Raw genomic sequence first — 56,679 nt, forward strand, 5'->3', positions numbered from 1 at the left:
CGCCCGGTTACATTCCGAACCCGGAAGCTAAGCCTCACAGCGCCGATGGTACTGCAGGGGGGACCCTGTGGGAGAGTAGGACGCCGCCGAACAATTCTTCAATAGGCCGAGGCCCCAGCGATTCGCTGGGGCCTCGGCCTTTTTTGTTGGGCATCGGCCGGACACGTGGACGGCCGGTGGACGGTGGTCGGGCACCCGGACGCGGTGTTCCGCCGGATGCCGGACAATGGACAAGGCGGACGTTCCGGACCCTGGTGGGGTGCGGAGGGCGTCCGGATCTCGCGCTGGTGTCGGTGGATCGGCAGTGGCGCCTCTCGAACTCGCAGTGTGCAGACAGGAGTCACCAGCATGTCGAACCCGCCCCAGGACCGGCCCGAGCGCCGTAACGACGGCGGCCGGGGGTACGAGCCCAGGTCGCGAGGGGGCTGGTCGAACGACCGCGGCCCGCGTCGTGACGACCGTGGCGAAGGCGGTGGCTACCGGGGTCGTGACGACCGCGGTGACCGCGGCGGCGACCGTGGGGGCTTCCGCTCGCGTGACGACCGGCCTTCGTACGGCGGTGGTGGCGGCGGTGGCGGTTACCGCTCCCGTGACGACCGCCCGCAGCAGGGTGGCGGTGACCGTGGCGGCTTCCGCGGCCGCGACGACCGTCCGCAGGGCGGCGGCACCGGCGGTGGCTACCGGGGTCGTGACGACCGTCCCCAGGGCGGTGGCGACCGTGGCGGGTTCCGTCCGCGTGAGGACCGCCCCTCGTACGGGCGTGACCGCGATGACCGTCCCCAGCGCAGTGGCGGCTACGACCGCCCGCAGGGCGGTGACCGTGGCGGCTTCCGCGGCCGGGACGACCGTCCGCAGCGCAGCGGTGGCTACGACCGTCCCCAGGGTGGCGGGTTCCGTCCGCGTGAGGAGCGTTCGTTCGACGACCGCCCGCAGCGCAGTGGCGGCTACGAGCGCCGGGACGAGCGTCCGCAGGGCGGCGGTGACCGTGGCGGCTTCCGTGGCCGGGACGACCGTCCGCAGCGCAGCGGCGGGTACGACCGTCCGCAGGGTGGCGGTGACCGTGGCGGCTTCCGTGGCCGGGACGACCGTCCGCAGCGCAGCGGCGGGTACGACCGTCCGCAGGGTGGCGGTGACCGTGGCGGCTTCCGTCCGCGTGAGGACCGTCCCTCGTACGGGCGTGACCGTGACGACCGTCCCCAGCGCAGCGGTGGCTACGACCGTCCGCAGGGCGGCGGGTTCCGTCCGCGTGAGGAGCGTTCGTTCAATGACCGCCCGCAGCGCAGCGGTGGCTACGAGCGCCGGGACGACCGTCCGCAGGGCGGCGGCACCGGCGGTGGCTACCGGGGTCGTGACGACCGTCCCCAGGGCGGTGGCGACCGTGGTGGGTTCCGTCCGCGTGAGGACCGTCCCTCGTACGGGCGTGACCGTGACGACCGTCCGCAGCGCAGTGGCGGCTACGACCGTCCGCAGGGCGGCGGTGACCGTGGCGGCTTCCGCGGCCGGGACGACCGTCCGCAGCGCAGCGGTGGCTACGACCGTCCGCAGGGCGGCGACCGTGGCGGCTTCCGTGGCCGCGACGACCGTCCGCAGCGCAGCGGCGGGTACGAGCGCCGGGACGACCGGGGCGGGTACCGGGGCGGGCGGGACGACCGTGGTGGGTACCGCGGTGGGCGGGACGAGCGGGGCGGGTACGACGAGCGGCGTCAGGAGCCGGTGAAGCGGCTGCCGATCCCGGACGACGTGACCGGGTACGAGATCGACGCGGACGTCAAGCAGGACCTGAAGAGCCTGCCGAAGACGCTGGCCGAGGACGTGGCGCGCAACCTGGTGATGGTGGCGCGGCTGCTCGACAGCGAGCCGGAGGAGGCCTACAACTACTCGCGGGTCGCGCTGCGGCTGGCTTCGCGGGTGGCGAGCGTGCGCGAGGCGGCCGGGTTCGCCTCGTACATGACGCAGCGGTACGCGGAGGCGCTGACCGAGTTCCGGGCGGCGAAGCGGATGACCGGGCGGGTGGACCTGTGGCCGGTGATGGCGGACTGCGAGCGCGGTCTGGGCCGGCCGGAGCGGGCGCTGGCGATGGCCGGTGAGCCCGAGGTGAAGCAGCTGGACAAGGCCGGTCAGGTCGAGATGCGGCTGGTCGCGGCGGGTGCCCGGGCGGACCTGGAGCAGTTCGACGCGGCCGTCGTGACGCTGCAGAGCCCGGAGCTGGCGTCCTCGGCGATCCACCCGTGGACGGCGCGGCTGCGCTACGGGTACGCGGACGCGCTGATCGCGGCGGGTCGGGCGGACGAGGCCCGGGAGTGGTTCGTGAAGGCCGTGGAGGCGGACACGGACGGGTCGACCAACGCGGCCGAGCGGCTGGCGGAGATCGACGGCGTGGAGTTCACCGACGCGCTGGACGAGGACGCCGAGGGCGAGGACGAGGGCGCGGAGGCCGTGGAGCCGGCGCGCCGTCAGATCGACAAGGACGACGTCGGCGACGACCGGATGATCTTCGAGGACGAGGAGGACGTCGAGGAGTTCTACGACGAGGACGACCTCGAGGTGGACGAGGACTACGACGAGGACTCGTTCGAGGAGCAGCCCAAGCAGGGCTGACCGGCGTGAGGAGAGGCCCCCGTTCCGGGTAGGAGCGGGGGCCTCTTCGCGTTCCGCGCGGAAGGGGCGGCGGCGGGTCGGTGCCGGGTCGGCGGCGGATCAGCCGAGTTCGAGGGAGCGCAGGACCAGTCCGGTGGCCGGTTTGGGGCCGAAGGAGGTGGACTTGCGGGGCATGGTGACGCCCTGTTCGGCGAGGCGGCGCACGACGCGTTCCTCGACGGGGTGGAGCAGGACGGCGGTGCCGCCGGTGCGGGCGGCCTCGCGGACGGCGGCCTCGGCGGAGTGCAGGTAGCCGATGTGCTCGGGGCTGTCGGGGACGTGCCAGGTGCGGTCGAGCAGGACGGCGTGCAGGACGGTGGCGTCCAGGCGGCGCCACTCCTCGGGGCGGTCGGTGCGGACGGTGGCGGCGAGGGTGGCTTCGTCGGGGCCGGTGAGGAGCTGGAAGCGGCCGTCGCCGGCGGTGAGGACGAAGGAGTTGCCGGGGGAGCGGTGGGCCTCGGCGAGGCCGGTGAGGGCGTCGGGGAGGGCGCCGGGCAGCTCGGTGGTGCGCCAGGCGGCCGGGTCGAGGGCGGCGAGCGCGGCATCCGGCGGGAGGCGGTGCAGGACGCGGTGGATGGCGCGGACCCGCAGCGGGTAGCGGTCTGTGTCGACGAGCAGGACCAGGCCGCGGTCCCAGGGGCTGCGCGGCAGGTGGCGGTGTTCGCGCTGGAGCCGCAGGTACATCTCCCAGCGGTGGTGGCCGTCGGCGATCAGGGCGCGGCAGCCGGCCAGGTCGCGGGTGACGGCGGCCAGTTCGGCGGGGTCGGTGACGGCCCACAGGCGGTGGTGGGTGCCGTCGCTGGTGGTGGTGGCGAGCAGCGGCTCGGTGGCGGCGGCGCGTTCGATGACGTCGGCGGCGCTGCCGTGGCCGCGGTAGGTGAGCAGCAGCGGTTCGAGGTTGGCGCGGGTGGTGCGCATCAGGCCGACCCGGTCGGCGACGGGCTTGGGCATGACGTCCTCGTGCGGCAGCACGACGCCGGCTTCGGGGCCGCTGACGGCGAGGGCGCCGATCAGGCCGCGCTGGAGGGTGCCGGAGGGGGTGCGCTGCTCGTAGACGTACAGGGCGGGGCTGGGGTCGGCGGTCAGGACGCCCTGGTGGCGCCAGTCGTTGAGCAGGCGGGCGGCGTGCCGGTAGCGGGTGTCGCGGTCGGGGCGGTCGCCGGCGTCCTCGGGTTCGGGGCGGGGCAGGATCAGGCGGACGATGTTGTGCGGGTCCGCGGTCTCCAGGTCCAGGCGCCGTCCGGGGTCGACCACGTCGTACGGCGGTGAGGTGACCGCGGCCAGGTCGCCGACCCGGTGCGGGTCGTAGCGCAGGCCGCGGAACGGGGACAGGGACAGCCCTGCGGTGGCGACGTGCCCGGGGTCTCCGGGGCCGCCCGAGGGCTCGTTGCCGGTTTCGGCACGAGGGGCGCTCATTCTGGGCATGTTAGTCGGGTAGTCCTTGTTGGGAGATCGCGATGCGGGTGGACGTCCAGGTCATCCGGGACGTGGGCGGGCGGACGGGAAGCGGGGTAGGTGCGGATGGGTCACCGGGAGCACGAGGGCGACGGCGGGGCGGCGGTTCCGGGGGCCGGCGGGAACGGGGTGCCCGGCGGCGGGGTGTACGACTGGTTCCGGCGCGGGGTGCGGCTGTTGGAGGAGCGGCACCCGGCGGCGGCGGTGCAGCTGCTGGCGCGGGCGGCGGAGGCGGAGCCGGGGTCGCGGTCGATCCGGGAGGCGCTGGCGCGGGCCCAGTTCGACGCGGGGCAGTACGCGCGGGCGCTGGAGAGTTTCCGGGCGGTGGCGGAGGCCGATCCGTCGGACGACTACGCGCAGTTCGGGTGGGGGGTGTCGGCGGCCCGGCTGGGCGACTTCGAGGTCTCGGCGGAGCACCTGGCGCTGGCGGTGGCGATGCAGCCGGGCAACCGGCACTACCAGGCGGCGCTGCGGCAGACCAGGGCGACGCTGGCGGCCCGGGCGGGGGCGTACGGGCCGCTGCTGCCGGGAGCGCCCGGGTACCTGGCGCCGCTGGAGGGCCCGGACGGCCCGGACGGCCCGGAGGGTTCGGGCGGCCCGGGGAGGCCGGAGGGCCCGGGTGAGGGCTGACCGGGGTGCGGTGGCGGGCGCGGCCTAGGCTGGCGGGTGTCCGTTCGGTTCGAGGTGACGAGGGTGGAGCAGCGATGACGGAGAACGCCGCGGCGGTGCGGAGCGTGCCGGGGTCCAGTGCGGAGGCGCTGACGGAGGCGTACGACACGGCGCTGCTGGACCTGGACGGGGTGGTGTACGCGGGGCCGCACGCGGTCGTCCACGCCGTGGAGTCGCTGGAGCGGGCCCGGGCGGCCGGGATGCGGCTGGCGTACGTCACCAACAACGCGTCGCGGCCGCCGCGGGCGGTGGCGGAGCACCTGACGGAGCTGGGCGTGCCGGCCGAGCCCGCGGACGTGATCAACTCGGCGCAGGCGGCGGCCCGGCTGGTGTCGGAGAAGGTGCCGGCGGGGTCGCGGGTGCTGGTGATCGGCGGGACGGGGCTGCTGGAGGCGCTGGAGGAGCGCGGGCTGGTGCCGGTGCGCTCGCTGGAGGACGACCCGGCGGCGGTGGTGCAGGGCTACGACCCGTCGGTCGGCTGGAAGGACCTGGCGGAGGCCGCGTACGCGGTGGGCCGGGGCCTGCCGTGGGTGGCCTCGAACACCGACCTGTCGATCCCGACGGCCCGGGGCATCGCGCCGGGCAACGGGACGCTGGTGGCGGCGGTGCAGGCGGCGACCGGCGTGGAGCCGGAGGTGGCGGGCAAGCCGCTGCCGCCGATGCACCGGGAGACGGTGCTGCGGACGGGGGCGAAGCGTCCGCTGGTGGTCGGTGACCGGCTGGACACCGACATCGAGGGCGCGTTCAACGGCGGGGTGGACTCGCTGCTGGTGTTCACCGGCATCGCCACGCCCGAGCAGGTGCTGGCCGCGCCGCCGAAGCACCGCCCGACCTACCTGGCCGAGGACCTGCGGGGCCTGCTGGAGGCGCAGCCGGAGGTGTCGGCGCTGGACGGCGGCCGGTTCGGCTGCGGCGGCTGGACGGCGGGCGCGGACGGCGGCGTGCTGGCGCTGGACGGCACGGGCGGCCGGATCGACGCGGTGCGGGCGCTGTGCGCGGCGGCCTGGACGTGGGCGGACGGGCACGACGGCGCGGCGCCGGAGTCGGCGAAGGCCCTGGCGGGGCTGCCCGCGGCGGACTGACGGGTCCGTGGCCGGGCCGGTTCGGGGTGCGGCCATCCGTTCGGGGGGACGGGTGGCCGGTGCCGGCCGGTCCGTGCCGGTCGGTCGGCGGTGCGTGGGTCAGAGCAGGGTGCGCAGGCGCAGCAGGTCGCGGAGGCTCGCGTCCAGCTTGAGGCGGCCGGTGGCCCAGGCGGTGGGGAAGGGGAGCTTGCCGGCGACCAGGGCGACCAGGTCGTCCCCGGTGGTGGTGAGCTTGATGTCGGCCTTGGTGGCGGGCGGGCCGGGGGCCTCGGTGATGCCGGTGAGCCGCCCGTCGGTGAGGCGGCCGGTGAAGGTCAGGTCGAGGTCGGTGAGGTGGCAGCTGAGGGAGCGGTCGAGGGCGGCGGCCTTGCGGATGTCGCCGCCGGCGGCGGCGAGGTTGTGGCTGAGCTGCTCCAGCGCGGTGCGGCACTCCTCGGTGGTGGCCATGTCTGCGGCTTGCTCCCGTCGGTGGTCGTTCGGCGTTCCACGCTAGCGCAGAGCCGTACGGCGGCGGCCCGGAGAGGGTAGCGTCGGTGGCGGTAGTCGGTGGCGGCGGCGAGGAGGCGGACGGATGCTGCAGGACGCGGTGCGGGGTGTGCGGGGCGTGCTGGTGGTGGCGGCGGAGCTGGCCGAGGAGGCGGGCCGTCGGGTGCTGGACACGGCCGGGGAACTGCTCAAGCCCAGGGGTGAACTGCCCCCCGGGGTCGAGCAGTTGCGGGTGCTCGCCGAGGAGGCGGTGACGGCCGGACGGGCCGGGGTCGACCTGGTGGCCGGGGTGGCCCGGGGCGAGGCGGAACGGGTGTTCGAGAAGGTCGGCGACCAGGTGGTGAAGGTCGGCGTGGTGCTGAGCTTCCTGGAGTCGAAGCTGCGGGAGGTCGAGGAGGAGCCGGTCGCGGCGGAGGAGCCGCCGGAGGAGCCCGAGCCCGAGGAGCCGGTGGCCCCGGTGGTGCGCCCGGCCGCGCGGGCCCAGGGCCTGTTCGACGCGGGCTGGGACGCGGAGCCGGAGACCCCGGCGGAGGACGCGGCGGCGGCCGGGGACCGGAAGGCGGCGGCGCGCAAGGCGGCGGCCCGCAGGCAGGCGGCGGGTTCGGCGTCGGGCGTCAGGAAGGCCGCGGCGCGCCGGGCCCCCGGGGAGGGTGCCGGGACGGCGGACGGCGCACCGGCGGGACCGCGACGGGCTCCGGCGCGGAAGGCGGCGGCCCGCAAGGGGGCGGCTGCGAAGCAGGCGTCGGCGCAGCGCTCGGTGCCGCGCAAGGCGGCCCCGGCGGCTTCGGCGGCTTCGGCGGCTTCGGTGGTCGGGACGCCCGCGGAGGTGGCGGAGAAGGCCGCGGCGAAGAAGACGGCGGTCAAGCGGACGGTCCCGTCCGTCCCGGCGGCCGACGGCGCGTCGGCGCAGGGGGCGTTCCCGAGCGCGCCGCTGCCCGCGAAGAAGGCCCCGGCGAAGCGCGGCGCGGCGAAGAAGGCCGCCCCGGGCGGGACCGCGGTCAACGTGGGCCCGGCGGAGAAGGCCGCTGCGAAGAAGGCCGTGCCGAACGGGACCACCGTGAACGAAGGCGCGGCGGAGAGGACCGCCGCGAGCGAGCGCGCCGCGAAGAAGGCCGCCGCGAAGCGGACCCCCGCGAAGCGGACGCCCCCCGCTCCCGGGCGGCGGGCCGGGACCGGAGCCGGAGCCGGGGGCGAGGGGGCCGGTGGTGAGTGAGGGGGACCGGACGGGGGAGTCCGAGGTGGACGTGGCGCTGGCCCTGCTGGCGGAGTCGGACGGGGCGGGGGCGGAGCGGTGCGTCGAGGTGTACGAAGATGTCCATGCGCGGCTCGCCGCGACCCTCGCGGCGCTGGACCGCGGGTGAGGACCGTCCGATGTGGGAGCTGACGTAGCAGTGGCAGTGGCACGACGCCGTCTGGACGCGGAGCTGGTGCGCCGCAAGCTGGCCCGTTCGCGGGAGCACGCGAGCGAGTTGATCGCGGCGGGCCGGGTGTCGGTGGGCGGCGCGGTGGCGACGAAGCCGGCGACGCAGGTGGAGACCGCGGCGGCGGTGGTGGTCGCGAAGGACGACGCGGACCCGGACTACGTCTCGCGCGGCGGGCACAAGCTGGCGGGCGCCTTCGCGGCGTTCGTGCCGCAGGGCCTGGTGGTCGCGGGCCGGCGGGCGCTGGACGCGGGCGCGTCCACGGGCGGGTTCACGGACGTGCTGCTGCGCGCGGGCGCGGCGCACGTGCTGGCGGTGGACGTCGGCTACGGGCAGCTGGCCTGGTCGTTGCAGAGCGACGGGCGGGTGACGGTGATGGACCGCACCAACGTGCGGGAGCTGACGCCGGAGCTGATCGGCGGGGAACGGGTGGACCTGGTGGTGGGCGACCTGTCGTTCATCTCGCTGGGCCTGGTGCTGCCGGCGCTGGCCCGCTGCGCGGCGCCGGACGCGGACCTGGTGCTGATGGTGAAGCCGCAGTTCGAGATCGGCAAGGAGCGGCTGGGCTCGGGCGGCGTGGTGCGTTCGCCGGAGCTGCGGGCCGAGACGATCCGGCGGGTGGCCGGGCAGGCGTGGGAGTCGGGGCTGGGCGTGCGGGCGGTGGCGGCGTCGCCGCTGCCGGGGCCGTCGGGGAACGTCGAGTACTTCCTGTGGCTGCGCCGGGACGCGGAGCCGCTGGATCCGGCGGCGGCGGACCGGGCCGTGGCCGAGGGGCCCCAGTAGGGTACTTGGCAGGCGTCCGGGCGTTGCGCAGACTGGCAGGTCGTGGCCGGGCCGCAACGGCCCGGCGGGCGTAGGGAGAGGGCAGCGGGGAATGAGCGATCGTCGTACGGTCTTCCTGATCGCGCACACCGGCCGGGAGGCGGCCCTGCGCAGCGTGGAGGGCGTGGTGGACGGCCTGCTGCGGGCGGGGATGCGGATCCGGCTGCTGGAGTCCGAGGCGCCGGACCTGGACCTGCCGGACGGGGTGGAGCTGGTGCCCGGCGGGCACGGCGCGGCGGACGGCTGCGAGCTGATCCTGGTCGCGGGCGGGGACGGCACGTTGCTGCGCGGGGCGGAGCTGGCCCGGGAGTCGGGGCTGCCGATGCTGGGCATCAACCTGGGCCGGGTGGGGTTCCTCGCCGAGGCCGAGCGCGACGACCTGGCGACCGTGGTGGAGCGGGTGGTGGCCGCCGACTACGAGGTCGAGGAGCGGATGACCATCGACGTGCTGGTGCGCACCGACGGGAACGTGCTGCACGAGGACTGGGCGCTGAACGAGGCGTCGGTGGAGAAGGCGTCCCGGGAGCGGATGCTGGAGGTGGTCACCGAGGTGGACGGCCGCCCGGTGTCGAACTTCGGCTGCGACGGGGTGGTGCTGTCCACGCCGACCGGCTCCACGGCGTACGCGTTCTCCGGCGGCGGGCCGGTGGTGTGGCCGGAGGTGGAGGCGCTGCTGATGGTGCCGATCAGCGCGCACGCGCTGTTCGCCCGACCGCTGGTGACCTCGCCGGACTCGGTGCTGGCGGTGGAGGTGCAGCCGCGGACCCCGCACGGGGTGCTGTGGTGCGACGGCCGCCGTTCGGTCGAACTCCCGGCCGGGGCGCGGGTGGAGGTCCGCCGGGGCAAGGTCCCGGTGCGGCTGGCCCGGCTGCACCGGGCCCCGTTCACGGACCGGCTGGTCGCCAAGTTCGCGCTCCCGGTGACGGGTTGGCGCGGCCGGTCGGACAACTGACCGTCCGGGTCGGCGGGTTGACGGGACGTCGGGGGAGGGCGGGTCAGAGCGCGGCGGGGGCCGGGTCGGCGCCGGAGAGGCGCTCGGTGCGGGCCAGCGCGGCGGCCTCGGCGATCCGCCGCAGCGCGTCGGGGACGTGCGCGGCGGGCAGGGTGAGCGGCAGCCGCAGGTGCTCCTCGAACGCGCCGTCGACGCCGAACCGGGCCCCGGAGGCGATCCGGACGCCGGCCCGCTCGCCGGCCCGGGCCAGCGCGGTGGCCGGCAGCCCGGGGGTGGCGGCCCACAGCGCGAGGCCGCCGGGCGGCAGGGCGAAGCGCCAGGCGGGGAAGTGCCGGGGCAGCTCGCGGGCGAACGCCTCGGCGGTGGCCCGCAGCTGCGCGTGCCGCTCGGCCCGGATCGCCGGCAGGTGCTCGGTCAGCAGCCGGGCCGCGACCAGCTGCTCCAGCACGGGCGTACCCAGGTCGTACAGCGCCCGGTCGGCGGCCAGCTTGCGGACCAGGGACGGCTGGGCGCGCAGCCAGCCGATCCGCAGGCCGGGCCAGAGGATCTTGCCGGCCGAGCCGACGGTGATCACCTGGGCGTCCCGGTCGAGCGCGGCCAGCGGGCGGGGCAGGTCGGAGTCGGCGACGCCCCAGCCGAGTTCGGCGCAGGTCTCGTCGGCGATCACGGCGGTGCCGGCGGCCCGGGCGTGGGCCAGCAGGGCGCGGCGCCGCTCCTCGTCGACCAGCGCGCCGGTGGGGTTCTGGAAGTCGGGGATGACGGAGGCCAGCCGGGGCGCGGCGCCGCGCAGCACCCGCTGCCACTGCGCGAGGTCCCAGTCGGCGGGCCCGGCCCCGTCACCGGTCAGCGGGACGGGCACCAGGCGGGCCCCGGCCCGTTCCAGGGCGCGCAGCGTGTTGGCGTAGCTGGGGGCCTCGACGGCGACCCGGTCGCCGCGCGACAGCAGCGCCTGGTGGGCCAGGTGCAGGGCGCTCATCGCGCCGGTGGTGACCAGCACCTGCTCGGGGCCGGTGGGCAGGCCGCGCTCGGTGTAGCGGCGGGCGACGGCCTCGCGCAGCACCGGCAGCCCGGTCGGGTAGTTGCCGTGCCCGGCGGTGTACGCGGGCAGCCGGGCGACGGCGTGCGCGGCGGCCTCGGCGAGCTGCGGCGGGGCGGTGGGCGCGGCCAGGCCCAGGTCGAGGACGCCGCCCTGGTCGGGGGAGACGGGGTGCAGCGCGTCGGCGGGCGGCGCGGTGCCCGCCGGCAGGGCCGTCCAGGAGCCGGCGCCGCGCCGCGAGCGCAGGTAGCCGTCGGCGCGCAGCGCCTCGTACGCGGCGGCCACGGTGGTGCGGGACAGGTGCAGCTCGGCGGCGAGCTCGCGTTCGGCGGGCAGCCGGGTGCCGACCGGGAGGCGGCCGTCGGCGACCAGCCGGGAGACCTGCGCGGCCAGCGCCCGGTAGGCGGGGCGGCGGCCGTCCGGGGCGGGCAGTTGGCGGGCGAGGGCGTGCGGGGTGAGCGTGCTGTGCCACTCGGCCATCGTCGATCAGTCCACTCGGTTCGGATTGGCCCTGTCGGGTCGGGTTTTGGACTGCCCATAGTGGCGTGCAGCGCCGGAGAACGGCAAGCACCGCACCGAGAAGAGGTCCACCGATGGCGGTCTCCCTGACCCTGCCCCCGTCCCGCACCGAATCGTCGCCACCCGCCGACCCGCCCGGCACCGCCCCGACCCGCGGCCCGTCCCACCGCCTGCCCCGCCGGCTCGCCCAGCTCGCCGTCGGCCTGGTGCTGTACGGCGTCTCGATGGGCCTGGTGCTGCGCTCCGCGCTCGGCGGCAACCCGTGGGACGTCTTCCACCAGGGCCTGGCCCGGCACGTCGGGCTGAGCGTGGGCACCTGGGTGACGGTGGTGGGCGCGCTGGTGCTGCTGCTGTGGATACCGCTGCGGCAGAGGCCCGGCATCGGCACCCTCGGCAACGTCGCCGTCCTCGGCGTGGCCATGGACGCCACCCTCTCCCTCGTCCCGCACCCGCACGCCCTCGCCGTGCGCGTCCCGCTGCTGGCCGCCGGCATCGTCCTCAACGGCCTCGCCTCCGGCCTGTACATCGGCGCCCGGCTCGGCCCCGGCCCCCGCGACGGCCTGATGACCGGCCTGCACCGGCGCACCGGCCGCTCCGTCCGGCTGATCCGCACCGGCATCGAGCTGACCGTGCTGGCCGCCGGCGTCCTCCTCGGCGGCACCTTCGGCCTCGGGACCCTCGCCTACGCCCTGGCGATCGGCCCGCTGGTGCAGTTCTTCCTGCCTCGGCTGACCGTCCCCGAGCAGGGCCGGACGGCGCCCGCCGGTGCCGCCACTCAGGGGTGAACCGGGGGCGGTCGTCGCAAAGCGACGGTGGAACCTCGTAAGGTCGTCTCCGTGTTGGACGAGATGCGGATACGGGATCTGGGTGTCATCGACGACGCCGTGGTCGAACTCGCCCCCGGCTTCACCGCCGTCACGGGCGAGACCGGCGCGGGCAAGACCATGGTGGTGACCAGCCTCGGTCTGCTGCTCGGCGGCCGGGCCGATCCGGCGTTGGTGCGCAACGGCTCCGAACGGGCGGTGGTGGAGGGGCGGTTGACGCTCGACCCGGACTCGCCGGTGGTGGCCCGCGCCCTGGAGGCCGGGGCCGAGCTGGACGACGGCGAGCTGCTGGTCAGCCGCACCGTCTCCGCCGAGGGCCGCTCCCGGGCGCACGTCGGCGGCCGCTCGGTGCCCGTCGGGCTGCTCGCCGAGCTCGGCGAGGACCTGATCGCGGTGCACGGCCAGACCGACCAGCAGCGGCTGCTGCGCCCCTCCCGGCAGCGCGGCGCGCTGGACCGGTACGCGGGCGAGGCGGTCGCCGAGCCGCTGGCCCGCTACCGCGAGGTGTACCGGGAGCTGCGCCAGGTCTCCGCGACCCTGGAGGAGCTGACCACCCGGGCCCGGGAGCGCGCCCAGGAGGCCGACCTGCTGCGCTTCGGGCTGGAGGAGATCGCCGCCGCCGAACCGGTCGCCGGGGAGGACGCCGAGCTGGCCGTGGAGGCCGAGCGGCTGGGCCACGCCGACGCGCTCTCCTCCGCCGCCACGCTCGCGCACGCCGCCCTCGCGGGCGACCCGGCCGACCCGGAGGCCGTCGACGCGGGCACCCTGCTGGCCCAGGCCCGCCGCGCCGTCGACGCGGTGCGCCACCACGACGAGCGGCTGGCCGCGCTGGCCGAGCGGCTCGGCGAGTGCGGCTACCTGCTCGCCGACGTGGCCGGCGACCTCGCCGGGTACGCCGACGACCTGGACGCCGACCCGGTCCGGCTGGCCGCCGTCGAGGACCGCCGGGCCGTGCTGACCCACCTGGTGCGCAAGTACGCGGGCACCGAGGGCACCCTGGCCGAGGTGATCGCCTGGGCCGAGACCGGCTCGGTGCGGCTGCTCGAACTCGACGGCGACGACGAGCGGATCGACGAACTCGGCGCGCGGGAGACCGAGTTGCGCACCCGGCTGGCCGACCTGGCGGCCGAGGTCTCGCGGGCCCGGCACGCCGCCGCCGACAAGTTCGCCGCCGCGGTCTCCGACGAGCTCGCCGAACTCGCCATGCCGCACGCCCGGGTGACCTTCGCGATCAGCCAGCTGGACGACCTGGCCGGGATCGAGCTGGAGGGCCGCAGCGTCGCCTACGGCCCGCACGGCGTCGACGAGGTCGAGGTGCTGCTCGCCCCGCACCCCGGGGCCCAGCCCCGCCCGATCGCCAAGGGCGCCTCCGGCGGCGAGCTGTCGCGCGTCATGCTGGCCGTCGAGGTGGTCTTCGCGGGCGCCGACCCCGTCCCCACCTACCTGTTCGACGAGGTCGACGCGGGCGTCGGCGGCAAGGCCGCCGTCGAGATCGGCCGCCGGCTGGCCAAACTCGCCCGCAGCGCGCAGGTCGTGGTGGTCACCCACCTCCCGCAGGTCGCCGCGTTCGCCGACCGGCACCTGGTGGTGGAGAAGACCAACGACGGCGTCGTCACCCGCAGCGGCGTCAAGACGCTCAACGACGAGGAGCGGGTGCGCGAACTCTCCCGGATGCTGGCCGGATTGGAGGACTCCGAACTCGGCCGGGCGCACGCCGAGGAGCTGCTGGAGGCGGCCCGCACGGCCCGCGCCCGCTGACCCGGGGCCGGCCGGCACCGCCGCGGGCGACGCGCCAGCGGCGGTGCCGACTGTCCAAGAGGCGGACCGACCTGGCATGGTGGCGAGCGGACACCAGCTGACAACGAGTCGGAGCGAGACAGACGTGGACCATTCCGCCGCGCGGGCCGCCGCGGCCCCCCAGCTGCACGTGGTGCTCGTCCTCGCCGCCGCGACCGGCGGCATCGGCGCCCACGTGCGCTCCCTCACCCGGGGCCTGGTCGCCCACGGCGTCACCGTCACGGTCTGCGCACCCGAGGGCACCGACCGGCTGTTCGGGTTCTCGGCGGCCGGCGCCCGGCCGCACACCGTCGACATCACCCCGACCTCCGGGGCCCGCAGCGACGCCACCGCGATCGGCGAACTGCGCCGCGCCTTCACCGGCGCCGACATCGTGCACGCCCACGGCCTGCGGGCCGGCCTGCTGTCCGACCTGGCGCTGCGCACCGCCGGCCGCTTCCCCGGCATCCGCCCGGAGACCCCGCTGGTGGTCACCTCGCACCACGCGCTGCTCACCACCGGACTCGACCGCCGCCTCCAGCGCCTGATGGAGCGCCGGGTGGTGCGGGCCGCCGACCTGGTCCTCGGCGCCTCCTCCGACCTGGTCGCCCGGGCCCGCGAACTCGGCGCCACCGACGCCCGGCTGGGCCCGGTCGCCGCCCCGCCGATGCCGCCCGGCACCCTGGACCGGGACGCCGCCCGCAAGGCGCTGCCCGGCGGCGACGACGGCCGCCCCGTGGTGCTGGCGATCGGCCGGCTCGTCCCGCAGAAGTGCTTCGGGCTGCTGCTCGACGCCGCCGGGCACTTCGCCGCGCCCGGCGCCCCCGCCCCGCGCGTCCTGCTGGCCGGGGACGGCCCCGAGCGGCAGGACCTGCGCGAGCGGATCGCCGCCGAGCAGCTGCCCGTCGAGCTGCTCGGCTACCGCACCGACATCCCCGACCTGCTGGCCGCCGCCGACCTGGTGGTGCTCTCCTCCCGCTGGGAGGCCCGCTCGCTGGTCGCCCAGGAGGCCATGCGGGCCGGCGTCCCGGTGGTCGCCACCGCCGTCGGCGGCGTCCCCGAACTGGTCGGCGACGCCGCCGTCCTGGTCCCGTTCGCCGACCCCCGGGCCCTCGCCGCCGCCGTCCGCGACCTGCTCGCCGACCCCGGCCGCCGCGCCGCGCTCTCCTCCGCCGGCCGGGCCCAGGCCGCCACCTGGCCGGACGAGGCGGCCACCGTCGCCCAGGTGCTGTCCATCTACGACGAGCTGGCGCAGCGCCGCCCCTGACCGGCCGTCACCGGCCCGGCCGCCCGTCGACGGCCCGGACGGCGGGCGGTCAGCCGTTGGACAGGTTGAGCCCGCCCGCCGCGGTCAGCCGCAGGGCGGTGTCGATCAGCGGGACGTGGCTGAACGCCTGCGGGAAGTTGCCGACCTGGCGGCGGGCCCGCGGGTCCCACTCCTCGGCGAGCAGGCCCAGGTCGTTGCGGAGCGCCAGCAGCCGTTCGAACAGCTCGCGGGCCTCGCCGACCCGGCCGATCATCGCCAGGTCGTCGGCCAGCCAGAACGAGCAGGCCAGGAACGCGCCCTCGTGCCCGGACAGCCCGTCCACGTTGTTGCCGTCGTCGTCGTGGGTCGGGTAGCGCAGCACGAAGCCGTCCTCGGTGGACAGTTCGCGCTGGATCGCCTCGATGGTGCCGATGACCCGCTTGTCGTCCGGCGGCAGGAAGCCGACCTGCGGGATCAGCAGCAGCGAGGCGTCCAGCTCCTTGCCGCCGTAGTACTGGGTGAAGGTGTTGCGCTGCGGGTCGTAGCCGCGGGCGCACACGTCGGCGTGGATCTCGGCGCGCAGGGCCGTCCAGCGCTCGGTCAGGCCGGGCGGCTGCTCGTCGGCCTGGGCCAGCAGCTTGAGGGTGCGGTCGACGGCGACCCAGGCCATCACCTTGGAGTGCACGAAGTGCCGGCGCGGGCCGCGGACCTCCCAGATGCCCTCGTCCGGGTTGCGCCAGTGGTCCTCCAGGTACTCGATCAGGCGCAGTTGCAGCTGGTGGGCGTGGTCGTGCCGGGACAGGCCGGACATGGTGGCCAGGTGCAGGGCCTCGACCACCTCGCCGTACACGTCGAGCTGGAGCTGCCCGGCGGCGCCGTTGCCGACCCGGACCGGGCGGGAGTCCTCGTAGCCGGGCAGCCAGTCGAGTTCGGACTCGGTGAGCTCGCGCTCCCCGGCGATGCCGTACATGATCTGCAGGTTCTCCGGGTCGCCGGCCACCGCCCGCAGCAGCCACTCGCGCCAGGCCCGGGCCTCCTCGCGGTAGCCGGTGCGCAGCAGCGAGGAGAGGGTGATCGCGGCGTCGCGCAGCCAGGTGTAGCGGTAGTCCCAGTTGCGCTCGCCGCCGAGGTCCTCGGGCAGCGAGGTGGTGGGGGCGGCGACGATGCCGCCGGTGGGGGCGTAGGTGAGCGCCTTGAGGGTGATCAGCGAGCGGACCACGGCCTCCCGGTAGGGGCCCTGGTAGGTGCACTGGTCGACCCAGTCGCGCCAGAACCGCTCGGTGGAGGCCAGCGCGCCCTCGGCGTCCGGCGGGGCGGGGGCCGGCTCGTGCGAGGCCTTCCAGGTCAGGCCGAAGGCGATCCGCTCGCCCGCGGTGACGGTGAAGTCCGCGTACGTGGTCAGGTCGCGCCCGTAGGTCTCGGCCCGGCCGTCCAGCCACACCGAGTCGGGCCCGGCGACGGCGACGGTGCGCTGCCCGACCTCGGGGTGCTCGACCCGGTGCACCCAGGGCACGATCCGGCCGTAGCTGAAGCGCATCCGCACCGCCGAGCGCATCCGGACGGTGCCGGCCAGGCCCTCGACGATCCGGATCATCTGCGGCACGTCGGGCGTGCCGAGCAGGTGGCGGGGCGGCATCAGGTCGATCACCCGGACGGTGCCGTCCTCGGTGTCCCACTCCTGCTCCAGGATCAGCGAGTCGCCCCGGTAGCGGCGCCGGTCGCACGGCACCGCGGGGGCGGCGGCGGTGACCGGCGGGACGCGCAGCTCACCGGAGTCCAGCAGGGCCGAGCGGGGCTCGGGCGCGGCGGGCGGCGGCTCGACCGGGGTGGCCGGGCCGATCCGCCAGAAGCCGTGCTCGTCGGTGCCCAGCAGCCCGGCGAACACCGCGGGGGAGTCGAACCGGGGCAGGCACAGCCAGTCGACCGCGCCGTCCCGGCTGACCAGCGCCGCGGTCTGCATGTCCCCGATCAGCGCGTAGTCCTCGATGCGACCGGCCATGGTTCTCCGTTCCGTGCGGGCCCCGCGGCGGACGGTGCGCACAGGGTCGGGCGAGGATGTCGACGTTTGAGCAGAATACGTGGATTCGGGTGGTTCGGCCGCCCCCACGCGCCCCCACCGCCTGCCCACGCGCGCCGGGGCCCATGCCGGGGGACCCCGTCCGAGCTGCGCCGATGCGCCGTCCGGACGATCCGCGCCGGGCCGCCGCGCCCGGACGCGGACGACCACTCGCCGGGGCACTGATACGCTGGTATCCCGTGGAACTGGTGGGAACGAGGGCCGGGAGCCCCTCCACCGGCGTCACCCTCCGACACGCGACCCACGGGAGCCCCCTCTTGGCACAGCCCCATTCCGGCAAGTCGGCCAACGGCCGCGCCGTGACGACCAAGCACCTCTTCGTCACCGGGGGTGTCGCCTCTTCGCTCGGCAAGGGCCTCACCGCCTCGAGCCTCGGCGCCCTGCTCAAGGCCCGCGGCCTGCGGGTGACGATGCAGAAGCTCGACCCGTACCTCAACGTGGACCCGGGCACCATGAACCCGTTCCAGCACGGTGAGGTCTTCGTCACCGACGACGGCGCCGAGACCGACCTCGACATCGGCCACTACGAGCGCTTCCTCGACACCAACCTGCACGGCTCGGCGAACGTCACCACCGGCCAGGTCTACTCCACCGTGATCGCCAAGGAGCGGCGCGGCGAGTACCTCGGCGACACCGTCCAGGTCATCCCGCACATCACCAACGAGATCAAGTCCCGGATCCGCCGGATGGCGACCGAGGACGTCGACGTGGTGATCACCGAGGTCGGCGGCACCGTCGGCGACATCGAGTCGCTGCCGTTCCTGGAGGCCGTCCGCCAGGTCCGCCACGAGGTCGGCCGGGACAACGTCTTCTTCGTGCACGTCTCGCTGCTGCCGTACATCGGCCCGTCCGGCGAGCTGAAGACCAAGCCCACCCAGCACTCGGTGGCCGCGCTGCGCAACATCGGCATCCAGCCCGACGCGATCGTGCTGCGCGCCGACCGCGAGGTGCCGCAGGCCATCAAGCGCAAGATCTCGCTGATGTGCGACGTCGACGAGGAGGCCGTGGTCGCCGCGATCGACGCCAAGTCGATCTACGACATCCCCAAGGTGCTGCACGGCGAGGGCCTGGACGCGTACGTGGTGCGCCGCCTGGACCTGGCCTTCCGCGACGTGGACTGGACGGTCTGGGACGACCTGCTGCGCCGCGTCCACGAGCCGCAGCACGAGGTCAAGGTCGCGCTGGTCGGCAAGTACATCGACCTGCCGGACGCCTACCTGTCGGTGACCGAGGCGCTGCGGGCCGGCGGCTTCGCCAACAACGCCCGGGTGCAGATCAAGTGGGTCGCCTCGGACGACTGCGAGACCCCCGAGGGCGCGCAGGAGCAGCTCGGCGACGTGGACGCGGTCTGCATCCCCGGCGGCTTCGGCGACCGCGGCGTGGACGGCAAGGTCGCCGCGATCACCTACGCCCGCGAGCACAAGGTGCCGCTGCTGGGCCTGTGCCTGGGCCTGCAGTGCGTGGTCATCGAGGCCGCCCGCAACCTGGCCGGCCTGCCGGAGGCCAACTCCACCGAGTTCGACGCCGCCGCGAAGTACCCGGTGATCTCGACCATGGCCGAGCAGCTGGCCATCGTCGACGGCAAGGGCGACCTGGGCGGCACCATGCGCCTGGGCCTGTACCCGGCGAAGCTCGCCGAGGGCTCGATCGTGCGCGAGGTGTACGGCGGCGAGCAGTACGTCGAGGAGCGCCACCGCCACCGCTACGAGGTCAACAACGCCTACCGCGCCGACCTGGAGAAGACCGGCCTGCAGTTCTCCGGCCTCTCCCCGAAGGGCGACCTGGTCGAGTACGTCGAGTACCCGCGCGAGGTGCACCCCTACCTGGTCGCCACCCAGGCCCACCCCGAGCTGAAGTCCCGCCCGACCCGCCCGCACCCGCTGTTCGCGGGGCTGGTCGCGGCGGCGATCGACCGCAAGATCGGCTGAGCGCCCCTTGGCGCGCGGAGCGCCCGTCGGGATCTTCCCGGCGGGCGCTCCGGCGTGTCGCGGGGCGGCGTCCGGTAGATTGTGTCTATCTGACGAGAAGGGGTGGTGCCCGGTGGCCGGGATTCACGACGTGGCCGAGGAGTGGGACGTCCGGGACGGGAGCACGCCCTTCCGGGGCAAGGTGACCGGCGTGCGCAGCGAGCAGGTCCGGATGCCCGACGGGACGTGGGCGCAGCGCGACTACCAGCTGCACCCCGGGTCGGTCGCGGTGCTCGCGCTCGACGGGGACGGACGGGTGCTGACCCTGCGCCAGTACCGGCACCCCGTCCGGCACCGGCTGTGGGAACTCCCGGCGGGGCTGCTCGACGTCCCCGGCGAGAACCCGCTGCACGCGGCGCAGCGGGAACTCTTCGAGGAGGCCCACACCAAGGCCGGGCACTGGCGCGTCCTGGTCGACTTCTTCACCTCGCCCGGCGGCAGCGACGAGGCGGTCCGGCTCTTCCTCGCGACCGACCTGTCGGACGCGGACGGCGAGCGCTACGAGGCGCACGGCGAGGAGCTGGAACTGGAGGCGGCCCGGGTGCCGCGGGAGGAACTCGTCCGGCTGGTCCTGGCGGGCGAACTCCACAACCCGACCCTGGTCACCGGCGTCCTGGCGCTCAGCGCGGCCCTGGCGGGCGAGGGCCTCGACGCGCTGCGGCCCGCCGACGCGGAGTGGCCGGCCCGGCCGTACTGAGCCTGAACAAACGGGGGCGCGGGGAACTGCGCGACCGGCCGTGTGAACGTCGGCGGGGATCGCGGGACAGTGCGACTCGTCGTCCTGCGTCGCGATCCGGCGGTGGGTGCGCGGTGGGCCGCGCAGTTCCCCGCGCCCCTGGTTTCGCCTCGTCGCGCAGGTCTCCCCGCGCCCCCGGTTTCGTCTTCGCTTTGCTCCAGCGAGGTGATTCGGCCGTTGGTCATACCGGGGCGTCTCGGCGGGGCGGGGTGATCGAACTACGCTTCGCGGACAGGGCCCGGTGCGCGGGTCGGGTTCGCTGGGCGACGGGTCGGGAGTGGCGCGGGTGGCGAGGAAGACGGCGGCGGTGGCCGAGGCGGCCGGGATCTTCGACGCGTTGCCCGCGGGGGCCCGGCCGTTCGCCGGGCGGGGGGCGGAGCTGGCGGCGCTGACGCTCGCCGCGGGGCGGCCCGCGCAGGGGCGCGGGCGGCTGCTGGTGCTGGCGGGGCGGCCCGGTTCGGGGCGCAGCGCGCTCGCGGTGCGGTGGGCGAGGTCGGTGGCCGGCGACCACCCGGACGGGCTGCTGTACGCGCGGCTGTCCGCGCCGGACGGCAGCCGGGTGGGGGCCGGGCGGGCCGCCCGGATGCTGCTGGACCAGCTGGGCGAGCGGCCCGGCGCGGCGCTGCTGCCCGGCGCGGCCGAGGAGGACCCGGCCTGCGAGGCGCTGCGCGAGGCGCTCGGGCAGCGCCGGGCGCTGGTGCTGCTGGACGACGTCCGGGACGCCGGGCAGGTGTGGCCGCTGCTGGCGGAGAAGACCGAGTCGCTGCTGCTGGCCACCACCTCGGGGCCGCTGGTGGGCATCGACGGCATCGACCCGGTGATCCTCGGCGGGCTGGACCACCGGGCCGCGGTGGACCTGCTGGGCGAGCTGGTCGGCGGGACCAGGATCTCCTGCGACCCGGTGGGCGCCGCCGACCTGGCCGAGGCGTGCGCCAACCGCCCGGCCGCGCTGCGCCTGGCGGCGGGCTGGCTGCGCACCGAGCCCCGGCTGGCGGTCACCGACGCCGCCGCCCGGCTGCGCACCGTCCCGGGGCCCGCCCCGGCGGCGGTGGAGGGGCCGCAGCGGCCCGCGGACCCGGAGCGGGAGACGGTGCCGGTGGTGGAGGGCGACCCGCTGCGCGGGGCGTTCGAGCTGGCGTACCGGCGGCTGCCCGCGGCCCGGGCCCGGCTGCTGCGGCTGTGCATGCTGGCGCCCGGCCAGCGGGTCGACCTGCGCACGGCGTCCGCGCTGGTGGGCTGCCCGGCGCCGGAGGCGGGGGCGGCGCTGGCCGAGCTGGCGCAGCTGGAGCTGCTGGAGGGCGAGCCGGACGCGGCGGACGGCACCGCGCGCTACCGGGTGCCGGGCCGGCTGTACGGGCGGCTGGTGGAGCTGCGCGGGGAGGCCGACCGCCCGTCCGAGGTGGAGCTGGCCCGGGCCCGGCTGCTGGAACGGCTGGTGCGGCTGGTGGACTCGGCCCGCCTGCTGCTGGACCCGGCGGCCGGCCCCAACCCGGACCCGCTGCCCGGCCCGCTGCGGCTGCGCACCGCCGCGCACGCCGAGGGCTGGCTGCTGGGGGAGCGCGAGCTCCTGCTGACGGCCGTCGCCGACGCGGTCGGCCAGGGCGACCTGGACGGCTCCGCGGGCCGCCTGGTCACCGCCCTGCTGCGGGCCCTGCCGCTGACCGGCGAGGCGGCCCCCGCCGACCTGCACGCCCTGCACGAGTCGGTGCTGAAGGTCGCCGAGCGGCAGGGCAACCCGCGCCGGGCCGCCGCCGCGCTGCTGAACCTGGGCGACCTGCAGGCCGCCGCCGGGCGCTGGGAGCAGGCGGGCGAGCGCTACCGCCGGGCCGTCGAGCTGGCCCGCGGGGCGGGCGACGAGGCGGGCTGCGCCCGCGCGCTGGAGGGCGTGGGCCACGGGCACCGGGCGCTCGGCGACCCGCTGCGCGCCGCCGACGCGTACGGGCGGGCCCTGGTGCTGCGGCAGGCGCTGGGCGACCAGCCGGCCGAGGCCCGGCTGCTGGTGCACCTGGCGGAGGCGCACGCCGGGCTGCGGCGCTTCGAGGAGGCGCTGCGCGAGTACCGCTCGGCGGCCGCGGTGCTGCGCCGCACCGGCGACGCGCGGGGCGAGCGGGAGGTCGCGGCGCTGGCCGCGCGGCTCCAGCGGCACCTCGGCCAGGAGGGCCGCCACCCGCTTCCGGAGTAATGTCGTAGATGCGGGGTTCGCCCCGCAATGTGGCCCGGGAAGGCGCGCAAGCCTACGAACCTGCCAATGAGTCCGGCTGATTTAGTCACTTTGGAAGGCTGACACGCCGACTGGGCTTCATTACACTCGAACTCAGTCGCGCATAGGTCCATGCACCGGCCTGTCCGTTGTGCCCTTCATGTGCGTCGCCCGCCGGGCTTCCCCGGCAGGTATCCCCCATGGCAAGAGGACGTGTTAGCCGTGAAGGTCGGCATCCCCCGCGAGGTCAAGAACCACGAGTACCGCGTGGCCATCACGCCTGCCGGTGTGCATGAGCTGGTCCGCAACGGCCACGAGGTCGTCATCGAGGACAACGCCGGCGTCGGCTCCTCGATCCCCAACGAGGAGTACGTGGCCGCCGGTGCCACCATCCTCCCCACCGCCGACGAGGTGTGGGCCGCGGCCGACATGATCCTCAAGGTGAAGGAGCCCATCGCGCAGGAGTACCACCGCCTGCGCAAGGGCCAGACCCTCTTCACCTACCTCCACCTGGCCGCCGACCGGGCCGGCACCGACGCGCTGGTCGCCTCCGGCACCACCGCGATCGCCTACGAGACGGTGCAGCTGCCCAACGGCGCGCTGCCGCTGCTCGCCCCGATGTCCGAGGTCGCGGGCCGGCTGGCCCCGCAGGTCGGCTCCTACCACCTGATGCGCCCGGCCGGCGGCCGCGGCGTGCTGCCCGGCGGCGTGCCCGGCACCCACCCGGCCAAGGCGGTCGTCATCGGCGGCGGCGTCTCCGGCTGGCACGCGGCCACCATCGCCATCGGCATGGGCTACGAGGTGACCCTGCTCGACCGCGACATCAACAAGCTGCGCGAGGCCGACAAGGTCTTCGGCACCAAGGTCAAGGCGATCGTCTCCAACTCCTTCGAGCTGGAGAAGGCCGTCGTCGAGGCCGACCTGGTGATCGGCGCCGTGCTGATCCCGGGCGCCAAGGCCCCCAAGCTGGTCACCAACGAGCTGGTCGCCAAGATGAAGCCGGGCTCCGTGCTCGTCGACATCGCCATCGACCAGGGCGGCTGCTTCGAGGACTCGCACCCCACCACGCACGCCGAGCCGACCTTCCGGGTCCACGACTCGGTCTTCTACTGCGTGGCCAACATGCCGGGCGCCGTCCCCAACACCTCCACCTACGCGCTCACCAACGCGACCCTGCCGTACGTGGTCGAGCTGGCCAACCGCGGCTGGAAGGAGGCGCTGCGCCGGGACGCCGCGCTCGCCAAGGGCCTGAACGTGCACGAGGGCCAGATCACCTTCCCGGCCGTCGCCGAGGCCTTCGGCCTGGAGTCGGTCTCCCTGGAGAGCGTGCTCGCCTGACGCCCCCTCACCCGCTGTCGCCCCCGGCCGTCCTTCCCCTTCGCGCCGGGGGCTTCGGCATGCCCGGGGAGCGGCCGGGCGGCCCGGTGGTGACCGCCGGCGGTCAATTCCGGTGCGGTTTGTCACCCGCTCTGTCGACAAGGACACCTGACGGGCCCTCACGGCCCGCCGCGGGGGCGGAAACGTTAGGCTCGTGTCTTGACACGGGGTGGGTGAACGGCCGACACACACGGCCCACTACCGTGGATTGTGTTGCTGCGAATGCCCGAAACGGCCTAGAGTCGCAAACCGTTGGCATGCTGCCACGCTGACGAATCGACATAGAGTCCTGGACGTCCAAGGAGGTAAGACGACTTGTGAATGAGTCGACATTTGCTCCCGGGGGTGGTCAGCCAGGACTGGCGGAGCTCTCCGCCGGGCAGCCGAACGAGGAAGCCCGGCAGGCCACGGTGGGCGCGCAGGAGGTCGGCTCGGTCGCGGTCCGCACCTTCGAGGCCCGCCAGAGCGCGGCGGCAGCCGCCACCGACTACGACGCCGACTTCGCCGCGTACGGCCTGGCCTACAGCGAACTCGGCTACGGGCCCTACGACGACCCGGACGCCGAGTACGAGCCCGACCCCGAGTACGCCGCCACCCTGGCCCCCGACGCGGCCCGCCAGCGCCGCGAGCGGGTCGGCCCGACCGGCCGCCCGCTGCCGTACTTCCCGATCCCCGCGCCGCTCGCCGAGCACGGCCCCGCGCAGATCATCGCGATGTGCAACCAGAAGGGCGGCGTCGGCAAGACCACCTCCACCATCAACCTGGGCGCGGCGCTCGCCGAGTACGGCCGCCGGGTCCTGCTGGTGGACTTCGACCCGCAGGGCGCGCTCTCGGTCGGCCTCGGCGTCAACCCGATGGAACTCGACGTCACCGTCTACAACCTGCTCATGGAGCGGGGCCTGACGGCCGACGAGGTCCTGCTGAAGACCGCCATCCCCGGCATGGACCTGCTGCCGTCCAACATCGACCTGTCGGCCGCCGAGGTGCAGCTGGTCAGCGAGGTGGCCCGGGAGTCGGCGCTGGCCCGCGCGCTCAAGCCGCTGCTGCCCGACTACGACTACGTCATCATCGACTGCCAGCCCTCGCTGGGCCTGCTCACCGTCAACGCCCTGACCGCCGCGCACAGCGTCATCGTCCCGCTGGAGTGCGAGTTCTTCGCGCTGCGCGGTGTCGCGCTGCTCACCGAGACCATCGAGAAGGTCTGCGAGCGGCTCAACCCCGAGCTGCGGCTGGACGGCATCCTGGCCACCATGTACGACTCGCGCACCGTGCACTCGCGCGAGGTGCTGGCCCGGGTCGTCGAGGCGTTCGGCGAGCACGTCTTCCACACCGTCATCGGGCGGACCGTCAGGTTCCCGGAGACCACCGTGGCCGGCGAGCCGATCACCACCTACGCCACCAACTCGGTCGGCGCGGCCGCCTACCGCCAGCTCGCCAGGGAGGTGCTCGACCGGTGCCGCCCCGCCGAGTGAGCCTCCCGGGGGCCGACGAACTGTTCCGGGCAACCGGCGGAATGGCCCTGTCGCCCTCGCTCGCGCGCAACAACGGCAACGGCTCCGGCCCCGCGAACGGCACCGTTCCGGTGAACGGCGCGGCCCCCGCCGGGCAGGAACCCCCCGGGAGCGGCGAGGGCGCCGCTCCCGCACCGCGCACCGCCGAGGTGCCGGCCGCCAGACCGGAGGCCGCCCCGGCGGCCCCTGCGGGGCGCGCGGAGGACCCCGCAGAGGCCCGCCGGACGGCCCCGGCCACGGTGCGCGGACGCGGACGGGCCCGGCGGCCCTCCGGGCGGGAGCGGCACGACGAGAAGATCACCGTGTACGTGTCCGCCGAGGAACTGATGGACCTGGAGCACGCCCGCCTGGTGCTGCGCGGCGAGCACGGCCTGGCCGTGGACCGCGGCCGGGTCGTCCGCGAGGCCGTCGCGGTGGTCCTGGCGGACCTGGAGCAGCGCGGCGAGGCGTCGATCCTGGTGCGCAGGCTGCGCGGCCGCTGAGGGCCGCCGCGGGGCGCTGCGGGGGCGCTGCGGGGGCGCTCCGGGCGGGCGGGCGGGCCGCCCGGCGGGCGCGCGGTTTCCCCGCGCCCCGGTGCCGCGTCCGCCGTCGCGCCCCGGGGCGTCTGCCAGAATGTTCCGTTATGGCGTTCCAGGTCCGATTGGAGAACTTCGAGGGGCCGTTCGACCTGCTGCTCGGACTGATCGCCAAGCACCGGCTGGACGTCACCGAGGTGGCGCTGTCGAAGGTCACCGACGAGTTCGTCGCGCACATCAGGGCGATGGGCCCGGAGTGGGACCTGGACGCGGCGACCGAGTTCCTGGTGGTCGCGGCGACCCTGCTGGACCTCAAGGCGGCCCGGCTGCTGCCCGCCGCCGAGGTCGAGGACGAGGAGGACCTGGCGCTGCTGGAGGCGCGCGACCTGCTGTTCGCGCGGCTGCTGCAGTACCGGGCGTACAAGAAGGTCGCGGCGCTGTTCGCGGAGCGCTGGGAGGGCGAGGCGCTGCGCCGGCCGCGGACGGTCGCGCTGGAGCCGCAGTACGCGCTGCTGCTGCCCGAGGTGGTGCTGTCGATCGGCCCGGAGCGCTTCGCCCGGCTGGCGGCGAAGGCGTTCGCGCCCAGGCCGCGGCCGGTGGTGTACGTCGACCACATCCACGTGCCGCCGGTGAGCGTGCGCGAGCAGGCCGCGCTGGTGGTGGAGCGGCTGCGCGCGCTCGGCACGGCCACCTTCGGGCAGCTGGCGGCCGACGCGGACGGCACCCTGGTGGTGGTGGCCCGGTTCCTGGCGCTGCTGGAGCTGTACCGGGAGAAGGCGCTGGCCTTCGAGCAGCCGCGGGCCCTGGAGGAACTGGTGGTGCGCTGGGTCGCCGCGGACGACCGGGCGGTCGAGGTCACCGACGAGTTCGACCGCCCCGCGGGCGGCGGCGAGGAAGGCGGTACGGCATGACGGAGCGGCCCGCGCGCCGGTCCCTGGGGCTGCCGGGCGCGCACCGGCCCGGGGAGTGGCAGGAGTCGGCGTACCCGGACGGCGCCCGGATCGAACCGGTGGAGCGCGTCCTGGCGCTACCGGAACCGGAACCGGAACCGGGATCGGAGCCGGCACCCGAAGTGGTGGCGCCGCCGGAGCCGGGGGGCGTCCCGCTGCGGGCGGCGCTGGAGGCGGTGCTGATGGTCGCCGACGAGCCGGTGGCGGAGGGCAGGCTGGCCGCCGTACTGGACGCGCCGAAGGCCGAAGTGGCCGCTGTGCTGCGGGAGTTGGCCGCCGAGTACACGGCGCAGGGGCGCGGTTTCGAGCTGCGGCAGGTGGCCGGCGGGTGGCGGTTCTACAGCCGCGCGGAGTGCGCCGAGGCGGTCGAGCGGTTCGTGCTGGACGGGCAGCAGGCCCGGCTGACGCAGGCCGCGCTGGAGACGCTGGCGGTGGTCGCGTACCGGCAGCCGGTGTCGCGCGGGAGGGTTTCCGCGGTCCGTGGTGTGAACTGCGACGGCGTGATGCGTACCCTGGTACAGCGAGGACTGGTCGAAGAAGCCGGCACCGAGCCCGAGACCGGAGCGATCCTGTATCGGACGACGAACTACTTCCTGGAACGGATGGGGCTGCGCGGCCTGGACGAGCTGCCGGAGCTCGCGCCCTTCCTGCCCGAGGTCGACGACGTGGAAGCGGAGTCCCTGGAGGGCACGATGATCGCGCAGGCGGTCGCCGCCGCACAGGAAGGGCCGAGGCCGAACCAGGCCGACCAGACGGATATCGACGTACGGACATTTTGATGCGTAGCAGTGGCAACGGTGGCAACGGCAGGAACAGCGGCGGCCAGGGCCGGGGCGGGCAGGGCGGCCGCGGCGGCCAGCAGGGCGGGGGCCGGGGCGGATCGTCGTCCTACGGCGGCGGCAGCGGTGGCGGCCAGGGCCGCGGCGGGCAGTCCGCGCGCGGCGGTTCGGGCTCCGGCTCGTACGGCGGCGGCAGCGGCACCCGTGGCGGCTCGGGCTCGTACGGCGGCGGGCAGTCCGCGCGCGGCGGCTCGGGCGCGGGCTCGTACGGCGGCGGCGGTGCCCGTGGCGGTTCGGGTTCCGGCTCGTACGGTGCGGGCTCGCGCGGCGGCAGTGGCGGCGGGCGGGGCGAGGAGCGGCGCTACCCGGACCGCCCGCTGCGCCCGGAGGAGCGCCGGTACGACCGGCCCGAGTACGGCGGCGGGCCGAACGCGACGCCCGGGCGCGGCGCGTACGACTCCCGCAAGCCCGGGGCGGCGCCCCGGCCGCGCCGGGAGGGGCAGGGCGCGCCCGGCGACCCGCGGCGCCAGCCGCAGCGCTCCCGGGAGCTCCAGGGCCGGATCGAGGACCGGGTGCTGGCCCGGCACGAGGGCCCCGGCAAGGAGGTCGGCGAGGAGGGCGAGCGCCTGCAGAAGGTGCTGGCGCGGGCCGGCATGGGCAGCCGCCGGGCCTGCGAGGAGCTGATCTCGCAGGGCCGGGTCGAGGTCAACGGCGAGCCGGTGCTGGAGCAGGGCCGCCGGGTCGACCCGGTGAAGGACGAGATCAAGGTGGACGGCCTGACCGTCGCCACCCAGTCCTACCTGTTCTTCGCGCTCAACAAGCCGGCCGGCGTGGTCTCCACCATGGAGGACCCCGAGGGCCGGCAGTGCCTGGGCGACTACGTGACCAACCGGGAGACCCGGCTGTTCCACGTCGGCCGCCTGGACACCGAGACCGAGGGCATCATCCTGCTCACCAACCACGGCGAGCTGGCCCACCGCCTCACCCACCCCCGGTACGGCGTCACCAAGACCTACCTGGCGGCGATCCAGGGCCCGCTGCCGCGCGACCTGGGCAAGACGCTCGCCAAGGGCGTCGAGCTGGAGGACGGCTGGGCCCGCGCCGACAGCTTCAAGGTGGTCTCCAACCTCGGCAAGAACTACCTGGTCGAGGTGACCCTGCACGAGGGCCGCAAGCACATCGTGCGCCGGCTGATGGCCGAGGTCGGCTTCCCGGTCGAGAAGCTGGTGCGCACCGCGTTCGGCCCGATCTCGCTGGGCGACCAGAAGTCCGGCTGGCTGCGCCGTCTGACCAACCCCGAGGTCGGCACCCTGATGCGCGAGGTCGGCCTGTAGCCGAGACCGCCACCGGAGCCCGTCCGCCGTGCCACGGCGGACGGGCTCCGGCGCGTGCGCGGACCGGCTTTGCCGGGTCTTGACATGTGAGGCGCACCGCACGGCCTTGCCATCGTTCCGCCCGGTGGCAGAAGATTGCCACCGAAGTTCGCCCCGGCGCGTGGCGGAAGTGCGCCACCGCGTCAGGCCACCAGGGCGGCGGGGGAAGGAAGCACCACCATGCTGGACGCATTCACCGTGCTGGGCCTCGGCCTGACCGACGGCCAGGTGTACGCCGCGCTGGTCGTCGCGCCGCAGTCCACCGCCCAGGAGCTGGCGGAGCACTGCGGCCTGACCCTGGAGCAGTGCCGGGCGGCCCTGGACCGGCTCGCCGAGCAGGGCATGGCCACCCGCGCCCCGGTCGACCGGGAGCGCTACCTGTCGGTCGCCCCCGACGTCGCCATCGGCACCCTGATCGGCCACCGCGAGGCCGAGCTGCGCTCCGCCCGGGCCGAGATGCACCGGCTGATGGACGCCTTCCGGGAGGCCTCCCGGTACACCGACCCGGCGCACTCGGTGGAGGTGCTCACCGGCGGCGAGGCGATCGCCCAGCGGCTGGAGCACCTGATCGAGTCCAGCCAGTACCAGATCCGCGGCTTCGACTGCCCGCCGTACGTGCAGGACCCGACGGTCGAGCAGCCCCGGCAGCGGGCCAAGCTCAAGTCTGGGGTGCGGATCCGCACCGTCTTCGACAAGGAGGCGATCGCCTGGCCCGGGCGCCTGGAGCAGGAGATCCTCACCGGCGTCGAGGACGGCGAGGAGGCGAGGGTCCGGCCGGTGCTGCCGATGAAGATGATGATGGCCGACGACAAGATGGCGATCATCCCGATCAGCGTCGGCGACAGCGTGCTGGACGCCGCGTACGTGATCCACCCCTCCGCGCTGCTCCAGGCCCTGGACGCGCTGTTCGAGGCCGAGTGGGAGCGCGCGGTGCCGCTGCAGACCGTGCTCGGCGACGGCGAGGGCCCCGGGCCGGAGGCCGACCACCTCAAGCTGCTGGGCCTGCTCGCGGCCGGCCTCACCGACGAGTCGATCGCCCGCTCGCTGGGCTGGAGCGCCCGCACCACCCAGCGCCGCCTCCAGGGCCTGATGCGGGAGCTGGGTGCCACCACCCGCTTCCAGGCGGGCATGGCGGCCCGGGAGCGCGGCTGGCTCTGAGCGCCGGGCCCGCCGGCGGCCGGTGACGGGCCGTCAACGCCCGCCGACGGCCCCGTGCGGGCCCCGGGCGGCGCCCCGGGCCCCGGGGGTCAGCTCCAGGGCCGCAGCGCCGCCCAGCGCCCGTCCGGGCCGCGCTCCAGCTTCTCCAGGCCCAGCACCGCCGTCCGGTTCAGCCGCCCGTACACGTGCGGGAACAGCACCCCCTCGGCGGTGCCCGGAGGCGGCCCGCCGGTGGCCGCCTCCCACTTCACCATCGGCTCGACCAGCGACTCCTCGATCAGCAGCGCCATCAGCGGCTCCGGGGCGTCCCGGAAGAACGCGTTGGCCACCGCCAGCACCGTGGGCTCGTCCGGCGAGCAGTGCAGGAAGCCCTCGGTCAGCAGCGACGCGGCGGTGTACGGCCGGCCCGGGTCGCGCAGCCAGTCGTCCAGCGGGGCGAGGTGGTAGATCATGCCTCTGTTGTACCCCTCCCGGGCCGGGTCGCCGGGCCGGGGGCGCGGCTCACAGCCCCGCCACCTTCGCCGTCGCCGCGATCTCGTACACCAGCGTCACCGTGCGCCGCCCGCCCGGCGGCAGCGGCACCTCCCAGCGGACGATGCCCTCGGCGTCCAGCTCGTCCGGCGGCGGCGAGCAGTGCTCCTTGCGCAGCCGCACCTGCACCGCCGACACCTCCGAGACCGGGATGCGCTCGCGCAGCACCACCACCCGCTCGCCGTGCTCGTCCGGGCCGGAGAAGCGCGACAGGTGCAGCCGCACCGTGCGGGTCACCAGGGTGCGCTGGCCGCCCAGGCCCGCGCCCTCCCGGCGCTCGTCCGCCTCCCGGACCACCCGCAGGCCGTCCGAGGAGCCGAACGCCAGCCGCACCGGCGCGCCCGGCGCGGTGAACTCCAGCGCGCCCCGGCCGGTGTAGCCCGAGCCGCGCACCAGGTCCACCGGTCCGGCCAGCAGCGCGTGCCCCGCCGCGTTGCGGAACGACACCACCTCCGTCACCGCGTCCGACAGCTCCGGCGCCGCCGCGTACTCGCTGCGCGCCGCCGCCTCGAACACGCTCACCGGCACCCGGTGCGCCCGCCCGTCCGCGGGCACCGACACCGGGCCGTCCACCCGCAGCACCCGCACCTCGCCGCCGTCGTCCACCCCCGGCAGGCCCGGCTCCAGCGGACCGGCGTCCGCGACGGCCTGCTCGCGCAGCTCCACCTCGACGGTCTTCTTCTCCTGCGCCGAGCGCTCCCGCAGCACCAGCCGGTCCTCGGCCAGCGCCGGCGGCTCGCCCGCCGACGCCGACCGCGCCGTCGACAGCGTCAGCCGCACGTCCGACCAGTCCTCGCCGGTGCGCTGCCACACCACCGCGTCGCTCTCCAGTCGCAGCCGGCCGTCCACCAGCTCCGCCCGGTACGCCGGGCGCCACAGCGCGCACGCCACCAGGTGCCCCACCCGGGCCAGGAACCGGCCCGGCGCGGCGCACTCCACCGACAGCTCCACGAACGCCAGCAGCTCGGCCGGCTCCCGCTCGGCGAGGTCCAGCGCCTCCTCGGCCCGGGCCAGCTCGGTCGCCAGCTCCACCGAGCGCAGCCGCGAGGCCCGCAGCCGCTCGCCGTACGACTCCCGCTCCGCGTCCACCCGGTCCAGCTCGCGCGACCAGCGGGCCTGCTCCAGCTCGCCGCTGCCCGCGCCCTCGCCGATCTCCCGCAGCAGGTCCGCCGCCAGCTGGCCGAGCAGCGCCAGCCGGGCCTGCAACCGCTCCTGGCGGCGCGACTCGGCCAGGTGCTCGCGCTCCAGGTCGTGCACCCGGCGGCGCAGCGCCGAGTCCTCCGGCCCCGGCGGCAGCGGCACCGGCGGCTGCCAGGACCGCACCAGCCGCACGTCCAGCACCTTCGCCCCGCCGCCGGGCGCGCCGTCCGCGTCCAGCAGCGCCGCGTGCAGCGAGCGGTCCACCGCCAGCGCCGTCACCGGGCCCAGCCGCAGCCGGTGCACGCCCGGCGACAGCTCCAGTTCCGCCGTCCGCTCCAGCTGCGCCCGGTCCTCCAGACAGGTCACGGCCGTCACCGGAAGGGCGATCGTCTCCTCGGCCACGTTCCACTCCTCCGGCACGTTCAACTCCTCCGGTTCCCGCCGACCACGGCCTTGCCGGCCGGGATGCGGACCACATAACCGCCCGTCAGCTCCACCGAACCGCCGGGCGGCACCACCACCCGGCGGATCCGCGCCGAGGCGGGCACCTCGGCGGACGGCTCGGCCGGCGGCGACCAGCCCGGCCGCTCCTCGATCCGCACCTCCGGGTCGCCCGGGACCGGGACCCGCTCGCGGACCTCCACCGACGCCTCGTGCGGCAGCCGGTTCACCAGCTCGATCCGCACCCCGTGGTCGAGCACCGTCGTCGAGTTCAGCACCCCCGACGTCGACTCCCGCACCTCGGTGTGCCGGGCCACCCGCAGCTCCTCCGCCCGGCCCAGGCCCACCTCCCGCACCCCGCCCGGCGCCAGCGTCGGCAGCGCCGCCGTCAGCAGGAAGTCGCCGTCTACCGACACCTCCACCGGACCGGCCAGCAGCGCGTGCGCCGTCGCGTTCGACAGCTCCAGCACCGCGTACACCGCCTCCTCCACCGAGGGCACCGTCACGTAGCTGGTGCGCACCCCCACCGGCAGCTCCGCCACCGCCACCGTGTGCCACACCCCGTCCGAGGGGACGTGCGCCGGGGCCTGCGCGTCGAAGCGGTGGTCGAAGGCGCCCGCCGACTCGCGCGGCGGCGCCCCGAAGCGCGGCAGCGGCAGCCGCCCCACCGCCTCCGCCTCGTGCAGCGCGCCCCCGCCCGCCCCGGGCCGCGCGGGCTCCGGGAACAGCCGGCCCCGGCGGTACGACTCCTCCTCCGGGCCCGCCAGCACCATCGCCGGGTAGTCCAGCTGGTCGGCGGACGGGCGCGGGTCGGGCGCGGCGGCCGGCGCGAAGTCCGCGAACGGCTCGGGGGCCGCCCCGCCGTAGCCCTGCGGCGCCCCGCCGAACGCTTGCGGCGCCCCGCCGTACGCCTGGCCGGGCGGCGCCGCGCCCGCCGGGGCCGGGGCCGGGGGCGGCGGGGGAGCGGACGCGGCCACCGGCGCCACCGGTGCCATCGGCGCCATCGGCACCGGCGGGGCCGTCGGGACGAACCCCGGCGCCCCCGCGGCGCCCGCCGGACCCCAGGCCCGGGCCGACGCCCGCCGGGCCGACGGCCGGGGCGCGGGCTTCGGCGCGGGCACCGGGCCACCGCCCGCCACCGCCACCGGCGCCGACGCCGCGTACGGCTCCGGCTTCGCGCGCTGCGCGTCCTGCCAGCCCGCGAACAGGTCGTCCAGGCCGGCCGGCTGGGCCCGCCACCCCGAGGGCGCGGGCGCCGCCTGCCGGCGGCCGATCCGCAGCGAGGCCAGCTCCGGCAGCGCGCCCGAGCGCACCAGGCTCGCCGTCGACAGCGCCAGCCGCACCCCCGACCAGTCCTCGCCGGTGCGCTGCGCCACCGACGCCCGCAGCACCAGCCGCGCGGTGCGCTCGCCCCGGCGGTGCGCCAGCCGGTACGTCGGCACCCACACCGCGCCCGGCACCGCGTACTCCACCTCCAGCTCCACCGGGCCCGCGCCGCGCACCGTCAGCTCGGCGCACGCCCCCGCCTCCACGCCGCCCGGCCGCTCGGCGCTCGAACGGGCGTCCGCGCGCTCCTCGGCCACCAGCAGGGCGTGCTCGGCCAGCCGGACCTCCTGGGCCAGCTCCACCGCCCGCTCCTGCAGCACCTCCAGCCGGGTGTCCACGAACTCCGCCAGCGCCAGCACCGCGTCCGCCGGAGCCCGCCGGTGCCCCTCGTCCCGGCGCCGCTGCGGCGGCACCGCGCGCAGCGCCGCGACCTCGGCGATCCGCTCCTCCAGCCGCGCGCGGCGCTCCTCCACCAGCTCGACCCGGGCCCGGAGCTCCTTCAACTCCTGCTCCCAGGCGGGCCGTTCGTCATCGGAGCGGACCCGGGCCGGGTACTCCAGCCGGGCCTCGGCGACCCGCCCGTCACCCGACAGCACCCGCACCCGCAGCGACCCCGCCGCGGCCAGCCGGGGCAGCCCCGCCACCCGCACCCGGCCGTCCGCCGGCACCACCCCCGACGCCCGGCGCCGGCACACCGCGCCCGCCGCGTGCACCACCACCGACTCCAACCCGGACTCCCACACCGCCCGTTTCCCCGCCACCTGTCCCCCTTCGCCCGTCGGCCCGCACCCCGGACCCGGGCGCCCAGTCTGCACCCAACCCCCGCCACCACACCCGGATTTCCCCTGCGCGTCGGCCCACGGGCCCCGCCGGGGCGGTATGCGCGGCCACCGGGGCGTACGAGAGGATGGGGCCCGACACCCCTTGACCGCACCCGGGAGACGAGAAGCCGCCATGCGCACAGCCGCCGTCATCGGCACCGGACTGATCGGCACCTCCGCCGCGCTCGCCCTCACCCGCCGGGGGATAAGCGTCCACCTGGAGGACGCCGACCAGGACGCCGCCCGCACGGCCGCCTCGCTCGGCGCGGGCACCACCGAGCTCCCCGACGGGCCCGTCGACCTGGCCGTCATCGCCGTCCCGCCCGCCCTGGTCGGCAAGGTCCTCGCGGACTGCCAGCGGCGCGGCCTGGCCCGCTGCTACACCGACGTCGCCAGCGTCAAGGCCGGGCCGCGCGGCGAGATCGCCGCGCTCGGACTCGACACCGTCCACTACATCGGCTCGCACCCGATGGCCGGCCGCGAACGCTCCGGGCCGCTCGCCGCCACCGCCGACCTGTTCGAGGGCCGCCCCTGGGTGCTCACGCCCACCGCCGACACCGACACCGAGACGCTCAACGCCGCGCTCGAACTCGTCGCCCTCTGCGGGGCCATGCCGATCGTGATGGACGCCGCCGACCACGACCGGGCCGTCGCCCTCGTCTCGCACGCCCCGCAACTGCTCTCCTCGCTGGTCGCCGCCCGGCTCGAACACGCCGACGAGACCGCCGTCCGGCTCTCCGGCCAGGGCGTGCGCGACGTCACCCGGATCGCCGCCTCCAACCCCGCGATGTGGATCGACATCCTCTCCGCCAACGCGGGCGTGGTCGCCGACGTCCTCGACGACCTCGCCGCCGACCTCGCGGACACCGTCACCGCGCTGCGGGCCCTCCAGGCCGCCGACGAGGGCGAGCGGCGCGCGGGCGCGGCCGGCATCGAGGCCGTCATGCGCCGCGGCAACACCGGCCAGGCCCGCATCCCGGGCAAGCACGGGGCGCCGCCCACCCGCTACGAGACAGTCACCGTCGTCCTCGGCGACCAGCCCGGCGAACTCGGCCGCCTCTTCGGCGAGGTCGGCGCGCTGGGGGTGAACATCGAGGACGTGACGATCGAGCACTCGACGGGCCAGCAGGTCGGGCACGTGCAGTTGGCCGTCGCGCCGGCGATGGTGCGGGTGCTGGCGGCGGGGTTGCGCGAGCGGGGGTGGGGGGTGCGGGACTAGGGGGTCCGCTGCGCGGGGCTCTGGGGACGCGGGAGAGGGAGCCGCTGCGCGGGGCTCTGGGGACGTGGGAGAGGGAGCCGCTGCGCGGGGCTCTGGGGGGTGGGGGAGAAGAGGACCAGCAAGGTCGGTCACGTGTGGTTGGCTGTTGCGCCGGTGATGGTGCGGGTGCCGACGGCGGGGCTGCGCGAGCGGAGGGGGTGGTCGGCCTGTGGGGGAGGGGGCTGGCGGGGGGTTTCGCCGGGCGGGTCGGGGGTGGGCGGGTGTCCATTAACCTTGAGGGTGAGTTCTTGTGTCGTGAGAGAGAGGTTCGCCCCGTGGACAGTGTCGACCGAGCGTCGAGCGGCCCGGTCGTCGTCGCCATCGACGGACCTTCGGGGTCCGGGAAGTCGACCGTGTCGCGGGCGGTGGCCGCGCGGCTGGGGCTGAGCTTCCTGGACACCGGCGCGATGTACCGGGCGATGACCTGGTGGATGCTCGCCAACGAGGTGGACGTCGAGGACGCGGAGGCGGTGGCGATCGCCTGCGGGAAGCCGGTGATCGTGTCCGGGACGGACGCCGCCGGGCCGACCATAACCGTGGACGGGCAGGACGTGTCCGGGCCGATCCGCGGCCCCGAGGTGACCGCCAAGGTGAGCGCCGTGGCGGCCGTCCCGGCGGTCCGCGCCCGGCTGGTGGAGCTGCAGCGCGGCTGCGCCTCGCACGCCGAGCGCGGGATCGTCGCCGAGGGCCGGGACATGGGCTCGGTGGTGTTCCCGGGAGCCACCGTGAAGGTGTTCCTGACCGCGTCCGAGCGGGCCCGGTCCGAGCGCCGGGCCGCAGAGCTGCGGGCGAAGGGCGTGGACGAGGCGACCATCACCGCGATGGCCGCCGACCTGGCCCGCCGGGACGCCGCGGACTCCTCCCGGGAGACCGCCCCGCTGACCCAGGCCGCCGACGCGGTGCTGGTGGACACCAGCGAACTCACCCTCGACCAGGTGATCGACACGATCGCCGACCTGGTCGAGCAGAAGGCCGGCCTGACCGCTGCCTAGCGGCACCGGGACCGGAACAGCACCATCCCGACCGCGCGAGATCCGCGCGGTCCGCGCTGCCCGCGGGGCAGGTACGCACGGCACGCCCCTGGGAAGGGCCGGGCCGGGAAACGGAAAACGGAACATGAGCAACGACACCACCGCCCAGCACGGCGGCCTCGGTGACGCCGAGTACGCCGAGTTCATGGCGCTGGCCGCCGAGGAGGGCTTCGACGGCGAGGAGGTCGAGGCCGACCTGGACGGCACCGGCCCGCTGCCGGTGCTGGCCATCGTCGGCCGGCCGAACGTCGGCAAGTCCACCCTGGTCAACCGCATCATCGGCCGCCGCGAGGCGGTCGTCGAGGACCGCCCCGGCGTCACCCGCGACCGGGTCAGCTACGAGGCCATGTGGGCCGGGCGCCGGTTCAAGGTCCTGGACACCGGCGGCTGGGAGATCGACGTCCTCGGCCTGGACGCGATGGTCGCCGCGCAGGCCGAGCTGGGCATCGAGCAGGCCGACGCGGTGCTCTTCGTGGTGGACGCCAAGGTCGGCGCCACCGACACCGACGACGCCCTGGTCCGGCTGATCCGCCGCTCCGGCAAGCCCGTGGTGCTGTGCGCCAACAAGGTCGACGGCCCGTCCACCGAGGCCGAGGCCGCCTACCTGTGGTCGCTCGGCCTGGGCGAGCCCTACCCCGTCTCCGCGCTGCACGGCCGCGGCTCCGGCGACCTGCTGGACGCCGTCCTGGCCGTCCTCCCGGAGGCCCCGCCGCAGCTGTTCGGCGACGGGTACGCGCCCGGCGGCCCGCGCCGGGTCGCGCTGATCGGCCGGCCGAACGTCGGCAAGTCCAGCCTGCTCAACAAGGTGGCCGGCGAGGACCGGGTGGTGGTCAACGAGCTGGCCGGCACCACCCGCGACCCGGTCGACGAGCTGATCGAACTCGGCGGCAAGACCTGGAAGTTCATCGACACCGCCGGTATCCGCCGCCGGGTCCACCAGACCGCCGGCGCCGACTTCTACGCCTCGCTGCGCACCTCCGCCGCGCTGGACAAGGCCGAGGTCGCGGTCGTCCTGGTCGACGCCAGCGAGACGCTCGCCGAGCAGGACACCCGGATCATCTCGATGGCCGTCGAGGCCGGGCGCGCCGTGGTCATCGCCTACAACAAGTGGGACCAGCTGGACGAGGAGCGCCGCTTCTACCTGGAGCGCGAGATCGAGCGCGACCTGGTGCAGGTGCAGTGGGCGCCCCGGGTGAACGTCTCGGCCAAGACCGGCCGCCACATGGAGAAGCTCGTCCCGGCGATCGAGACCGCGCTGGCCGGCTGGGAGACCCGCATCCCGACCGCCCGGCTGAACGCCTTCCTCGGCGAGCTGGTCGCCGCGCACCCGCACCCGATCCGCGGCGGCAAGCAGCCGCGCATCCTGTTCGGCACCCAGGCGGGCACCCGCCCGCCGCGGTTCGTGCTGTTCGCGTCCGGTTTCCTGGAGGCGGGCTACCGCCGGTTCGTCGAGCGCCGGCTGCGCGAGGAGTTCGGCTTCGAGGGCACCCCGATCTCGATCTCGGTCCGGGTCCGGGAGAAGCGCAAGAAGAAGTAGCAGGAGCGAAGGCGCAGAAGTAGGGGCGGGAGAAGGGGAGAGGGGGGCGGGCCCCCCCCCCCGCCCCCGCCCCCCCCCGGGGGGGGGGCCCGCCGGGGGGCGGGGGGGGCGGGGCGGGCGCGGGGGGGGGGGCGGCCCGCGCCGGGGCCCCCCCCCCCGGGGGCCCCCCCCCCCCCCCCCCCCCCCTCTCCCCTTCTCGTGGTGCTCTCCGGCGCGGTGCCGGGTCAGGCGTCCCGGCCCGGGGGCAGGGACAGTACCGAGCGGTGCCGCCCGCCCGGGGTGCCGCCGGGGGCGGGGGAGCCGCCCGGGGCGCCCAGGTAGCCGGAGGCCACCCAGCCCTGGCCGTTGGCCTGCGCGGCGGAGGTCTGCGCGGGCATGAACTGCGGGGCGCCCGGGGCCTGCCCGGCGTACGTGTCGAACGACTGGTGCTGCTGCGCGTACGCCAGGGCGCCCGGCCGGTCGGGGGCCTCGCGCGGGTGCGCGGCGGACGGGGACGCCGGCTGGGGCTGCGGTTCGCGGACCGCGAAGCCGGTGAACCGCATCCCCTCCTCGCCGGAGCGGTCGCCGGGCAGCGCCCGGAACATCCGCCGGTACTCGGAGTACAGCGTGTCGTAGATCGGGGTGGCCGACACCGGGTGCTCGGCGTCGTACGACGGGCGCATGTTCGGGATCGCCCGGCCGGCGCCGCCGGGGCCGGACTGGGCGGAGGGACGGCCGGGGGACGCGAGGTCGTAGCTGTACACGTAGGAGCCAACGAGCGAGACCGGCTTGGGATGCGGGGGCGCCGCCCCCAGTCCTCGCCCGGTCGGGGTGCCCGTGCCCTGGTCAACGCCGCTGCGGGCGGCCGGGACCGCCGGGGCGTCGGGGCCGTCCGGGGCGGTGGCCGGGTCGTTCACGGGGTCGGTCATCGGCGCGCCCCCGCTCTCAGGTGCCGGCCAGCGGGAGCATGCCGGCGGCGAGCAGGCCGCGGGCGGCGGCCCGGTCCATGGCGATCCGCAGCAGGTCCTCGCGGGGCTGGCGGCCGATGGTGCCGGCCGGCACCGCGTACATGATCACCTCGGACTTGCGGGCCGCCGCGGCCCGCCACCCCGGGGTGACCTGGAGCGGCTGGTGGGCCTGCCACCAGGCGGCCGAGCCGCCGTTCGCCGAGGGCTGGAGGATCGCGTGCAGCTGCCCCATCGCCATCAGCACCGACCAGCCGGCCCGCGGCCGGGCCGGCGCCTGGTTGACGTCCTGGACGATCTGGAAGCCGTGCTCGGTGAGCAGCGAGAGGAACTCGTCCTCGCCGTGCACGCTGCCCGGGCGGCCCACCGGCCCGGTCGGCTCGACCACCAGCGCGGCGTGCTGGGTGTCGCCGCACAGCACGATGCCGCAGGTCACGCCGAGCACCGCGGGCTGCGGCTGGCCGGGCGGCGCGGTCGGCGGGGCGGTGATCGGCTCCGGGATGTCCACCCGGAGCGCGGGCTGCGGCGCGGCGGGCCCGGCGGGCGGGGCCACCGGGTCGACGGCGGCGCCGCCGCCCTGGCCGATCGACTCGACCGCGCCGCGCAGCTGCTGCTCGTCCACCGGCACCACCTGGGACGGGACGCAGCGGGCGTGCGCGAAGGCCAGCACCGCGGTCTCCTCGCCGACGAACAGGACGGTGCTGGTGGGCTCGTACAGCGAGTCGCCCGGTTGTCGGCAGGAGGTGCAGTCGTACGCGTCGGGGGCGTGGGCACCCGCGAGCAGGCTCTCGGCCTCGTCGTCGCCGATCTCGGCGCGTACGTCCTCGCTCACCTCAAGCATGCGCGGCACTAGCAGACTCCTCGTTCGCCCTGACGTTCCAGGTGCTCGTTCGGGTGCCCCGGGCGGGACCTCCCGGGCGCGCGGCGCGGGGAGCGCCGACCGCCATTACCAACGGGAGGTTGTGGCTGGGGTCACGGGTGGACGGCCGGGCGACGGAATTTGCGCGGCTTCTGATCGCTCCGTGTGTGCGGAGGATCACCTTCCGTCGACACTGTGCGCGACCTCACACGGGTTTCGGTGTGACCGGGGCCATATCCACATATGGTTTGATCTTGGAAAAAGCGGATGAAACGGACATTTACTTGCGATGGCCATGATCGATACCGCCGGTAACACTGCTTTGACCTGGGGTGTCCCGAAACTGTTTGGCGCCGCGGAGTCCGAATCGTAGGTTTTTGCCCGGTGCAACGAGCACCTCCCGGGTTCACCCCCGACGCACGGCCCCCCTCCGGCTCACCCCGGAACCCGGGCCCTGCGCCCACCGGCGCGACGGCAGCCAGCCGCCGCCGGGGATGCGGACAGGTGGCCGGGGCGGCAACGGCACGTCCGACACGTGACCGGTCGCCCAACGGACTTGGCGAGCGAGCACGGCCCCGCCGGGGCCTGGTTCCGCCTGCCCTATCCCGGGGTTGTTGAGAGGAATCTCATGGCTTTCCGTAACGAGACCGCCGCTGCCACCACCGCCCCCAAGCGCAACCGCGTCCGCGCGGCTGTCGTGGGCGGCGCCCTGCTCGCCGTCCCGGTGGCCGGCCTCGTCACGGCCACCTCGGCCTCCGCCGCGGACGTCTCGACCTGGGACAAGGTCGCCCAGTGCGAGTCGACCGGCAACTGGTCGATCAACACCGGCAACGGCTTCTACGGTGGCCTGCAGTTCACCTCCTCCACCTGGGCCGCCTTCGGCGGCACCGCCTACGCCCCGCAGGCCAACCAGGCCACCAAGGCGCAGCAGATCGCCGTCGCCGAGAAGGTCCTGGCCTCGCAGGGCCCGGGCGCCTGGCCCGTCTGCTCCGTGAAGGCCGGTCTGACCAAGGGCGGCGCGCCGGCCCAGGTCGACACCTCGTCCGGTAGCTCCTCCTCGTCCGCTTCGTCCTCGAAGTCGACCTCCTCCTCGAAGTCGACCTCGTCCTCCGCGAAGTCGAACAGCGCCGCCTCGGGCGACTCCGCCAAGGCCTCCCGCTCCGAGTCCCGCACCCAGGCCCCCAAGGCCGCCGCGCAGGAGACCCCGAAGCAGACCTGGAAGAACAAGCCCGCCGCGGCGACCACCGACACCAACACCGCCAAGTCCGGCAACAGCTACACCGTGAAGTCCGGCGACACCCTGTCCAAGATCGCGGACAGCCTGGGCGTCGACTGGCACACCCTGTACACCAGCAACTCCGGTGTCGTGGGCGGCAACCCGGACCTGATCTACCCGGGCCAGGTCCTCTCCGTCTGACCCACCCCCGCGGAAGCACCGCTTCCCCCGGGGCCGCCCGTCGGCCCCACCCCGTCGGCGTGAAGCCGCCACCCCGTACCCCGGGGGTGGCGGCTTCCGCCGTTCCCGGGGCGCGCGGCGGCGCAAGGGGGCAGGGGCGGGGGACCACCCGCTCGGCGGTGTCCGGAGGGTGGTGCGGCGGGTGCGGTGCGTAGCGTCGGGGGATGCGAATACCTCTGCGGATACCCCCCTCGTCCGGCCGGGCGCTGATCGCGCTCGGCCTGCTGCTCCCCGCCGCCGTCACGACGGCCGGTACGCCCGCCGCCGCCCGCCAGGCGGTGTCCGACGCGGTGTGGGACCGGCTCGCCGACTGCGAGAGCGACGGCGACTGGCAGGCCGACACCGGCAACGGCTACTACGGCGGCCTGCAGATCTGGCCGCCCACCTGGCGGGAGGCGGGCGGCCTGCGCTACGCCGACCGCCCCGACCGCGCGAGCCGGCGGCAGCAGATCACGGTGGGCGAGGAGATCCTGCGCCGCCAGGGCTGGAACGCCTGGGGCTGGTGCGCGCGGAAGATCGGGGTGCTGGAGTAGGCGGGGCGGGGGTGTGCCGCCGTGGCCGGGGCACTACCAGACGCGGCCCTCGGGGAAGGCGGACAGCTCCGGGGCAGACAGGTGGGGGAGCCGGAAGAGCGTCGTCGCCGGGTCGGCCGCGGGGTCGGCGGACGGGACGTCGGCGGGTTCGTCCGAGCGGAGGACGAAGCGCAGCAGCTCCCAGCCGGACGGGTCGAGGGCCAGCACGGCGGTGTGCACGCCGGGGTCGCGGGCCAGTTCGCGCAGCTGCTCCACCTCCTGCCCGACGTGCGCGGCGAGCGCCAGCGGGTCCGGGCCGGCCGGGACGGTGGTCAGCCGGCGGGTGGCGGTGCCGGGCTCGGGGGCGGCGGTGCGGGCCGGGCCGGAGAAGTGCGCGAGGACGGTCCAGTGGCGGACGGTCGGGCGCCCGAAGTCCCGGACGATGTTCTCGAAGCCCCCGCCGCCGACCAGGAACCGGGCCGCCTCCCCGTCCGAGCGCCACACGTACAGCGGCGCGTACTGGTTGACCGGCGAGCCGTCCGTCCCGCGCTCGCGGATCAGCCACGCCTTGAAGCCGAGCCCCGGCCGGTCGTCCAGCAGCGGGGCGCCGGCCTTGATCCGGCGGCGGATGACGTCGAGGTCGTAGTCGGCGGGCAGGGTGATCTCGTACTGCTTGGCGAGCACGGCGGTGTTCCTGTCGTCGGTCGAGCGGTGGTTCGGTGGCGCGGGGCGGTGCGAAGTGGTTCGGTGGTGCGGCGGTGCGAGGCGTCGGGTGTCCAATATGTCGCGGTTGCGGGGTGGGGTCGCGGGAACGCGCCCGGGGCCGGGGGTGAGCGTGGGCGGCGGTCGGTTGACGGCGCGGTGCGGGGCGGCCCGGTTCAGGCGGCGGCGCTCCGCTCCCGGGCGGTCCGGACGGCCGGGCCGACGGAGGCGGGCAGCGCGGCGGACGGGTAGCGGTGCAGCAGGGCGGCCACGACGGCGTCCGCGGCGACGGGCTTGCCGAGTTCGGTGGCGAACGCGCGCAGGTAGTCGCCGGTCCAGCCGATCGGGTCGGCGGCGGGAGCGGCGGGGTCGGGGGTGGTCAGGCGGCGGTGGCCCGGGACGGTGCGCAGCGGTTCCAGCGTCGCCATCTCGTCGAGCAGGTCGATCCACGCCTCGCGCTGCGCGGCGTCCGGGGTGTCGGCCAGCCAGGGGTGCACGTTCAGCCAGAGCAGCGGACCGCCGAGCAGCGTCCGGCTCCGGTGCTCCCACAGGTAGTGGTGCTCGGGTAGCCCCAACGACGCCCCGCGCAGCTCCAGCCGGTGGTCCTCCAGCTCGACGGCGTCGCCCTCCAGCGGCTCCAACGCGACCAGGCGGGACGGGAGTTCGTCCCCCAGTCCGGCCCACGCGGCACGCACCGCGGGGTAGTCGCGCTCGATCCGGGCGCGGACCGGATCGGGGGCGAGCATCCGCGCCTCGGGGAAGGCGTCGCGCAGCACCTCCGCCGCCAGCCAGCAGTCCGGCGCGTGGTGCGGCACCAGGACGGCGCTCAGCCGCCGCCCCGAGTCCTCGACCTCCCGGGCCAGCCGCCGCCCGTCCGAGAGCCGCAGCCCCGTACCGACCAGCACCGCCCGGTGCTGCCCGAGCACCAGCACTGCGGTCTTGTGCAGCGAGGACTCGGGAAGATCCACCACGCGGAACTCCAACGGATGCATCGCGCCACCTCCTCCGGGGGGGGGAAGCCCCCACACCAGGGTCCGACGGGACGGCGGCGGGCGCATGTGGGGCGGTGGGGCGGGGTGCCTGCGGCGGGTTGGGAGAGGTGTGCGACGGGGGCGTTCGGGGGCGGGGGTGTCGGGGGCGGGTGGGAGCATGGGGGGATGCGTGGTGGTGGGGTGTTCGCCGGGGAGCTGTTCGGGCGTGGGCGGGAGGAGCCGGCGGACGGGGTGGTGCTGGTGCCGGGGTGGTTGGGGGTGGCGGAGCAGCGGGAGCTGGTGGCGGCGTGCCGGGAGTGGGCGCGGCCGCCGGCGGGGATGCGGTCGGTGGTGCTGCCCGGGGGCGGGGCGATGTCGGTGCGGACGGTGTCGCTGGGGTGGCACTGGTACCCGTACGGCTACGCGCGGACGGTGGTGGACGGGGACGGGGCGCCGGTGAAGCCGTTCCCGGAGGTGCTGGGCGGGCTGGCCCGGCGGGCGGTGGCGCAGGCGTACGGGGAGCGGGTCGGGGAGGTGGCGGGGGCGGCGGGCTTCGCGCCGGACATCGCGGTGGTGAACCACTACCCGCACGGGGCGCGGATGGGACTGCACCAGGACCGGGAGGAGCGGGTGAACGCGCCGGTGGTGTCGCTGTCGCTGGGGGACGAGTGCGTGTTCCGGCTGGGGAACACCGAGACCAGGACCAGGCCGTGGACGGACCTGCGGCTGTGCGGCGGCGACCTGCTGGTGTTCGGCGGGGAGAGCCGTTTCGCGTACCACGGGGTGGTGCGGACGCTGCCGGGCACGGCCGACCCGGAGCTGGGCCTGACGGGGCGGCTGAACATCACGGTGCGGCAGTCCGGCCTGGCGTGACGGGGGTGACCGCGCCGGGAGGCGGGAATTCCCGGTGGGCGCGGAGACTTGTGCTGGACGGACGAGGCGTTCGGCGGCACACCCCTGCCCACCGGGCGTCCGGAGAGGGAGCGATACATGGGAAACCCCGTCGACCAGCTCGTCGACCTGCTGGACCTGGAGCGGATCGAGCTGAACATCTTCCGCGGCCGCAGCCCGGAGGAGTCGCTGCAACGGACCTTCGGCGGGCAGGTGGCCGGGCAGGCGCTGGTCGCGGCGGGCCGGACGGTGGACGAGGACCGGCCGGTGCACTCGCTGCACGCGTACTTCCTGCGCCCCGGCATCCCCGGCGTGCCGATCGTCTACCAGGTCGACCGGATCCGGGACGGGCGCTCGTTCACCACCCGGCGGGTGCTCGGCATCCAGGGCGGGCGGTCGATCTTCGCGCTCACCGCGGACTTCCACAAGCCCGAGCCCGGCGGCATCGAGCACCAGTTCCCGATGCCGGACGTCCCCGCGCCGGAGACGCTGCCGAGCGCGCTGGACGAGGTCGGCGCCCGGCTCGGCGAGCTGCCGCCGTTCATCAGCCGCCGCCAGCCCTTCGACATCCGGTACGTGGACCGGCTGAAGTGGACGCGCGAGGAGCTGAAGGGCGTGGAGGCCCGCAGCGGCGTGTGGCTGCGCACCAACGGCGCGCTGCCGGACGACCCGCTGATCCACGTCTGCGCGCTCACCTACGCCAGCGACATGACGCTGCTGGACGCCGTCCGCGCCCCGGTCGAACCGCTGTGGGGCGAACGGAACTTCGACATGGCCTCGCTGGACCACGCGATGTGGTTCCACCGCCCGTTCCGGGCCGACGACTGGCTGCTGTACCGGCAGGAGTCGCCGATCGCGCACGGCGCGCGCGGACTGGCCCGCGGCGACATCTACGACCGCGAGGGGCGGCTGGTGGTCTCGGTGATGCAGGAGGGGCTGTTCCGCCCGCTGACCCGGACCTGACCGCGCCCGGCCCGGGCGGGAACCGACGCCCACCGGGAGCGACCTCGGAAGTGACCTGAGGACGAAGCGACTTGAGGACGAAGCGACTTGAGAATGAAGCGACCTGAGAACGAAGTGACCTGAGGAACGAACCGACCCGAGAACGAAGTGGCCTGAGAACAGAGCGACTTGGGAGGCAGTCCGATGACCGACACCGCAGCCGAAGCCTGGCAGCGCTGGACGGAGGCCCGGAGCGCCGCGGCCGGCGCGCCGCACGGCCCGCTGGCCCTGACCGGCACTCACTGGTTGGAGCCCGTACCCGCGGAGGTCCCCGGCCTGCCCGGCCGCTGGTGGGCCGAGGGCGGCGCGGTCTGCGCCGAGCTGCGCGCCGGGGACGGCGTCCGGGTCGAGGGCGAGGAACGCGAGTCGACCGGCCGGGTCGCGCTGCGGCCGGACACCGACCGGCACCCGCAGACCGCCGTCCTGGACGAGCTGCGGCTGGTCCCGATCGAGCGGGAGGGCGAACTCGCCCTGCGGGTCTTCGACCCCGCCGCCCCCGCCCGGGCCGGGTTCGCCGGCATCGCGGTCTACCCGTACGCCCCCGACTGGGCGGTGCCCGCCGTGTTCACGCCGTTCGAGGACGGCGCGCAGGCCCTGCTGGTGGAGAACGCGGACGGCCGGGCCCGGCCGCTCACCGTCACCGGGCGGGTCGCGTTCACGCTGGCCGGGCGGCCGCACACGCTGACCGTCAGCGGCTCCGAGGGCGCGGGCGGGCGGCTCAGCGGGGTGATCGCGGACCGGACCAGCGGGCGGGAGACGTACCGGTTCCGGTTCGTCTCGCTGCCCGCGCCGGACGCGCAGGGGCGCACCGTGCTGGACTTCAACCGGGCGTTCCTGCCGCCGTGCGCGTTCGCCGACCACTTCATCTGCCCGTTCCCGCCGCCCGGCAACCGGCTGGCCGTCGCCGTCGAGGCGGGCGAGCGGCAGGTGGTCACGGTCTGAGGCGGGACGGCCGCCCGGCCGGTCGGACGGCCGCTCCGGGCCCCGCCCCGGTTTCTGAGAGCGCTCTCGGGCCGGGGTGGCGGGCGCTAGGCTGCTCGCAGCAAGAACGCGATCACGTGCGTGCGGAGGTCCGCGAGGGTGGCGGACGTGGCGGACGCTGGAGAGGAGCCCACGGTGGCGGAAGCCGACACGGGAGCGGGCGGGCGCCCCACCCTGGAATCGGTGGCCGAGCGGGCCGGCGTGTCCCGGGCCACCGCCTCCCGGGTGGTCAACGGCGGCGCGGGGGTGCGCGCCGCGCTGCGCGAGAAGGTCGAACGGGCGGTCGCCGAACTCGGCTACGTCCCCAACCTGGCCGCCCGCACCCTGGTCACCCGGCGCAACCGGGCGATTGGCGTGGTCGTCGCCGAACCCGAGGCCCGGTTCTTCTCCGACCCGTTCTTCGCCCAGCACCTGCGCGGCATCAGCCGCGAACTGGCCGCCGCCGACAACCAGATGGTGCTGCTGCTCGCCGAGGACGAACGGGACCACGAGCGGATCGGCCGCTACCTGGCCGGCGGCCACGTCGACGGCGTCCTGCTGTTCTCCCTGCACCGCACCGACCCCACCCCGGTGACCGCCCAGCGCCTCGGCCTGCCCTTCGTGATCGGCGGACGCCCCGGCTGGCCCGGCGCCGAGTCCGACCGGGACCTGGTCTACGTCGACAACGACAACCGCGGCGGCGCCCGGCTCGCCGTCCAGCACCTGCGCTCCATCGGGCGGCGGCGGATCGCCACCATCACCGGCCCGCTCGACCAGACCTCCTCCATCGACCGCCTCGACGGCTACCGCGACCTGTTCCCCGACGGCGACGAGGAGCTGATCGCGGTCGGCGACTTCACCGCGGACGGCGGCATCCGGGCGATGACCGAACTCCTCGCCCGGCGGCCGGACCTGGACGCGGTCTTCGCGGCCTCCGACGCGATGGCCTCCGGTGCGATCCGGGTCCTGCGGGCGGCCGGGCGGCGCGTCCCGGAGGACGTCGCGGTGGTCGGCTTCGACGACGTCGAGTCGATCGCGGCCTGGACCGAGCCGACGCTCACCACCGTCCGCCAGGAGATCGAGGAGATGGGGCGGCTGATGACCCGGCTGCTGCTGCGGCGGCTCAACGACCCGGCCTCGTCGGCGCCGACGTCGGTGATCATCCCGACCGCGCTGGTGGTGCGGGGGTCGGCCTGAGGCAGGGCGGGGGCGTCAGGGGGTGAGGGCGGTGGCGAGCAGGGCGGCCGTCCTGGCGATCAGCGGCTCGTCCGGGGCGGCGTCCGGGCTGGTGGGCTTGGTGGTGAGGACGGTCAGGACGATCGGGGCGCGGTGCGGGGGCCGGGCGAGGCCGGCGTCGTTGGCGGTGCCGTAGGAGCCGGTGCCGGTCTTGTCGGCCAGTGCCCAGGCGGCCGGGAGGCCGGCCCGCAGGCGGTTCGCGCCGGTGGTGTTGGCCCCCAGCCAGGTGGTGAGGCGGGCGCGGTGGGCCGGGGCGAGGGTGTCGCCCAGGGTGAGGCGGGCGTAGCTGCGGGCCAGGGCGCGGGGGCTGGTGGTGTCGGTGCCGCGGCCGGGTTCGGCGGAGTTGAGGGCGGGCTCCCAGCGGTCCAGGCGGGTGACGCGGTCGCCGATCGAGCGGCAGAACCGGGTGACTGCGGTCGGGCCGCCGAGCCGGCGCAGCAGCAGGTTGGCGGCCGTGTTGTCGCTGAACTCGATGGCGGCGGCGCAGAGTTCGGCGACGGTCAGGACGCGGGTGCGGCCGGTGACCGGGGCGTGGCCGGAGTCGGCGACGTCCTGGTCGGTGTAGTGCACGCGGGCGGAGAGGTCGTCACCGGCGTGCAGCAGGGCGGCGACGGCGAGCGGCTTGAACGTCGAGCAGAGCGGGAACAGCTCGTCCGCGCGGTGGCGGACCGTCGCGCCGCTGCCGGTGTCGTGGGCGAACACGCCGAGCCTGGCACCGTGTTCGCGTTCCAGGGCGGCCAGCGCGTCGCCGAGGTCGGGGCCGGTGGCGGTGGCGGTGGCGGTGGCGGTGGCGGTGGCGGTGCCGGTGCCGGTGGTGGCCGGGCCGGTGGCGTTGCCGGGGCCGGTGGCGGCGGCCGGGGCCGTCGTGGGCAGGGCGAGGGCCAGGGCGGCTGCGGCGGAGCCGCCGAGCAGGAGGCGGCGGCCGGGGAGCTGCCGATCGGGGGAAGGCGGGTCGGGGAGGCGGCGGCGGTCGGGGTGGCCGGGGCGCGGTTCCATCCGGGCGTCCTCTCGTCGGGGTGCTCTTCCGGCCAGCCTCCCCCGGGTCGGGGCGCGGGTCGGGGCGGCGCGCGAGGATGCGTGCGGGGCGTGCCCGAAGTCCACACGCCGGTGCCACATCAGCGGCCGTCCGCCCCGCCCCCGTCCGCCCCGCCCCCGTCTGCGCCCCCGCCCCCGCCCTCGTCCGCCCCGTCCGCGTCCTCCAGCGCCCGCAGGCTCCGCTCCCAGCGGCGCCGGCGCTCCGGGAGGGACTGCTCCCACCAGGGGGTGCCCCGTTCGCCCAGGCCGACCTTGGCGAGCTGGACCCGGGCCCGGGCGGCCCGTTCCGCGTCCCGGTCCGCGCCGGTGCGGGCGAGGGCCCGGCGGGCCGCCATCAGGTGGTGCGTCAGCCGGGACTCGGCCTCGGCCGGGAGCTCCGGGTCGGTCGCCCGCCAGCGCCGGCCGCGGATCACGACGAAGTGCCCGTCGGGGGTGTGTTCGACCTGCTCGTCCGCCGCCATCCCGTCATGGTCGCGCACCCGGTGGCCGATCACGCGTCACCTCGCCCTTCCGGGGTATCCGCACGCCGTTCCCGGGCGGCCCAGCGTGCCGCCCGGAACCCGACACGAGGAGAAGCATGGCCACTTCGGCGGCGCGGCGGCTGCGGCAGAGCGCGCGTGAGGTCTTCGGCTGGGAGCGGTTGCGACCGGAGCAGCTGCTGGCGATGGAGGCGGTGATGGAGCGCCGCGACACCCTGGTGGTGATGCCCACCGGAGCCGGGAAGTCGGCGGTGTACCAGGTGCCCGGCCTGCTGATCCCGGGCCCGACCGTGGTGGTCTCCCCGCTGATCGCCCTCCAGCGTGACCAGGTGCAGGCCCTGCTGCGCCGGGAGGGGACGGACGCCGCGGCGGTCAACTCGACGCAGAGCGGCCGGGAGAACGCGGCGGTGTGGGACCGGATCAGCGAGGGCGACGTCGACTTCCTCTTCCTGGCCCCGGAACAGCTGGCCAAGGACGAGGTGGTCGAGCAGCTCGCCGCCGCGAAGCCGGCGCTGTTCGTCGTCGACGAGGCCCAGTGCGTCTCCTCCTGGGGGCACGACTTCCGGCCCGACTACCTGCGGCTCGGCCAGGTCGTCGACCGGATCGGCCGGCCGCCGGTGCTGGCCCTGACGGCGAGCGCCGCCGCGCCGGTGCGGGCCGACATCGTCGCCCAACTGGGCATGCGGGACGTGCGCGAGGTGGTCACCGGCTTCGACCGGCCCAACATCCACCTGGAGGTGCTGCCGTTCCGGGACGCGGCGGCGAAGCGGCGCGCCGTGGTCGAGCGGGCCGCCGGCGAGCCCAAGCCGGGCCTGGTGTACGCGGCCACCCGGCGGGAGGCGGAGGAGTACGCGGCGGAGCTCGGCCGGCTGGGCTTCGACGCGGCGGCCTACCACGCGGGGCTGCCCGCGGCGGCCCGCGGTGACGTCCACGACCGTTTCCTGAGCGGCGAGTTGGACGTGGTGGTGGCGACGTCCGCGTTCGGGATGGGCATCGACAAGCCGGACGTGCGCTTCGTGCTGCACGCCTCCGTCCCCGGCTCGCTGGACGCCTACTACCAGGAGATCGGCCGGGCCGGCCGGGACGGGGAGCCCGCCCGGGCGATCCTCGCCTACCGGCCGCAGGACCTCGGCCTGCAGCGGTTCTTCGCGGCGGGCCGCCCCGACCCGGACACCGTCACGCAGGTGGCGGGCGCGCTGGCCGAGCACGACGGGCCGGTCCGCCCCAGCGAGCTGCGGGCCGGGACCGGGCTGACGGCGAGCCGGCTGACCGCCGTCGTCAACCTGCTGGAGCAGGTCGGCGCGGTGGCCACGGACGGGGGCGGCGACCTGCTGCCGACCGGTGCCGCCGATCCGGCGGAGGCCGCCCGGCAGGCGGTGGAACTCGCGGACGCACACCAGCAGTTGGAGCGCTCCCGGGTGGACATGATGCGCGGCTACGCGGAGACCGGCGGCTGCCGGCGGCGCTTCCTGCTCGGCTACTTCGGCCAGCCCCAGGAGGCGGCCGGGGAGGGCGGCTGCGGCTCCTGCGACCGCTGCGAGGCGGCCGCGCTCGCCGAGCGGGGTCCGGCGGGCGGCCCGGCCGTGCTGGCCGGCACCGGCGGCCTGATCCCCGGCCCCGCGGCCCCGGCCGACCCGGAGGGGGAGCCGCACCCGTTCGGGCCGGGGGCGCTGGTCCGGCACCCGCAGTGGGGCGAGGGCTCGGTGATGAGCGAGGAGGAGCGCCACCTGACGGTGCTCTTCGAGTCCGTCGGCTACCGCACCCTGTCGCTGGACGTGGTGCGGGAGAACGGCCTGCTCACCGTCTGCTGACCGGCCCGCCGCCGGGCCCGGGTGCGGGTGCGGGTGCGGGACGGCGGGGGTCAGCCGGTGACGCGGTAGCTGAGGGCCGGGTACGGGAAGTCGGCCCAGTGCAGGCTGCCGAGGCCGTAGGCCAGGTCGCCGGGCTCGCCGGGCCGGCCGGGGGTGCAGCCGGGGTTGAAGTAGACCGTGAGGGCGGCGGCGGTGAAGTCGACGGCGGAGCGCGCGGCGGCCGGGAGGTCGTGGCAGCCGGTGTCGGTGGGGTCGACGGCGAACCGCGCGCCCGTCAGGCCGCTGCCGGTGGCGAAGTAGGCGACGGCGGCGTGCGGGAGTTCGACGGCGGCCGCGGGCTGGGCGAGGACGGCGCCGAGCAGCAGGGCCGCTCCGGTGGCGGCGGCCGCGGTGAGGCGCTTCGGGCGGAGGACGGCCATGCTGGTCTCCTTGCGAGGGCAGGCGGGACCGGCGCGGGCGGTGGTGCGTCCCGCGGCGCGCGATCATGTCAGTTACATGTTCAACAATCTCCGGTGATCTGCCAAGACCCCGGTGAGAACCGGTTCGGGGTGGGGGAGCGGCCCTCCGGGGACGGGCGGGCGGGGCGAGGGCCGTTCCGCGATCGGGACCGCGCCGGACCGGGGCGGGGCGGGCGGCGCTCGCCGGTCGGGCCCGCGGCCGGTCGGGGGCGGGGCCGGCCGGAGACGGGGCCTCCCGGGGCCGGGGCGGACCTGTCGGGCTCCGCTCCGGCCCCGGGAGGCGTCGGGGCGGACCGGTCAGTCGAAGGGGAGGCGCAGCACGGAGGCGCTGCCCTGGGACTGGGTGGCGCCGGTGCGCAGTTGGGCGGGGGCGTTGCCGAGGGCGGGCCAGACCTCGACCTTGACGGTGCCGTTGCTCAGGTTGGCGAGCGGGGCGCCGGTGGTGGCCTGGACGCCCGCGGTGGCGCCGTAGCGCTCCCAGCCGGGGACGGGGTCGGTGGCGAAGTACCGGTAGGTCTCGGTCCGGTCGACGGTGCCGTTGCCGTCGAAGTCGTAGGAGACGCGGGCCTGTTGGGCGAGCGCGACGGAGGAGCCGGCGTCGACGTACAGGTCGAAGTCGGTGCTGCCGCCGGGGCGCAGGGTGCCGGTGAGGTGGGTGAGGGTGTACGTCAGCGGCTGGTAGGGCGTGCCGTCGTGGTTGGCGCCGCCGCCGGAGGCGATGGTGCCGGCGGTCGCGCCGGTGCCGTAGGCGGTGGTGAGGGTGCCGTTCGGCTGGAGGTACAGCGTGCCCGGGCGGGTCTGCGGGCCGCTGGGGGACGTCGACGGGGACGGCGAGGACGAGGGCGACGGCGAGGACGAGGGCGACGGGGACGGACTGGCCGACGGGGAGGGGGAGTTGGTGGCGCCGCCGGTGCCGCCGTCGGGCTTGGTGCCGCGTTCGGAGGCGGTGGAGCGGGCCGGGACGGTCAGGGTGTAGCCGTCGGAGAATCGGACGGTGCGGGCGGCGGTGGTGTAGTTGTGCGCCACGTGGGTGCGGGTGGTGCCGTTGACGAAGACCGCGGCGGTGGGGGTGTCGGCGGTGGTGGCCGGGTCCAAGGTGCCGAGCGCGGCCAGGTCGTAGATCCAGTGGTAGGTGTGGGCCCTGGACTCGCCCTCCTCCGGGGTGTAGCCGGCCTTCCCGGCGTCCCAGTCGGCCTTCGCGGCGGCCGGGTCGGTGAGTGCCTCGGCCTCCCAGAGCAGGTCGCGCCAGTCGGTGAAGGCGCCGCCGTTGCCGGCCTTCAGCTCGGCCAGGTTGGCGGCCAGGTCGTCCTTGCGGCGCGCCAGGTAGAGCGAACCGGAGGTGACGGGGAGGAAGTTGATGCCGTGGATCATGCCGGGCGCGGCCGTCCACCAGGTGGAGTAGGCGGCGCCGGAGCCCCAGACCATGCCGACGGTGGAGTGCTGGAAGCCGGCCGGGAAGACCTGGTGGTCGGCGTCGAACCAGTACTGCTGCACGGCGTTGGCCTCGGTGGTGTACAGGTAGACGCCGAGGTCGCGCAGCGCGGTGTCGCCGGTGGCGGCGCCGAACAGCAGCAGGCCGGCGCTGAAGTTCAGCGACTCGGAGGAGGACTCCTCGTTGTTGCCGGCCGCGAACCCGGCGTGGCCGGACGCCCAGCCGTGGCCCTCGTACGGGTCGAAGTTGCGCAGCCAGGGGAAGCGGGCGTCGGCGCGGTCGGTGTTGGCGGCGTCCTTGGCCAGCAGCTTGACCATGCCGCCCCACTGCGCGTCGGCGGCCCAGGCGCTGTCGTAGCGGGCGACGGTGGCGGCGGCCTGCACGAAGTAGCCGTAGTGGAAGTGGTGGTCGTTGAGTTCGGCGTCGGTGCCGTAGGAGGCCGGGTAGCCGATCAGGGTCTTCCAGGTGGAGTCGTAGGCGAAGCCGGGCGAGCCGGTGCCGGCGAACCAGGTCTGGAGCTTGCCCTTGATCAGGCCGAGCAGCTTGTCGCGGGCCGCGGTGTCGCCCAACTGGTCGGCGATCGGCACCAGTTGGGCGAGCTGTCCGAGCACCTTGCCGACCCAGTAGGTGTCGGTGGCACCGTTGAACGGGTCGCTCGCGTCGGAGACCTGGTGCAGGTAGCCGTCCAGCGCGGCGCGGTCGTAGGAGCCGACGTCGGGCAGCGAGGGCAGCACGCCGGTGACGCTCTGCACGGTGGAGAAGGACGAGCCCTGGCGGACCTTCATGGGGCCGCGCGGGGAGGTGTACGTCAGCGGGGTGAGCGCGTCCGGGGTGGCCTGCCACTGCTGCGGGTAGAGCGCGAGCAGGGTGCCGGTGCCGGAGCCCTCCTGGGCGGCGGTGGTGGCGGTGAAGGTGGTGGTGAGCCTGCCCGCGGCCTGGTCGTAGCTCCAGCCGACCTTGGTGTCGGTGACGAAGTTGTACGCGTAGCTGCGGAACTGCGCGAGGTCGGCGGTGGAGGGCAGCAGCGCGACCGAGTAGTAGTCTTTGCTGCCGAGGTTCGCCGTCAGGGTGGTGCCGTTGACGCTCCAGCTGCTGCCGGTGGGCGCGAACAGGCCGTAGTGGTGGCCGCCGACGGTGATGCCGAGCACGCTGCCCTGGTTGCTGAAGACGGTGGGCGCCGAGGCGGTGGTGACCTGCGCGGCGCCGCCGGTGGCGTGCGCGTACACGTAGGGCAGGCCGTGGCCGACGGTGGCGCTGAAGGTGTGCGCGCCGTCCGCCCAGTACGGGGTGACCGTCCAGTCCGACCAGCCGTCGACCTTGGTGTCGGGGGAGTTCAGCCCGGCCACGCCCAGGGTGAGGTCCCGGGTGTGGGTGTAGTCGTACTGGCGGCCGTCGGAGGTGACGGTCGGCGTGGTCGGGTAGCCGACCTCCAGGCCCGCGGCCTGCGCCTTGAAGGTCATCGGGTGGGCGTACAGGTTCTCCGAGTACGGGTTGCCCGCGTAGCGCTGGTAGATCAGCGAGGACCACCAGTCGTTGGTGGGGGCGGCCTGTCCGGCCATCCGCGCGGTGACCTTGGGGGTGACGGGCGCGCCGTCGGAGTTGCTCGGGCCGACGGTGCCGGCCGGGCGGGCGTCGGAGTAGCCGCCGAGGCCGACCCGGACGGTGGTGGCGGCGGAGGCGCTGCCGGCGCCCAGGGCCGCCGCGAGGGTGGCCGCCGCGGCCAGGGCCAGCGTGGTCAGGGCGGCCGTGGGGCCGCGCAGGGAGCGGAGCTTCATGATGGTGTCCACCTTGAGTGGGGGCGGGCGGTTCAGTATGAGAGCGCTCTCAGCCAGCGGACCGTAAAGGCGGCACTGAAGGGGTGTCAACCTGCGTGACACAGACTGTTGCGTTCAGAATCCGAAAGCGCCGGTCGGGGCCGCTCGGAGATTACGTTCAGGTTTCGGGGTCTTGACGAGCGAACTTCCGTCCCGGCAGTCTCTCGGCATCGGTTGAGAGCGCTCTCAGAAAGTTGGGCGCCTTCCGATCGGCACCAGCTTCCTCTTTTCGCACTCCACCCACGCTCCCGCCCCGCCTGGAGGCACTCGCATGGCTACCCCGAGAGTCCGCCGCTCCACCGCTGCCCTGGGCAGCACCGTCCTCGCCACCGCCCTGCTGCTCACCGCGTGCAGCTCCGGCGGCTCCGGGTCCAAGGACGCCGCCGACGGCAAGGTGACCATCACGGTGGACCTGTTCGGCACCTTCGGGTTCAAGGAGGCCGGCCTGTACGACGAGTACACGAAGCTCCACCCGAACGTCACCATCAAGCAGACCGACACCCAGGACGAGGGCCAGTACTGGCAGGCGCTGCAGACCAAGCTCGCGGGCGGCGGCGGCCTCGCCGACATCCAGGGCCTGGAGGTCGGCCGGGTGGCCAGCGTGGTGCAGAAGCAGGCCGACAAGTTCACCGACCTCAAGACGCTCGGCATCGGCGACGTCAACGACGGCCTGGTGGAGTGGAAGGGCGCCGCGATCAAGACCGCGGACGGCAAGGTCCTCGGCGCGGGCACCGACGTCGGCCCGGAGGCGATCTGCTACCGCACCGACCTGTTCCAGGCCGCCGGACTGCCCACCGACCGCACCGAGCTGGCCGCCAAGTGGTCCACCTGGCAGGGCTACCTCGACCTCGGCAAGCAGTACGCCGCCAAGGCCGAGGCGGGCAACGCCTGGACCGACAGCGCCGCGGGCATGTTCACCGCCGAGGTCGGCCAGCAGAAGGTCCGCTACTCCGACGAGTCCGGCAAGCCCGTCTACGACAGCAGCCCGGCCGTGAAGACCGCCTGGAACGACGCCACCGCGCTGGTCGCCGACGGCCTGTCCGCCAAGCTCGCCCAGTGGACGCCCGAGTGGAACAAGGCGTTCACCACCGGCAAGTTCGCCACCCTCTCCTGCCCCGCCTGGATGATCGGCTACATCAAGGGCCAGGCCGGCGACGCGGGCTCCGGCAAGTGGGACATCGCCCCCGGCCCCGGCAAGACCGGCAACTGGGGCGGCTCCTACCTGACCGTCCCGCGCACCGCCAAGCACCCCAAGGAGGCGGCCGAGCTGATCAAGTGGCTGACCGCCAAGGAGCAGCAGGCCACCCTCTTCACCAAGCAGGGCTCCTTCCCGTCCTCGACCGGCGCCCAGGACGCCATCAAGGACGTCACCGACCCGTACTTCAACAACGCCCCGATCGGCCAGATCTTCAGCGAGTCGGCCAAGGCGATGCCCGCCCAGGTGCTCGGCACCGACGACGGCGTGATCGGCAAGGCGTTCACCGACGCCCTCGGCGAGGTCGAGCGGACCGGCACCGCGCCGGACACCGCCTGGAAGCACGCCCTGGACAACGTCAAGAAGGCCAACGGCAACTGACGGACCGTCACCCCCGGTAGCCAACCCCGCCGCCCCGCCCCGCCGCTCCCGCCAGCGGCGGGCCGGGCGGCCCCCGTCGAAGGACCCCGCCCATGGCCCTCAGCTCCACCACCCGGCTGCCCGCCGCGCAGCCCGCCGCGCCCGCGAGGCGGATCGGCCGCAGACTCGCCCCGTACGGCTTCCTGGCCCCGTTCTTCGGGTTGTTCGCCGCGTTCGGCCTGTTCCCGCTGCTGTACACCGCCTACGTCTCGCTGCACCGGGTCGAGCTCCAGACCTCGGACCGGATGGACTGGCTCGGCTTCCAGAACTACACCCGGCTGCTGTCCGACCCGTTCTTCTGGAACGCGCTGCGCAACACCTTCACCATCGGCGTGCTCTCCACCGTGCCGCAGCTGCTGATGGCCCTGGGCCTGGCCCACCTGCTCAACTACCGGCTCCGCGGCCGCACCTTCTTCCGGGTCGCGATGCTGATGCCGTACGCCACCTCGGTGGCCGCCGCCACCCTGGTGTTCGCCCAACTCTTCGGCCGCGACTACGGGTTGATCAACTGGGTGCTGAGCAGCGTCGGCCTCCACCCGGTCGACTGGCAGGCGGACACCTGGGCCTCCCAGTTCGGCGTCTCGGCCATCGTCACCTGGCGCTGGACCGGCTACAACGCGCTGATCTACCTGGCCGGCATGCAGTCCATCCCCGGCGAGCTGTACGAGTCCGCGGCCGTCGACGGCGCCTCGCGCTGGCAGCAGTTCCGGCACGTCACGATCCCCGGGCTGCGCCCCACCATCGTCTTCACCGTGGTCGTCTCCACCATCGGCGCGACCCAGCTGTTCGGCGAACCGCTGCTGTACGAGGGCAACTCCGGCGGCGGCATCTCGCACCAGTACCAGACCC

General features: G+C 75.4%; 47 protein-coding genes and 1 rRNA gene (1 of these 48 only partly in view). 33 read left to right on the plus strand and 15 right to left on the minus strand.

Going from position 1 to position 56,679, the window contains the following annotated elements; translation table 11 throughout:
• Together rrf and ACIP60_RS35775 are read left to right on the plus strand one after the other, a co-directional pair.
• Positions 1 to 92: ribosomal RNA gene (gene rrf, locus ACIP60_RS35770) — 5S ribosomal RNA — on the plus strand; the annotation flags it as partial.
• Positions 93 to 1,713: 1,621 nt separating this feature from the next.
• On the plus strand, positions 1,714 to 2,598 hold the full coding sequence (locus tag ACIP60_RS35775) for a tetratricopeptide repeat protein (RefSeq protein WP_400693016.1): 885 nt from the start codon (positions 1,714 to 1,716) through the stop codon (positions 2,596 to 2,598).
• 99 nt (positions 2,599 to 2,697) lie between these two features.
• On the opposite strand, the gene ACIP60_RS35780 is transcribed toward ACIP60_RS35775, so the two are convergent.
• Positions 2,698 to 4,053, minus strand: a complete 1,356-nt coding sequence (locus tag ACIP60_RS35780; RefSeq protein ID WP_400693018.1) for a DUF1015 family protein — start codon at positions 4,051 to 4,053, stop codon at positions 2,698 to 2,700.
• Between the two features lie 105 nt (positions 4,054 to 4,158).
• Between ACIP60_RS35780 and ACIP60_RS35785 the strand changes: the two genes are divergently transcribed.
• Both ACIP60_RS35785 and ACIP60_RS35790 read left to right on the plus strand, forming a co-directional pair.
• Complete coding sequence (locus ACIP60_RS35785; protein ID WP_400693021.1) at positions 4,159 to 4,722, plus strand: tetratricopeptide repeat protein; 564 nt, start codon at positions 4,159 to 4,161, stop codon at positions 4,720 to 4,722.
• 74 nt (positions 4,723 to 4,796) lie between these two features.
• Positions 4,797 to 5,843: an HAD-IIA family hydrolase gene (locus ACIP60_RS35790; RefSeq protein WP_400693024.1), complete on the plus strand. Its 1,047-nt coding sequence runs from the start codon at positions 4,797 to 4,799 to the stop codon at positions 5,841 to 5,843.
• A gap of 99 nt (positions 5,844 to 5,942) precedes the next feature.
• Here the strand turns inward: ACIP60_RS35790 and ACIP60_RS35795 are convergent, their stop codons facing one another.
• Positions 5,943 to 6,290 (minus strand): alkyl sulfatase C-terminal domain-containing protein, encoded by a 348-nt coding sequence (locus tag ACIP60_RS35795; RefSeq protein ID WP_400693027.1) that lies wholly within the window; start codon positions 6,288 to 6,290, stop codon positions 5,943 to 5,945.
• Positions 6,291 to 6,414: 124 nt separating this feature from the next.
• Between ACIP60_RS35795 and ACIP60_RS35800 the strand changes: the two genes are divergently transcribed.
• The 4 genes from ACIP60_RS35800 to ACIP60_RS35815 all read left to right on the plus strand — a co-directional run bounded on the left by ACIP60_RS35800 (position 6,415) and on the right by ACIP60_RS35815 (position 9,524).
• A complete protein-coding gene (locus ACIP60_RS35800) occupies positions 6,415 to 7,542 on the plus strand; it encodes a hypothetical protein (protein ID WP_400693030.1) in 1,128 nt (375 codons plus the stop codon).
• Entirely contained in the window at positions 7,535 to 7,690 is a 156-nt protein-coding gene (locus tag ACIP60_RS35805) for a hypothetical protein (RefSeq protein WP_400693033.1), read from the plus strand. Before ACIP60_RS35800 ends, ACIP60_RS35805 begins: the two co-directional genes overlap by 8 nt.
• Positions 7,691 to 7,726: 36 nt before the next feature.
• Positions 7,727 to 8,533 carry a TlyA family RNA methyltransferase gene (locus ACIP60_RS35810; RefSeq protein ID WP_400693036.1) on the plus strand — a complete coding sequence of 269 codons (807 nt, stop codon included), beginning with the start codon at positions 7,727 to 7,729 and terminating at the stop codon, positions 8,531 to 8,533.
• Positions 8,534 to 8,624: 91 nt separating this feature from the next.
• Positions 8,625 to 9,524 carry an NAD kinase gene (locus ACIP60_RS35815; RefSeq protein WP_400693038.1) on the plus strand — a complete coding sequence of 300 codons (900 nt, stop codon included), beginning with the start codon at positions 8,625 to 8,627 and terminating at the stop codon, positions 9,522 to 9,524.
• Positions 9,525 to 9,567: 43 nt separating this feature from the next.
• Here ACIP60_RS35815 and ACIP60_RS35820 read toward each other — a convergent pair whose 3' ends face one another.
• A complete protein-coding gene (locus tag ACIP60_RS35820; RefSeq protein ID WP_400693041.1) occupies positions 9,568 to 11,040 on the minus strand; it encodes a PLP-dependent aminotransferase family protein in 1,473 nt (490 codons plus the stop codon).
• 113 nt (positions 11,041 to 11,153) lie between these two features.
• Between ACIP60_RS35820 and ACIP60_RS35825 the strand changes: the two genes are divergently transcribed.
• The 3 genes from ACIP60_RS35825 (at position 11,154) to ACIP60_RS35835 (ending at position 14,946) form a co-directional block, all read left to right on the plus strand.
• Positions 11,154 to 11,864, plus strand: a complete 711-nt coding sequence (locus ACIP60_RS35825) for a YitT family protein (RefSeq protein ID WP_400693044.1) — start codon at positions 11,154 to 11,156, stop codon at positions 11,862 to 11,864.
• 63 nt (positions 11,865 to 11,927) lie between these two features.
• Positions 11,928 to 13,661, plus strand: a complete 1,734-nt coding sequence (gene recN, locus ACIP60_RS35830) for a DNA repair protein RecN (protein ID WP_400693178.1) — start codon at positions 11,928 to 11,930, stop codon at positions 13,659 to 13,661.
• A gap of 124 nt (positions 13,662 to 13,785) precedes the next feature.
• A complete protein-coding gene (locus ACIP60_RS35835; RefSeq protein WP_400693046.1) occupies positions 13,786 to 14,946 on the plus strand; it encodes a glycosyltransferase family 4 protein in 1,161 nt (386 codons plus the stop codon).
• A gap of 49 nt (positions 14,947 to 14,995) precedes the next feature.
• On the opposite strand, the gene ACIP60_RS35840 is transcribed toward ACIP60_RS35835, so the two are convergent.
• Positions 14,996 to 16,924, minus strand: coding sequence for a glycoside hydrolase family 15 protein (locus ACIP60_RS35840; protein WP_400693048.1), 1,929 nt, complete (start codon positions 16,922 to 16,924; stop codon positions 14,996 to 14,998).
• A gap of 335 nt (positions 16,925 to 17,259) precedes the next feature.
• Between ACIP60_RS35840 and ACIP60_RS35845 the strand changes: the two genes are divergently transcribed.
• The 10 genes from ACIP60_RS35845 (at position 17,260) to ACIP60_RS35890 (ending at position 29,568) form a co-directional block, all read left to right on the plus strand.
• Complete coding sequence (locus ACIP60_RS35845; protein WP_282202910.1) at positions 17,260 to 18,930, plus strand: CTP synthase; 1,671 nt, start codon at positions 17,260 to 17,262, stop codon at positions 18,928 to 18,930.
• Between the two features lie 112 nt (positions 18,931 to 19,042).
• Entirely contained in the window at positions 19,043 to 19,666 is a 624-nt protein-coding gene (locus tag ACIP60_RS35850; protein WP_400693052.1) for an NUDIX domain-containing protein, read from the plus strand.
• Positions 19,667 to 19,991: 325 nt separating this feature from the next.
• Entirely contained in the window at positions 19,992 to 21,887 is a 1,896-nt protein-coding gene (locus ACIP60_RS35855) for a tetratricopeptide repeat protein (protein ID WP_400693055.1), read from the plus strand.
• 240 nt (positions 21,888 to 22,127) lie between these two features.
• Positions 22,128 to 23,243: an alanine dehydrogenase gene (gene ald, locus ACIP60_RS35860; RefSeq protein WP_400693181.1), complete on the plus strand. Its 1,116-nt coding sequence runs from the start codon at positions 22,128 to 22,130 to the stop codon at positions 23,241 to 23,243.
• Positions 23,244 to 23,692: 449 nt separating this feature from the next.
• Positions 23,693 to 24,754: a ParA family protein gene (locus ACIP60_RS35865; protein WP_199528312.1), complete on the plus strand. Its 1,062-nt coding sequence runs from the start codon at positions 23,693 to 23,695 to the stop codon at positions 24,752 to 24,754.
• Positions 24,755 to 24,795: 41 nt separating this feature from the next.
• Positions 24,796 to 25,275 (plus strand): hypothetical protein, encoded by a 480-nt coding sequence (locus ACIP60_RS35870; RefSeq protein ID WP_100840683.1) that lies wholly within the window; start codon positions 24,796 to 24,798, stop codon positions 25,273 to 25,275.
• A gap of 140 nt (positions 25,276 to 25,415) precedes the next feature.
• Positions 25,416 to 26,219: a segregation and condensation protein A gene (locus ACIP60_RS35875; RefSeq protein ID WP_400693059.1), complete on the plus strand. Its 804-nt coding sequence runs from the start codon at positions 25,416 to 25,418 to the stop codon at positions 26,217 to 26,219.
• Complete coding sequence (gene scpB / locus ACIP60_RS35880; protein WP_400693062.1) at positions 26,216 to 27,037, plus strand: SMC-Scp complex subunit ScpB; 822 nt, start codon at positions 26,216 to 26,218, stop codon at positions 27,035 to 27,037. The genes ACIP60_RS35875 and scpB overlap by 4 nt, the downstream gene beginning before the upstream one ends.
• The gene (locus ACIP60_RS35885; RefSeq protein ID WP_400693064.1) at positions 27,037 to 28,371 is read left to right on the plus strand and encodes a pseudouridine synthase; all 1,335 of its coding nucleotides are present in this window, start codon (positions 27,037 to 27,039) and stop codon (positions 28,369 to 28,371) included. The genes scpB and ACIP60_RS35885 overlap by 1 nt, the downstream gene beginning before the upstream one ends.
• 219 nt (positions 28,372 to 28,590) lie before the next feature.
• A complete protein-coding gene (locus tag ACIP60_RS35890) occupies positions 28,591 to 29,568 on the plus strand; it encodes a helix-turn-helix domain-containing protein (RefSeq protein WP_100840101.1) in 978 nt (325 codons plus the stop codon).
• A gap of 89 nt (positions 29,569 to 29,657) precedes the next feature.
• Here the strand turns inward: ACIP60_RS35890 and ACIP60_RS35895 are convergent, their stop codons facing one another.
• Genes ACIP60_RS35895 through ACIP60_RS35905 form a run of 3 tightly spaced genes read right to left on the minus strand, consistent with a single transcriptional unit; the run spans position 29,658 to position 33,767 of the window.
• Positions 29,658 to 30,020, minus strand: coding sequence for a DUF952 domain-containing protein (locus ACIP60_RS35895; protein ID WP_400693068.1), 363 nt, complete (start codon positions 30,018 to 30,020; stop codon positions 29,658 to 29,660).
• Positions 30,021 to 30,069: 49 nt separating this feature from the next.
• A complete protein-coding gene (locus ACIP60_RS35900) occupies positions 30,070 to 31,659 on the minus strand; it encodes a mucoidy inhibitor MuiA family protein (protein ID WP_400693071.1) in 1,590 nt (529 codons plus the stop codon).
• A gap of 2 nt (positions 31,660 to 31,661) precedes the next feature.
• Entirely contained in the window at positions 31,662 to 33,767 is a 2,106-nt protein-coding gene (locus tag ACIP60_RS35905; RefSeq protein WP_400693074.1) for a DUF4139 domain-containing protein, read from the minus strand.
• A 193-nt stretch (positions 33,768 to 33,960) separates the two neighbouring features.
• Between ACIP60_RS35905 and ACIP60_RS35910 the strand changes: the two genes are divergently transcribed.
• The 3 genes from ACIP60_RS35910 (at position 33,961) to der (ending at position 37,653) form a co-directional block, all read left to right on the plus strand.
• Positions 33,961 to 35,046, plus strand: coding sequence for a prephenate dehydrogenase (locus ACIP60_RS35910; RefSeq protein WP_400693077.1), 1,086 nt, complete (start codon positions 33,961 to 33,963; stop codon positions 35,044 to 35,046).
• A 314-nt stretch (positions 35,047 to 35,360) separates the two neighbouring features.
• Entirely contained in the window at positions 35,361 to 36,077 is a 717-nt protein-coding gene (cmk, locus tag ACIP60_RS35915; protein ID WP_100840098.1) for a (d)CMP kinase, read from the plus strand.
• A 124-nt stretch (positions 36,078 to 36,201) separates the two neighbouring features.
• Positions 36,202 to 37,653, plus strand: a complete 1,452-nt coding sequence (gene der, locus ACIP60_RS35920) for a ribosome biogenesis GTPase Der (protein ID WP_400693080.1) — start codon at positions 36,202 to 36,204, stop codon at positions 37,651 to 37,653.
• A gap of 224 nt (positions 37,654 to 37,877) precedes the next feature.
• Here der and ACIP60_RS35925 read toward each other — a convergent pair whose 3' ends face one another.
• Both ACIP60_RS35925 and ACIP60_RS35930 read right to left on the minus strand, forming a co-directional pair.
• The gene (locus tag ACIP60_RS35925; protein ID WP_400693083.1) at positions 37,878 to 38,561 is read right to left on the minus strand and encodes a hypothetical protein; all 684 of its coding nucleotides are present in this window, start codon (positions 38,559 to 38,561) and stop codon (positions 37,878 to 37,880) included.
• Positions 38,562 to 38,577: 16 nt separating this feature from the next.
• A complete protein-coding gene (locus ACIP60_RS35930; RefSeq protein WP_400693086.1) occupies positions 38,578 to 39,447 on the minus strand; it encodes a hypothetical protein in 870 nt (289 codons plus the stop codon).
• A 637-nt stretch (positions 39,448 to 40,084) separates the two neighbouring features.
• Between ACIP60_RS35930 and ACIP60_RS35935 the strand changes: the two genes are divergently transcribed.
• Together ACIP60_RS35935 and ACIP60_RS35940 are read left to right on the plus strand one after the other, a co-directional pair.
• A complete protein-coding gene (locus tag ACIP60_RS35935; RefSeq protein WP_400693089.1) occupies positions 40,085 to 40,873 on the plus strand; it encodes a transglycosylase family protein in 789 nt (262 codons plus the stop codon).
• Positions 40,874 to 41,076: 203 nt separating this feature from the next.
• Positions 41,077 to 41,445, plus strand: a complete 369-nt coding sequence (locus ACIP60_RS35940) for a transglycosylase family protein (protein WP_400693092.1) — start codon at positions 41,077 to 41,079, stop codon at positions 41,443 to 41,445.
• Positions 41,446 to 41,478: 33 nt separating this feature from the next.
• On the opposite strand, the gene ACIP60_RS35945 is transcribed toward ACIP60_RS35940, so the two are convergent.
• Both ACIP60_RS35945 and ACIP60_RS35950 read right to left on the minus strand, forming a co-directional pair.
• Entirely contained in the window at positions 41,479 to 42,108 is a 630-nt protein-coding gene (locus ACIP60_RS35945) for a DUF4865 family protein (RefSeq protein WP_400693095.1), read from the minus strand.
• Positions 42,109 to 42,302: 194 nt separating this feature from the next.
• Entirely contained in the window at positions 42,303 to 43,118 is an 816-nt protein-coding gene (locus ACIP60_RS35950; protein ID WP_400693099.1) for an MBL fold metallo-hydrolase, read from the minus strand.
• A 165-nt stretch (positions 43,119 to 43,283) separates the two neighbouring features.
• On the opposite strand from ACIP60_RS35950, the gene ACIP60_RS35955 reads away from it, so the two are divergent.
• The 4 genes from ACIP60_RS35955 (at position 43,284) to ACIP60_RS35970 (ending at position 47,147) form a co-directional block, all read left to right on the plus strand.
• On the plus strand, positions 43,284 to 43,970 hold the full coding sequence (locus tag ACIP60_RS35955; RefSeq protein WP_400693102.1) for an alpha-ketoglutarate-dependent dioxygenase AlkB family protein: 687 nt from the start codon (positions 43,284 to 43,286) through the stop codon (positions 43,968 to 43,970).
• Between the two features lie 117 nt (positions 43,971 to 44,087).
• The gene (locus ACIP60_RS35960) at positions 44,088 to 44,951 is read left to right on the plus strand and encodes an acyl-CoA thioesterase (RefSeq protein WP_400693104.1); all 864 of its coding nucleotides are present in this window, start codon (positions 44,088 to 44,090) and stop codon (positions 44,949 to 44,951) included.
• Between the two features lie 183 nt (positions 44,952 to 45,134).
• Positions 45,135 to 45,932: a DUF1684 domain-containing protein gene (locus ACIP60_RS35965; protein ID WP_400693106.1), complete on the plus strand. Its 798-nt coding sequence runs from the start codon at positions 45,135 to 45,137 to the stop codon at positions 45,930 to 45,932.
• 174 nt (positions 45,933 to 46,106) lie between these two features.
• A complete protein-coding gene (locus ACIP60_RS35970) occupies positions 46,107 to 47,147 on the plus strand; it encodes a LacI family DNA-binding transcriptional regulator (protein ID WP_400693108.1) in 1,041 nt (346 codons plus the stop codon).
• A 15-nt stretch (positions 47,148 to 47,162) separates the two neighbouring features.
• On the opposite strand, the gene bla is transcribed toward ACIP60_RS35970, so the two are convergent.
• Both bla and ACIP60_RS35980 read right to left on the minus strand, forming a co-directional pair.
• Complete coding sequence (gene bla / locus ACIP60_RS35975; protein WP_400693110.1) at positions 47,163 to 48,182, minus strand: class A beta-lactamase; 1,020 nt, start codon at positions 48,180 to 48,182, stop codon at positions 47,163 to 47,165.
• A gap of 119 nt (positions 48,183 to 48,301) precedes the next feature.
• Positions 48,302 to 48,715, minus strand: coding sequence for a hypothetical protein (locus ACIP60_RS35980; RefSeq protein ID WP_400693112.1), 414 nt, complete (start codon positions 48,713 to 48,715; stop codon positions 48,302 to 48,304).
• A gap of 83 nt (positions 48,716 to 48,798) precedes the next feature.
• Here ACIP60_RS35980 and ACIP60_RS35985 point away from each other — a divergent pair, with 83 nt between their 5' ends.
• On the plus strand, positions 48,799 to 50,511 hold the full coding sequence (locus ACIP60_RS35985; RefSeq protein WP_400693115.1) for a RecQ family ATP-dependent DNA helicase: 1,713 nt from the start codon (positions 48,799 to 48,801) through the stop codon (positions 50,509 to 50,511).
• A 50-nt stretch (positions 50,512 to 50,561) separates the two neighbouring features.
• Here the strand turns inward: ACIP60_RS35985 and ACIP60_RS35990 are convergent, their stop codons facing one another.
• Both ACIP60_RS35990 and ACIP60_RS35995 read right to left on the minus strand, forming a co-directional pair.
• The gene (locus ACIP60_RS35990) at positions 50,562 to 50,930 is read right to left on the minus strand and encodes a hypothetical protein (protein ID WP_400693118.1); all 369 of its coding nucleotides are present in this window, start codon (positions 50,928 to 50,930) and stop codon (positions 50,562 to 50,564) included.
• A 336-nt stretch (positions 50,931 to 51,266) separates the two neighbouring features.
• On the minus strand, positions 51,267 to 54,176 hold the full coding sequence (locus tag ACIP60_RS35995) for a glycosyl hydrolase (RefSeq protein WP_400693121.1): 2,910 nt from the start codon (positions 54,174 to 54,176) through the stop codon (positions 51,267 to 51,269).
• Between the two features lie 310 nt (positions 54,177 to 54,486).
• Here ACIP60_RS35995 and ACIP60_RS36000 point away from each other — a divergent pair, with 310 nt between their 5' ends.
• Together ACIP60_RS36000 and ACIP60_RS36005 are read left to right on the plus strand one after the other, a co-directional pair.
• A complete protein-coding gene (locus ACIP60_RS36000; RefSeq protein WP_400693123.1) occupies positions 54,487 to 55,791 on the plus strand; it encodes an extracellular solute-binding protein in 1,305 nt (434 codons plus the stop codon).
• 92 nt (positions 55,792 to 55,883) lie between these two features.
• Positions 55,884 to 56,679, plus strand: the 5' portion of a protein-coding gene (locus tag ACIP60_RS36005; protein WP_111556620.1) for a carbohydrate ABC transporter permease. Its footprint extends 146 nt past the window's final position; only the first 796 of its 942 coding nucleotides appear in the window; the start codon lies at positions 55,884 to 55,886; the stop codon falls past the right edge of the window.

Source organism: Kitasatospora sp. NPDC088783 (assembly GCF_044750705.1).
Classification (GTDB): domain Bacteria; phylum Actinomycetota; class Actinomycetes; order Streptomycetales; family Streptomycetaceae; genus Kitasatospora; species Kitasatospora fiedleri.

Coding starts and splice junctions, on each gene's coding strand:
- ACIP60_RS35840 (WP_400693048.1), bottom strand. CDS start 16,924: ATGGCCGGTCGCATCGAGGACTACGCGCTGATCGGGGACATGCAGACC.
- ACIP60_RS35800 (WP_400693030.1), top strand. CDS start 6,415: ATGCTGCAGGACGCGGTGCGGGGTGTGCGGGGCGTGCTGGTGGTGGCG.
- ACIP60_RS35870 (WP_100840683.1), top strand. CDS start 24,796: ATGGCCCTGTCGCCCTCGCTCGCGCGCAACAACGGCAACGGCTCCGGC.
- ACIP60_RS36000 (WP_400693123.1), top strand. CDS start 54,487: ATGGCTACCCCGAGAGTCCGCCGCTCCACCGCTGCCCTGGGCAGCACC.
- ACIP60_RS35825 (WP_400693044.1), top strand. CDS start 11,154: ATGGCGGTCTCCCTGACCCTGCCCCCGTCCCGCACCGAATCGTCGCCA.
- ACIP60_RS35895 (WP_400693068.1), bottom strand. CDS start 30,020: ATGATCTACCACCTCGCCCCGCTGGACGACTGGCTGCGCGACCCGGGC.
- ACIP60_RS35950 (WP_400693099.1), bottom strand. CDS start 43,118: ATGCATCCGTTGGAGTTCCGCGTGGTGGATCTTCCCGAGTCCTCGCTG.
- ACIP60_RS35955 (WP_400693102.1), top strand. CDS start 43,284: ATGCGTGGTGGTGGGGTGTTCGCCGGGGAGCTGTTCGGGCGTGGGCGG.
- ACIP60_RS35785 (WP_400693021.1), top strand. CDS start 4,159: ATGGGTCACCGGGAGCACGAGGGCGACGGCGGGGCGGCGGTTCCGGGG.
- scpB (WP_400693062.1), top strand. CDS start 26,216: ATGACGGAGCGGCCCGCGCGCCGGTCCCTGGGGCTGCCGGGCGCGCAC.
- ACIP60_RS35890 (WP_100840101.1), top strand. CDS start 28,591: ATGCTGGACGCATTCACCGTGCTGGGCCTCGGCCTGACCGACGGCCAG.
- der (WP_400693080.1), top strand. CDS start 36,202: ATGAGCAACGACACCACCGCCCAGCACGGCGGCCTCGGTGACGCCGAG.
- ACIP60_RS35820 (WP_400693041.1), bottom strand. CDS start 11,040: ATGGCCGAGTGGCACAGCACGCTCACCCCGCACGCCCTCGCCCGCCAA.
- ACIP60_RS35940 (WP_400693092.1), top strand. CDS start 41,077: ATGCGAATACCTCTGCGGATACCCCCCTCGTCCGGCCGGGCGCTGATC.
- ACIP60_RS35925 (WP_400693083.1), bottom strand. CDS start 38,561: ATGACCGACCCCGTGAACGACCCGGCCACCGCCCCGGACGGCCCCGAC.
- ACIP60_RS35790 (WP_400693024.1), top strand. CDS start 4,797: ATGACGGAGAACGCCGCGGCGGTGCGGAGCGTGCCGGGGTCCAGTGCG.
- ACIP60_RS35995 (WP_400693121.1), bottom strand. CDS start 54,176: ATGAAGCTCCGCTCCCTGCGCGGCCCCACGGCCGCCCTGACCACGCTG.
- ACIP60_RS35815 (WP_400693038.1), top strand. CDS start 8,625: ATGAGCGATCGTCGTACGGTCTTCCTGATCGCGCACACCGGCCGGGAG.
- ACIP60_RS35885 (WP_400693064.1), top strand. CDS start 27,037: ATGCGTAGCAGTGGCAACGGTGGCAACGGCAGGAACAGCGGCGGCCAG.
- ACIP60_RS35960 (WP_400693104.1), top strand. CDS start 44,088: ATGGGAAACCCCGTCGACCAGCTCGTCGACCTGCTGGACCTGGAGCGG.
- ACIP60_RS35910 (WP_400693077.1), top strand. CDS start 33,961: ATGCGCACAGCCGCCGTCATCGGCACCGGACTGATCGGCACCTCCGCC.
- ACIP60_RS35965 (WP_400693106.1), top strand. CDS start 45,135: ATGACCGACACCGCAGCCGAAGCCTGGCAGCGCTGGACGGAGGCCCGG.
- ACIP60_RS35795 (WP_400693027.1), bottom strand. CDS start 6,290: ATGGCCACCACCGAGGAGTGCCGCACCGCGCTGGAGCAGCTCAGCCAC.
- ACIP60_RS35985 (WP_400693115.1), top strand. CDS start 48,799: ATGGCCACTTCGGCGGCGCGGCGGCTGCGGCAGAGCGCGCGTGAGGTC.
- bla (WP_400693110.1), bottom strand. CDS start 48,182: ATGGAACCGCGCCCCGGCCACCCCGACCGCCGCCGCCTCCCCGACCCG.
- recN (WP_400693178.1), top strand. CDS start 11,928: ATGCGGATACGGGATCTGGGTGTCATCGACGACGCCGTGGTCGAACTC.
- ACIP60_RS35990 (WP_400693118.1), bottom strand. CDS start 50,930: ATGGCCGTCCTCCGCCCGAAGCGCCTCACCGCGGCCGCCGCCACCGGA.
- ACIP60_RS35935 (WP_400693089.1), top strand. CDS start 40,085: ATGGCTTTCCGTAACGAGACCGCCGCTGCCACCACCGCCCCCAAGCGC.
- ACIP60_RS35780 (WP_400693018.1), bottom strand. CDS start 4,053: ATGAGCGCCCCTCGTGCCGAAACCGGCAACGAGCCCTCGGGCGGCCCC.
- ACIP60_RS35875 (WP_400693059.1), top strand. CDS start 25,416: ATGGCGTTCCAGGTCCGATTGGAGAACTTCGAGGGGCCGTTCGACCTG.